Origin of the sequence: Pseudomonas sp. PDM03 (assembly GCF_014852385.1) — a bacterium.
GTDB lineage: Bacteria > Pseudomonadota > Gammaproteobacteria > Pseudomonadales > Pseudomonadaceae > Aquipseudomonas > Aquipseudomonas migulae.
On record NZ_JACVBM010000032.1, the window covers coordinates 1 to 46,589 of the forward strand.

The 46,589-nt window shown below is 60.7% G+C and carries 36 protein-coding genes and 1 pseudogene; 22 read left to right on the forward strand and 15 right to left on the reverse strand.

Annotation, left to right across the window (positions count from 1 at the left end):
• The first annotated feature begins 178 nt into the window (after positions 1–178).
• The 3 genes from IB254_RS28150 (at position 179) to IB254_RS28160 (ending at position 2,802) form a co-directional block, all read left to right on the forward strand.
• Positions 179–706: a Bro-N domain-containing protein gene (locus IB254_RS28150; RefSeq protein WP_192420662.1), complete on the forward strand. Its 528-nt coding sequence runs from the start codon at positions 179–181 to the stop codon at positions 704–706.
• 254 nt (positions 707–960) lie between these two features.
• Positions 961–1,131, forward strand: coding sequence for a hypothetical protein (locus IB254_RS28155; RefSeq protein WP_177318887.1), 171 nt, complete (start codon positions 961–963; stop codon positions 1,129–1,131).
• Positions 1,132–1,308: 177 nt separating this feature from the next.
• On the forward strand, positions 1,309–2,802 hold the full coding sequence (locus IB254_RS28160) for a YifB family Mg chelatase-like AAA ATPase (protein WP_192420664.1): 1,494 nt from the start codon (positions 1,309–1,311) through the stop codon (positions 2,800–2,802).
• 5 nt (positions 2,803–2,807) lie between these two features.
• Here the strand turns inward: IB254_RS28160 and IB254_RS28165 are convergent, their stop codons facing one another.
• Complete coding sequence (locus tag IB254_RS28165; protein ID WP_192420666.1) at positions 2,808–4,019, reverse strand: aldose 1-epimerase family protein; 1,212 nt, start codon at positions 4,017–4,019, stop codon at positions 2,808–2,810.
• Between the two features lie 266 nt (positions 4,020–4,285).
• Between IB254_RS28165 and IB254_RS28170 the strand changes: the two genes are divergently transcribed.
• The 11 genes from IB254_RS28170 to IB254_RS28220 are packed head-to-tail and all read left to right on the forward strand — an operon-like array spanning position 4,286 to position 20,720.
• Positions 4,286–5,674 (forward strand): SrfA family protein, encoded by a 1,389-nt coding sequence (locus IB254_RS28170; protein ID WP_192420668.1) that lies wholly within the window; start codon positions 4,286–4,288, stop codon positions 5,672–5,674.
• A 17-nt stretch (positions 5,675–5,691) separates the two neighbouring features.
• Entirely contained in the window at positions 5,692–8,757 is a 3,066-nt protein-coding gene (locus IB254_RS28175) for a virulence factor SrfB (protein ID WP_192420670.1), read from the forward strand.
• Positions 8,754–11,468, forward strand: coding sequence for a putative virulence factor (locus tag IB254_RS28180; RefSeq protein ID WP_192420672.1), 2,715 nt, complete (start codon positions 8,754–8,756; stop codon positions 11,466–11,468). Before IB254_RS28175 ends, IB254_RS28180 begins: the two co-directional genes overlap by 4 nt.
• 3 nt (positions 11,469–11,471) lie before the next feature.
• Positions 11,472–12,497 carry a hypothetical protein gene (locus IB254_RS28185; protein ID WP_192420674.1) on the forward strand — a complete coding sequence of 342 codons (1,026 nt, stop codon included), beginning with the start codon at positions 11,472–11,474 and terminating at the stop codon, positions 12,495–12,497.
• Positions 12,497–14,488 (forward strand): vWA domain-containing protein, encoded by a 1,992-nt coding sequence (locus IB254_RS28190; protein ID WP_192420703.1) that lies wholly within the window; start codon positions 12,497–12,499, stop codon positions 14,486–14,488. Before IB254_RS28185 ends, IB254_RS28190 begins: the two co-directional genes overlap by 1 nt.
• 10 nt (positions 14,489–14,498) lie before the next feature.
• Positions 14,499–15,200 carry an ABC transporter ATP-binding protein gene (locus tag IB254_RS28195; RefSeq protein ID WP_008030527.1) on the forward strand — a complete coding sequence of 234 codons (702 nt, stop codon included), beginning with the start codon at positions 14,499–14,501 and terminating at the stop codon, positions 15,198–15,200.
• A complete protein-coding gene (locus IB254_RS28200) occupies positions 15,184–16,407 on the forward strand; it encodes an ABC transporter permease (protein WP_192420676.1) in 1,224 nt (407 codons plus the stop codon). The genes IB254_RS28195 and IB254_RS28200 overlap by 17 nt, the downstream gene beginning before the upstream one ends.
• Entirely contained in the window at positions 16,397–17,941 is a 1,545-nt protein-coding gene (locus IB254_RS28205; RefSeq protein ID WP_008037965.1) for an SUMF1/EgtB/PvdO family nonheme iron enzyme, read from the forward strand. Before IB254_RS28200 ends, IB254_RS28205 begins: the two co-directional genes overlap by 11 nt.
• Before the next feature lie 34 nt (positions 17,942–17,975).
• The gene (locus tag IB254_RS28210; protein ID WP_192420678.1) at positions 17,976–18,707 is read left to right on the forward strand and encodes a hypothetical protein; all 732 of its coding nucleotides are present in this window, start codon (positions 17,976–17,978) and stop codon (positions 18,705–18,707) included.
• A 4-nt stretch (positions 18,708–18,711) separates the two neighbouring features.
• Complete coding sequence (locus tag IB254_RS28215) at positions 18,712–19,218, forward strand: hypothetical protein (protein ID WP_192420680.1); 507 nt, start codon at positions 18,712–18,714, stop codon at positions 19,216–19,218.
• A gap of 56 nt (positions 19,219–19,274) precedes the next feature.
• Positions 19,275–20,720 carry a vWA domain-containing protein gene (locus IB254_RS28220; protein WP_008037985.1) on the forward strand — a complete coding sequence of 482 codons (1,446 nt, stop codon included), beginning with the start codon at positions 19,275–19,277 and terminating at the stop codon, positions 20,718–20,720.
• A gap of 136 nt (positions 20,721–20,856) precedes the next feature.
• Here the strand turns inward: IB254_RS28220 and IB254_RS28225 are convergent, their stop codons facing one another.
• Together IB254_RS28225 and IB254_RS28230 are read right to left on the reverse strand one after the other, a co-directional pair.
• Complete coding sequence (locus tag IB254_RS28225; RefSeq protein ID WP_192420682.1) at positions 20,857–22,833, reverse strand: methyl-accepting chemotaxis protein; 1,977 nt, start codon at positions 22,831–22,833, stop codon at positions 20,857–20,859.
• Between the two features lie 182 nt (positions 22,834–23,015).
• Positions 23,016–23,936 carry a LysR substrate-binding domain-containing protein gene (locus IB254_RS28230; RefSeq protein ID WP_192420684.1) on the reverse strand — a complete coding sequence of 307 codons (921 nt, stop codon included), beginning with the start codon at positions 23,934–23,936 and terminating at the stop codon, positions 23,016–23,018.
• Positions 23,937–24,094: 158 nt separating this feature from the next.
• Between IB254_RS28230 and IB254_RS28235 the strand changes: the two genes are divergently transcribed.
• Positions 24,095–25,492, forward strand: coding sequence for a NorM family multidrug efflux MATE transporter (locus tag IB254_RS28235; protein WP_192420685.1), 1,398 nt, complete (start codon positions 24,095–24,097; stop codon positions 25,490–25,492).
• A gap of 112 nt (positions 25,493–25,604) precedes the next feature.
• Here IB254_RS28235 and IB254_RS28240 read toward each other — a convergent pair whose 3' ends face one another.
• Positions 25,605–27,278 (reverse strand): putative bifunctional diguanylate cyclase/phosphodiesterase, encoded by a 1,674-nt coding sequence (locus tag IB254_RS28240; RefSeq protein WP_192420686.1) that lies wholly within the window; start codon positions 27,276–27,278, stop codon positions 25,605–25,607.
• A 263-nt stretch (positions 27,279–27,541) separates the two neighbouring features.
• Between IB254_RS28240 and rep the strand changes: the two genes are divergently transcribed.
• Complete coding sequence (gene rep / locus IB254_RS28245) at positions 27,542–29,551, forward strand: DNA helicase Rep (protein ID WP_008030544.1); 2,010 nt, start codon at positions 27,542–27,544, stop codon at positions 29,549–29,551.
• Between the two features lie 69 nt (positions 29,552–29,620).
• Positions 29,621–30,193, forward strand: a complete 573-nt coding sequence (locus IB254_RS28250; RefSeq protein WP_192420687.1) for a xanthine phosphoribosyltransferase — start codon at positions 29,621–29,623, stop codon at positions 30,191–30,193.
• Between the two features lie 129 nt (positions 30,194–30,322).
• Here the strand turns inward: IB254_RS28250 and IB254_RS28255 are convergent, their stop codons facing one another.
• The 6 genes from IB254_RS28255 to dadA all read right to left on the reverse strand — a co-directional run bounded on the left by IB254_RS28255 (position 30,323) and on the right by dadA (position 36,572).
• The gene (locus tag IB254_RS28255) at positions 30,323–32,245 is read right to left on the reverse strand and encodes an acetyl-CoA hydrolase/transferase family protein (RefSeq protein ID WP_192420688.1); all 1,923 of its coding nucleotides are present in this window, start codon (positions 32,243–32,245) and stop codon (positions 30,323–30,325) included.
• 256 nt (positions 32,246–32,501) lie between these two features.
• Positions 32,502–32,915, reverse strand: coding sequence for a c-type cytochrome (locus IB254_RS28260; protein WP_032828815.1), 414 nt, complete (start codon positions 32,913–32,915; stop codon positions 32,502–32,504).
• A 182-nt stretch (positions 32,916–33,097) separates the two neighbouring features.
• The gene (locus IB254_RS28265) at positions 33,098–33,646 is read right to left on the reverse strand and encodes a cupin domain-containing protein (protein WP_007947433.1); all 549 of its coding nucleotides are present in this window, start codon (positions 33,644–33,646) and stop codon (positions 33,098–33,100) included.
• A 125-nt stretch (positions 33,647–33,771) separates the two neighbouring features.
• Positions 33,772–34,845, reverse strand: a complete 1,074-nt coding sequence (gene alr, locus IB254_RS28270; protein WP_192420689.1) for an alanine racemase — start codon at positions 34,843–34,845, stop codon at positions 33,772–33,774.
• A 97-nt stretch (positions 34,846–34,942) separates the two neighbouring features.
• Positions 34,943–35,296, reverse strand: a complete 354-nt coding sequence (locus tag IB254_RS28275; protein WP_192420690.1) for a RidA family protein — start codon at positions 35,294–35,296, stop codon at positions 34,943–34,945.
• Entirely contained in the window at positions 35,268–36,572 is a 1,305-nt protein-coding gene (dadA, locus tag IB254_RS28280) for a D-amino acid dehydrogenase (RefSeq protein ID WP_008030556.1), read from the reverse strand. The genes IB254_RS28275 and dadA overlap by 29 nt, the downstream gene beginning before the upstream one ends.
• A gap of 156 nt (positions 36,573–36,728) precedes the next feature.
• Here dadA and IB254_RS28285 point away from each other — a divergent pair, with 156 nt between their 5' ends.
• A complete protein-coding gene (locus IB254_RS28285; RefSeq protein ID WP_003177284.1) occupies positions 36,729–37,217 on the forward strand; it encodes an Lrp/AsnC ligand binding domain-containing protein in 489 nt (162 codons plus the stop codon).
• Positions 37,218–37,357: 140 nt separating this feature from the next.
• On the opposite strand, the gene IB254_RS28290 is transcribed toward IB254_RS28285, so the two are convergent.
• A complete protein-coding gene (locus tag IB254_RS28290; protein WP_007947437.1) occupies positions 37,358–37,711 on the reverse strand; it encodes a YkgJ family cysteine cluster protein in 354 nt (117 codons plus the stop codon).
• A gap of 147 nt (positions 37,712–37,858) precedes the next feature.
• On the opposite strand from IB254_RS28290, the gene IB254_RS28295 reads away from it, so the two are divergent.
• Positions 37,859–39,151, forward strand: a complete 1,293-nt coding sequence (locus IB254_RS28295) for an NAD(P)/FAD-dependent oxidoreductase (protein WP_192420691.1) — start codon at positions 37,859–37,861, stop codon at positions 39,149–39,151.
• Between the two features lie 146 nt (positions 39,152–39,297).
• Here the strand turns inward: IB254_RS28295 and IB254_RS28300 are convergent, their stop codons facing one another.
• Positions 39,298–39,543: a DUF1127 domain-containing protein gene (locus IB254_RS28300; RefSeq protein ID WP_192420692.1), complete on the reverse strand. Its 246-nt coding sequence runs from the start codon at positions 39,541–39,543 to the stop codon at positions 39,298–39,300.
• Between the two features lie 179 nt (positions 39,544–39,722).
• On the opposite strand from IB254_RS28300, the gene IB254_RS28305 reads away from it, so the two are divergent.
• The gene (locus IB254_RS28305; protein ID WP_192420694.1) at positions 39,723–41,156 is read left to right on the forward strand and encodes a PLP-dependent aminotransferase family protein; all 1,434 of its coding nucleotides are present in this window, start codon (positions 39,723–39,725) and stop codon (positions 41,154–41,156) included.
• 60 nt (positions 41,157–41,216) lie between these two features.
• Positions 41,217–42,785: a phospholipase D family protein gene (locus IB254_RS28310; protein WP_192420696.1), complete on the forward strand. Its 1,569-nt coding sequence runs from the start codon at positions 41,217–41,219 to the stop codon at positions 42,783–42,785.
• 108 nt (positions 42,786–42,893) lie between these two features.
• Here IB254_RS28310 and IB254_RS28315 read toward each other — a convergent pair whose 3' ends face one another.
• Positions 42,894–44,039: an MFS transporter gene (locus tag IB254_RS28315; RefSeq protein WP_192420699.1), complete on the reverse strand. Its 1,146-nt coding sequence runs from the start codon at positions 44,037–44,039 to the stop codon at positions 42,894–42,896.
• A 191-nt stretch (positions 44,040–44,230) separates the two neighbouring features.
• Positions 44,231–45,724 (reverse strand): aldehyde dehydrogenase, encoded by a 1,494-nt coding sequence (locus IB254_RS28320; RefSeq protein WP_192420701.1) that lies wholly within the window; start codon positions 45,722–45,724, stop codon positions 44,231–44,233.
• Positions 45,725–45,973: 249 nt separating this feature from the next.
• On the opposite strand from IB254_RS28320, the gene IB254_RS28325 reads away from it, so the two are divergent.
• On the forward strand, positions 45,974–46,336 hold the full coding sequence (locus IB254_RS28325; RefSeq protein WP_008030568.1) for a cupin domain-containing protein: 363 nt from the start codon (positions 45,974–45,976) through the stop codon (positions 46,334–46,336).
• Between the two features lie 132 nt (positions 46,337–46,468).
• Here the strand turns inward: IB254_RS28325 and IB254_RS28330 are convergent.
• A pseudogene (locus IB254_RS28330) lies at positions 46,469–46,589 on the reverse strand (integrase core domain-containing protein); the annotation flags it as partial.

Here is a 46,589-nt window from a genome sequence, read left to right on the forward strand (position 1 = left end):
ACAGGCAGGAGCGACTACTCATCAAGGGCCAGGCGGCAACACTGCCGACCATGAGCCCGGATACATTAGCGCAAGCACGCTTTACCGCTCATCGCTCGTGGTTGCAGGAGATGGGCTGACCATACAAATTGTTTGGCGACGATTGCGGGCAGCCCTTTTAGCAAGAGGAGCTGTATCAATGAATAGCGATAATGCCTATCTGATCCCCCACGTCTTCACTCGCCACAAACTCCACCTCCACGCCCTCCTCCTCCAAAACCAACCCTGGTTCAGCGCCCGCGACCTCGGCCGCTTCCTGCGCCTCCACCTCGACGACCGCGCCGTCCGCAAACTCGATCCCGACCAACGCCAGTCCGCACAAATGCTCATCCACGGCAGCATCGAAGATGCCCTGCTGATCAGCGAATCCGGCGTCTACGCACTACTGATCTACCACTACTGCCCCGAACACCGAGCCCTGCGCGAATGGCTGACCCACGACGTAGTGCCAACCCTGAGAGACGCAGAACAATCCACCTCACCCGAACGCCCGAACCTTAGTCTGCTGAACTGGCCGGAAATGTCGCTGAGCTTGCTGCACTGGAATAACCAGCCGTGGATTCGGTTGCAGGATGTTCCAAAAATGTTGCCGAGTGGTGAGCCACTACAAAATCCGGCTAATCACCCGTGGTGGAAAAGAGCTTCAAGAATGCATCACGCATTCTGAAGCCCAAAAAAGGGTCTTCATGAAATCCCGGGAGTACTCGGTCTCTTGTAGGAGTCGGCTTGCTGGCGATGGAAGCACGTGCACCGCGTTGATCCAGACAGCACGCGTTATCGTTAACGACCATCGCCAGCAAGCCGGCTCCTACAGGTTTGGCGTGATTTCACAGGACCGCGAGAAGAACCGAAAAATCCTCACGCTCTTCAGGTAATCATGATTAAAAGTATCAGCTCCGCCACCAGGCACTGGAGGTGTCCATGATCCACAAAAAGCGAAAAGCCAGGCTGTTGCTCATTGTTCAATATCATGCGGAAGCGCTTCGGCTAGCTGGCAATATTTCAGCTAATCAACAACGATTCCTTGACGTCGCCGCGACTCACGGCAAAGAACTTGAGCCTCCGGGCCTGCTTGCCGGAAAAAGAGCCTGAATCTGTCTACCAATGAAACCGCCTGAATGGAGGTTTTTTTGTCTGCCAGCCCGTCCGCTGATGCTTTGCAACACCCTGCGATAATTCGCCCTCCGACCTGCCACGCGAAATCACGCCCTCCCGACTAACCTTAAAAAACCCGCAGGAAGCGGCCCCCGTAAAGCTCAAGGAACGACCATGTCCCTCTCCATCGTCCACAGCCGCGCCCAAATCGGCGTGGATGCGCCCGCCGTCACCGTCGAAGTCCACTTGGCCAACGGCCTGCCATCGCTGACCATGGTCGGTCTGCCCGAAGCGGCGGTGAAGGAAAGCAAGGACCGGGTACGCAGTGCGATCATCAACTCAGGCCTGCAATTCCCGGCGCGGCGTATCACCCTGAATCTTGCCCCCGCTGATTTGCCGAAGGACGGCGGACGATTCGATCTGGCGATTGCCTTGGGGATTCTCTCAGCCAGCGTGCAGGTGCCAACGCTGACACTGGATGATGTGGAATGCCTGGGAGAACTGGCGCTATCAGGCGCGGTGCGTGCCGTGCGGGGCGTGTTGCCGGCCGCACTGGCAGCACGCAAGGCCGGACGCTCGCTGATGGTGCCGCGAGCGAATGCCGAGGAGGCTTGCCTGGCGTCGGGGTTGAAGGTGATCGCGGTGGATCATTTGCTGGAAGCGGTCGCGCACTTCAATGGGCACACACCGGTCGAGCCTTACGTGTCCAACGGTTTGCTTTACGCCAGCAAACCCTATCCAGACTTGAACGAAGTACAGGGCCAACTTTCAGCCAAACGCGCATTGCTGATTGCGGCGGCGGGCGCTCATAACTTGCTGTTCAGCGGACCACCGGGCACCGGAAAAACCCTTCTGGCGAGTCGTTTGCCAGGACTGCTTCCCCCATTGGCAGAAAATGAAGCACTGGAAGTCGCCGCCATTCAATCCGTCACCAGTTGCGTGCCCTTGAGCCACTGGCCGCAAAGACCCTTCCGCCAGCCCCATCACTCCGCCTCCGGCCCGGCGCTGGTGGGCGGCGGTTCGAAGCCGCAACCCGGCGAAATCACCCTCGCCCACCATGGCGTTCTGTTCCTCGACGAACTGCCGGAATTCGACCGCAAGGTGCTGGAGGTTTTGCGAGAGCCGCTGGAGTCCGGCCATATCGTGATTTCCCGCGCCAAGGATCGCGTGAGGTTTCCGGCCCGCTTTCAATTGGTGGCGGCGATGAACCCGTGCCCCTGTGGATATCTTGGCGAACCGAGTGGCAAATGCAGTTGTACACCGGACATGGTCCAGCGCTACCGCAATAAATTGTCGGGGCCACTGCTGGACCGTATCGACCTGCACCTGACCGTCGCCCGGGAAGCCACGGCGCTGAATCCTGCACTCAAACCCGGCGATGACACCGCCACCGCCGCGTTGCTGGTCGCCGAAGCCAGAGAGCGGCAACACAAACGCCAAGGCTGCGCGAACGCTTTCCTTGATCTGCCGGGCCTGCGCAAACACTGCAAGTTATCCACAATCGACGAAACCTGGCTGGAAACAGCGTGCGAACGACTGACCCTGTCGTTGAGGTCTGCGCATCGATTGCTCAAGGTCGCACGAACCCTCGCAGACCTTGAGCAGGTCGATGGCATCACTCGTGGTCATCTGGCTGAAGCGCTGCAATACCGGCCAACCTCCAGCTGATGAAATCACTCCTTCGTCAGATCCACCAACGGCGTCTGCCGAACCTCGGTTTCCCGCCCGCCCTGAATATCACTCACCCGTTTCAGCGCCTGGTCCACAGCGCCCTTGTCCGCCAACAAGCTGTAACTGATCTGAAACTGCTTGTGCTCCTTCGGCGCAATCGTCGGCACCAGCCCCAGCGGCCGCTGATAGCGTCGGTTATAGGAAAAGCTGGTCCCCGGCTCGAGACCGGTGACATAGCCCTGGCCTTGGGTATCGGTGTTTTTCCACAGCGAAAACACGGGCAGCGTTTGAGTGTTAAAGCCGACCGAAACACCCAGGCTACCTGCCTTGTTATGCAACACCGTCAACGTGTCACCCTTGGCGTCGCCATACGGCACCACGTTGTAAACCGTTTCGTCGTAGTCCTTGGTCGGCGCGCGGTAAGTCTGCCAGTCCGGCAGATCGCCTTTGGCCTTGTCGTTGAACGGCGACACCTGTTTGACCGGCGCAACGAAACGCGCGCCCTGCTCCAGGAATGGTGTGCTGAAGTTACTGTGGTACAGCGCCTGATACTCCTTCGGGTAGTCGCCGTTATTGGTCAGGGTATCGTTGAGCGTGAACGCTGCGCTGCCGGGCTCGGTGACCAGCTCGGTGATCACCGAGAAGTCGACTTTCTTGAAGGCCTGTTCTTTCAGCTCGCCGCGCAGGCTGATGGCATAAGGCGGTTTTTCGTCGATGTGCAGCGTGACTGTGCTGGCCGGAATGTTGGCAGCGCGGCCATGCAGGGTCAGCAGTTCGCCGTTGTCGACGCCGGGGTGGCCGACCCATTCGTAGCCGCAACGGGCGACCAGCTCATTGAAACCTTCGAGCCAGCCGAGTCCGCCGCGACCGTTGAGCTCAATGAAGGACGGATTGACCACGTCCTTGACCGGCGAATCCCAGCCCATGCGCACATTGCCGACCGATGCCTGCAGGACGTTCATACCACGGGTCGGCACCACCGAGAGTTTCATCGTGCCGTTATCGATGTCGACGATGCTGACACCCTCCTGCCGACCACCGTGCAAGTTACGAAGGGTCACGGAGAAGGGTTTGTCGGTTTTCACACCGAGTTGCTGGCTGGTGATCTGCCAGTTTTGAGCAGCCTTGTCGCTGTCGAGCAGGACGTAATCCCAAGCCATGGCGTGGGAGGCGGACAGAGCGCCAAAGGCAACGACGAATTTGAGCGGAGTCATGGGGAAGCCTTTCTTGGAGTTGTGCATTTTTTATAGCGCTGATGAAACGATTCAGCAAGCTTAAAAAGCTTACACCCAAGCCTTCCCAAGCCAATTTAAATTGACCCCATGCAACCTCCGCACGCTTACGCTAGTCTCATACGGTTTTGGACCTCCGGATGATTGACGGCGACATCATTATGACATTAAGGTCGCCAGCTAATTGCAGGAGCAAGAACAGACAACTTTGTCTGTCATTTTTGCGCAACAGAACATATGGAGTTTGAATGCGCGGGGCACTATTACGCAGCGGTAAGAGCGGGTCATTCACAGCCCTGGGCGAAACAGGTCAACCGGTATACCGGGCGGCTCTGCAATTGCGCGAAGCCATTCGCCGCAAGAACCCCGAAATGGTCGATCATCTGGCCATCCCTCAAAGCGATGAGCTCGGTAACCAGATCGATTGGTACAGCGGCCTCGACGGCGATGTGATCCCGTGGAGCAGCGCGACCGAAGAAGAGCGCGCCCCTGCCCGCCGCCAACTTGAAGCGCTGAAAACCGCGCTCGAGGAATTGAGCCAGCGTTTCCTGGGCACTGAATCCGGCGAACAGCAGCAAGGCGACAAAGCCGTGTTCGGCAAGCTGCTCAAGCGCGTGATTCATTTCCCCGATGAGAATTTCGTCTACCTGGTGCAAGGCAAGCCGGTGCTGACCTTTTGGGGTTTCGAGCATGCCGGTACCGGCAATCGCGATCCCCTGCACTGCCTCTATCAGGTTCCGCCCGCGTTTACGCTGCCCCCGGTGGTCGAAGCCGCGCCTGTCGTTGCGCCCGTCGTTGCGCCCGTCGTGCCGGTGATTGCTCGTCCGTGGTGGCGTCGCTGGTGGTGGCTGTTGCTGCTGCCCTTCCTGCTACTGCTTTTGTGGCTGTTGCTTGGTCTGCGTGGTTGCGTGCCGATTCCGTTGGTGGCGGTAGACCTGCTGCCTGAGGGCATCGTGCCGGTGGAAAAACAGCTGGAAGAACCGCAACTGACCGGCAATGCCACGACGCTGAACGGCGTTCCGGTGACGGGCACCGTTGTAGGCTCTACCACTGGAACCGGCACCGGTACCGCCGTGACCGAAACCCAAGGAGTGGAAGCGCCGGCGGTCGAGGGCAACGAGGCAGATGCAGCGCCGGCCGACCTGGCCAAAGACCCAGCCAAAGACCCGGCAGCCGAATCGCCCGCCACCCCGCCCGAAAACAAAACCGCGCCGCCGGATATCACATCGCCCGAGGCCGAAAAATCCACCGCCGCAAAACCCGGCCCTCCCCTGAGCATTCCACCGGACGCCGCCGACGGTGCCGCCAAGTTCCTCGACGGTCAGTTCCGCGCCGGCGCCGGTATTCAGGACCGCCGGACCGGCAAACCGCTGCGTCTTGAATACCAGCTCAAGGACGGTAAGGGCGAAGTCACCGTACACCAGGCCGACGGCACGAAATGCACCGGGCCGGTGAGCGCTACTATGAAGGGCGGCAGCCTCGCCATCGACAGCCAGGGCCAGGCCGTGTGCGCCGATGGCAGCACTTACGACATGCCCAAGGTCAACTGCCGCAAAGGGGCGACCACAGTCGCAGACTGCACCGGCGGTTACGGCAAAGAACAATTCCCCATGTCCATGCGGCACGTGGCCGAATAAAAACGGAATAACCCGACATGTTGCCTGAAGTCACCCAATTCGAAGACACCGTCACGCTGGTCAGCGACACCGGCATCCAGTTCATGGATTTCGCCCTGCGCCTGGACCCTCGCAAAGAACCGGCGGGCGAGTTCGCGCCGATGATCAGCGGGTTGATCTGCCGCCTGTCATACAACGAAGAGAAAGACTTCTTTTTCTACGAGCCGGAGCCGGAAAAGGTCGAAAAGGCCAAACCGGCGTTCAGCGTCGACATGAAAAGCAGCCTCGAACTGCTGGACGGTGTCTGGCTGCCGACCCCGTTTTTCCGCTTCATGCCGCCGCACCGCTTCGACGAAGGCCCGACCAACTGGTCGCGCATGCGCCTGGTGAAACTGGCGACGCCCGACATCGACGGCAACACCCATCGCCTGACGATGGCGTTCGACAGCCGCGTGATGCCCAAGCGTGACGGCACCGCTTACCTGGCGCCAAACGAAGAAGACATCAGTTCCGGCGTGTCCTTCAAATTGGCGACCAAGGCCAGCGAAACCCGCTGGTTCCTGGCCCAGCCGTGGGTCAACGAGTGGCTGCTGGAAGTATTCAACGAGGGCAATGCCCACCGCTCGCGCGCAGAGCTGGACACCGACATCCGCGCCAACTATCACCTGGCGCACTACCTCAACTTGCTGAGCCTTCTGAGCAAGCCATCGGCGGCGGAACAGTCGACTGCCCGGCCGAAAGTCGAGATTCCTGAACTCAAAGTGGTGGCCAACGACAGCAATGGCCTGGTCAAACCGATTCCGGTGGACCTGGTGCTGGACGTCGGCAACTCGCGCACCTGCGGCATTCTGATCGAGAACCACGGCCAGGCCGGCTCGGGGCTGAAGCAGAATTACGTGCTGGAACTGCGTGACCTGATCACCCCAGAGCACACCTACAATCAGCCGTTCGAAAGTCGCGTTGAGTTCGCTCAGGCGTATTTCGGCAAGGACCACTGTTCGGTCAAAAGCGGCCGGCATGATGCGTTCCAGTGGGCGACGATTGCCCGCGTCGGCAATGAGGCCAGCCGCCTGGCCAGCCGTCGTCGCGGCACCGAAGGCTCGACCGGGCTGTCCAGCCCGAAACGCTACCTGTGGGACGAAAACGCCTACGGCCACGGCTGGCGTTTCAACTGTTCGTACATCAAGACCGACAGCGAGCCGTACGCCACTGCTGCGCCGTTCTCGCACCTGATCAATGAAACCGGCGAGGCGCTTTACAGTCTTGAAGAAGACGATCGTCTGCCGGTGTTCATGCCGCGTTATTCGCGCAGCTCGCTGATGACGTTCATGCTCGCCGAGGTCCTGGCCCAGGCGCTGTCGCAAATCAACAGCCCGGCCCAGCGCTCGCGCCAGGGTCACACCCGGGTGCCGCGCCAGCTCAACAGCATCACCCTGACCGTGCCGCCGGGCATGCCGCAGGCCGAGCGCAGCATCCTCAACGAACGCATGCAGCAAGCCATCGGCCTGGTGTGGAAAAGCCTTGGCTGGCATGCCGGCGAGGAAGATCCGCATCAGGACCAGGCCGTCAGCCCACGCACGCCGATCCCGAGCATCCGCGTCGAATGGGACGAAGCCTCCTGCGGCCAGTTGGTGTACCTGTACACCGAGGTCAACGAGAACTTCGCCGGGCACCCGGAAGAGTTTTTCGACACCCTCGCCCGGCCGGACAAAACCGACCGTGAACGCATCACCCTGGCGACCATCGACATCGGCGGTGGCACCACCGACCTGGTGATCACCGACTATCGCCTCGACCGCGCCGGCAACACCGGCAGCGGCAGCAACGTGCACATCGTGCCCGAGCAGCGTTTTCGCGATGGCTTCAAAGTGGCCGGCGACGACATTCTGCTGGACGTGATTCAGGACTTCGTCCTGCCGAGCTTCGAAAAAGCCTTGCAGATCTCTGGGGTCAAATCGCCCGTCTCGCTGATGTCGCGGCTGTGTGGCGATGAATCGGTCAGCGCCCAGGACATGATCCTGCGCCAGCAACTGAACCTGCAGGTATTTGCCCCGCTGGGCCTGGCGCTGCTCAAGGCCTACGAGCATTACGACCCGCAAGACCAGCAGGAAGTGAGCACCCAGACGTACCGCCAATTGCTGGGCGACAACGCAATCAGCCAGACCGTGCTCGATTACGTCAATGCCGCCGTGCGTCGTGATGTCGGCAGCCAAAGCGCCTTTGACCTCTACGAATCGTTGATCAGCTTCGACCTGCAAAAGCTCCATGCCGCATTCCTCAACGATCAGATCAACATCACCAAGATCCTCGGTGCGCTGTGTGAAGTGGTCGCGCATTACCCGTGCGATGTCCTGCTGCTGACCGGCCGCCCTTCGCGCCTGCCCGGCATTCAGGCGTTCATCCGCAAGGTGTTGCCGCTGCCACCGGGGCGCATCCTGGCGTTGCAGAACTACCGCACCGGCGGCTGGTACCCGTTCCACAAGAACGGCCTCATCGACGATCCGAAAAGCACCGCTTCGGTCGGCGCGATGCTGTGCCTGTTGTGCGCCAACCACAGTGTGCCGAACTTCTACTTCCGCTCTTCGGCACTCAAACCGTATTCGACGGTCAAAAACATCGGCGTTATCGACCTGAACAACGTGATCAAGGATGCCGACGTGCTGTACCGCGACATTCAGTCCGAAGACTACAAGATCAAGCTGCCGGAAATCGGCACGGGCGACGCCGCCGACACGCCTCAGCTGGAAATGCGCGGCGATCTGCGTCTCGGTTTCCGTCAGCTGGCCGCCGACCGCTGGGCCGCTTCGCCGCTGTACACCTTGCGTTTCACCAAGGCCGGTCGGGAGAAGTTCTCCCGTGCGATCGGTGAAAACGGCAGCGCGCCGCTGCTCAAGGTGCGCTTCGAGGTCAAACCGGCGGACAAGTACACACGCAAACAGGATCTGGTCAGCGACCGCCTCTCGGTACGCAACATCGAATCCAACTGCAGCAACGTCAACTTCAACCCGCGCAGCGACCTCGAGCTGGAACTCAACACCATGCTCGACGCCGGCCTGAGCGAGACCAAGTACTGGCTCGACAGTGGAAGTGTGAAACGCAAATGAATGACCTGACCCCCGATCAACATCAGCTCTCTACCCGTTGGGCCGCTGTTTATGAAGGTGCCGGTCAGGCGCTGGAATGGATTGGCCAGACCCGTGTCAACGCGCCACGTCTGGACAGCGAAGCCGACAACCTGAACATCCGCCTGCATCGCGCCCGCAACCTGGCCCACAGCCTCGGTCGCGTGGCCTGCACGCCGATGACCATCGGCTTTTTCGGTTTGTCCCAGGCGGGCAAGTCCTATCTGATCTCGGCCCTCGCGGCCGGGCAGAACGGCAAACTGGAAACCGATTTCGGCGGCCAGCGCCTGGACTTCATCAAGCACATCAACCCGGTGGGTGGCGGCAAGGAAGCCACCGGCCTGGTGACGCGCTTCAGCCGGCGGGCCACACCGAGCCAGGACCCTGATTTCCCGGTGGAACTGACGCTGTTCAAGGAAATCGAGCTGGCGAAGATTCTCGCCAACTCCTGGTTCAAGGATTTCGACCTTGAACGGATTTCCTACGAGATTGACGAAGAACGCATCCAGCGAGTCCTCAAGCCGTTCGAAGGCCGCGAGACCGGGCCGATGCAGCCGGGTGTCAGCGCCGACGATCTGGTGTCGCTGTGGGATTACCTGCGAGACAACTTCCGTAACTCGGTGAAAAAACTCGAGCACCTGTATTGGCCGAAAGCCTTGCAGCTCGCGCCACGCCTGAATTTCCAGGAACGTGCCGAGCTGTTCGCCATTCTTTGGGGTGAGCAAAGCGAATTGACGCGCGTGTATCAGCAACTGGCCGGCGCACTGCACAAGCTGGGCCTGCCCGAAACTGTATTCGCGCCGTTGAAGGCCTTGGTGAGTTTCGAAAACGACACTTACAGCCAGCGCGACAGCATCATGAACGTCGACATCCTCGAGCGCTTCGGCAGCCCGCGGGACTTGCCGATCGACGTGCGGCCACGCATCGACGGTCGCCTGCAAAACAGCCAGGGCATTCCCGTTGCGCAACTGGCGGCACTCACGGCGGAAATGACGTTCGGCCTGATCGAAGCCCCGGCCGATGACATCGTCAACCAGGTCGACCTGCTCGACTTCCCCGGCTATCGCGGACGCAAGAAGCTGCACGAGATCGCCAACTCCAGCGACCCGGAATCCGCCACCAAGGACAACTCCGTCTCGCAGCTGATTCTGCGTGGCAAGGTCGCGTACCTGTTTGAGCGCTACACCGACAATCAGGAAATGAACGCGCTGGTGGTGTGCACCGGCTCGACCAAACAAAGCGACGTCAACGACGTTGGCCCGGTGCTGACGCGCTGGATCGAAAAAACCCAGGGCGCCGACGCGGCCGCTCGCAGCAAACGCGACACCGGTCTGATCTGGGCATTGACCATGCTCGACCTGCGCATCACCAACTCCCTGAGCCTGACGTCCGATCAGTACGACGAGAGCTGGAACGGCATGGTCAAGCTGACCATGCTGGAGCGTTTCGGCAGCTTGAGCTGGATGAACGACTGGGCCGGCACGCCGTTCCAGAACACCTTCCTGGTGCGTAAACCGCGCATGGACGCGGCATTCATCGTCCAGGACGCCAGCGGCGCCGAAACCGGGATCAACGCCAGTTACCAGGAACGCGTCGATGCGCTGGGCGAAAGCTTTGCGAGCAACGCGCTGGTGTGCAAACACGTCAACAATCCTGCCAACACCTGGAAAGAAATGCTGCGCAACGATGACGGTGGCATCAGTCACTTCAGCGGCAGTTTCAAGGGCGTGGCTAACATCGAATTCAAACTGCAACGCATCCGCGAGCAGCTGGACGAATGCCTTGAAGGCCTGACCACGCACGGCCTGAGCACCTGGTATCACGCCGACGGTGACGGCGCCGCCGCTGCCAAGAAAGCCCAGGCGCAGATGATTCTGTCGACCCTGGGCCGTCGTCCGGCGGTGCTGGGCGAGCTCATCGATCAACTCGACATGCCGAGCGAAGAGGTGCGCGACCTGTACCTCAGCGGCGTGTACGAAACCGATGACGAGCCAGCGGTCAGCGATGAACCGGTCGCCCTGACACCGAGCCAGAGCCTGTACGGTAACGACGCCGGTTTCGATTTCGATTTCGGCGATGACGCCAGCCCCGACAGCACACCGGCCAGCAGCAAGCCCCACACGCCGGTCCCGGAACTGCAAAGCAACGAACACCGTTTTGCCAAAGCGGCCTTCAAGGCCTGGGTCGCGCACTTGCGCGAACTGACCACCCGGCAAAGCCTGCTCAACCTGCTGGGACTGGAAAAGGCTTTGCTCGAAGCGGTGGTCGACGAGCTGATCACTGCCGGTTATCGCCAGGATTTGCCGGGGCAACTGAGCCGCGCCGTCCTCAAGCGTGCCCAGAGCGGTGCGCGTCGCGATCAACTGGTCGAGCGCCAGGTACTGGAAGTACAACGCGTGCTGCGCGATTTCGTGTCCTGGTTCGGCTACCTCCAGAAACCCGTGAGCGAGCGCCCACCTAGCCGGACCGGTGCCAAAGCGCCCTTGTTCTCGTTCTATACCGACATCGGTCCGGGACAAGTACCGGAGCTGCCGCCGCAACCGGCGAACCAGGCGCAACGGTATCTCGGCGACTGGCTTTCGGGCCTGGCCTGTATCACGCAGGACAACGCCGGCCATGGTGCCGGTCGCGAAATCACCCCTGAACAGAACGAACGGCTGGGCCAAGTGCTCACAGCCTTCGCAGCGAGATAAGCAATGCCAATTCGTGTCGACCTGCTCGCCTTAGAGCCCAATGTGCCTGGCCGGGCCTGCCTTACTGTGAAGAAATGGCAGGGTGGCGAAGAACAGCTGGAATTCTCCATTCAGCGTAACCAGGACGGTTTCTACCTCCAGGACCAACAGGCCTGGAGCAACAACCCGTTCTGGTTCAAGGTTTCGCGCTTCACTGTCGCAGCCAGTGGCGAAGCTCTTGAAGCCCAGGTCGGCCCGGAAGTGGTCAACCCGTTGCTGGAAGGCAGCGCCAACTCGCAATTCCAGATCGAACTGCGCGAACAGAGCCTGGGGCATGCCGACAAAGGCGTGGTCCGGCCAGGCGTCGGGCTGTTGCCGTCCACGGCGGGTGGTCAGACGCGCTCGACGTATGGCGGCGCAGATTTGACCGCGCCAGCTGCACCAGCACCTGAGATTCCGGAAATCCCGGAGCTGCCGGAATTGACCTTGCCCACCGCCGAGCCAGAAATCGAACTGGAATCGGTGCCCAACGAACGCGAATACACGCCTGCTCCGCCACCGGTGAAGAAGAGCAACAAAGGCCTGCTCGGCCTCGCGCTTGTACTGGTATTGCTGCTGGCGGCAGCGGCCGGGTTCTGGTTCTACAAACGCACGCCGGCGCCTGCCCCGATGGTCGCGGCCGCCGCACCGGCCGGTGCCGACGCACAAGCCTGCACGCTGGAAAGCATGAACAGCCTGCCCGAGCTGACCTTCGTCCAGACCTGCATCAAGGCGGCACCCGACAGCGCCAAGCTGCTGGAAATCATCAACGAAGCCAAGGCTGGCGAACACTGCGGCGTCGCCCAGCGTCTGTACGCCAACCGTGCCCAGGCCGGTGACGCGCTGATTGCCAATGCCTATGCCCGCGAATACGACCCGAAATACCTGAAGGCCAGCAAGTGCTTCCCGGTAGCGGATAACGCCACCGCGGCCTACTGGTACGAAACGATCCTCACCCAGGACCCGAACAACGCCGAAGCCAAGCAGCGTTTCGAGGAGTTGCAGAAGTGATGCGTTCACCCGTGAGTCGTTTCCTGCTGAGCAGCGCCGCGCTGTTGGCGCTGTGCATCAGCCCGTTGTCCCAGGCTGATGACAAACCGCTGATCCAGGCCGGTAAAAAGACCTTGTTCCAACGCGTGCTGACCACCCCGGGCTGCAAGATCAGCCCGACGGCGGGCGGTGCGGCAGGCGAGGCGCAACCAGTGTTCAGCCGTTTCTACGTGTACGAACGCGCCCAGGCGGCAAACGCCGAGTGGCTGAAAGTCGGCCCCGACAGTTATGGCAAAACCATTGGCTGGCTGCCTGCAAGCTGCACCACCGACTGGAAAATGCAACTGACCCTGGCCTTCACCAACCCGGCCAACCGCGACCGGCTGCTGTTCTTCAAGGAACGCGCCACAGTCGAAGGCATTCTCGATGCGCCGGACCCGGTGAGCAAAGTCGCCCCGCTGCGCGCCACGCTGAAAAAGGGCAAGCAAGCACCCGGCGTGCTGGCCGAAGAACCTGAATACTTCGTCGACCTGCAAAAGCAGTTCTACCTGTTGCCCGTGCTCAGCGGCGAAGAAGTCATGACCGAAGCGGGCTTTCGCACGCGCCTGCTCAATGTCGCATCGGTCAGCAAGCCCGACGAAAAAGACACCAAGGGCGCAGCCGGCAAAAATGCGTCCGGTGGCAAAGAGGCCGAAGACAAGGCCGCCAGCCAACTGAAGGAATTCAGCGCGGCGGTGGTGTTTGTCATCGACTCGACGATTTCGATGGACCCGTACATCGACCGTACCCGCGAAGCGATCCGCAAGGTTTATCAGCAGATCGAATCGCAGAACCTCGGCAAGCAGGTCAAGTTCGGCATGGTGGCTTTCCGTTCCAATACCCAGGCGGTGCCGGGTCTGGAATACACCACCAAGATGTACGCCGACCCTACCAAGGTGAAAGACAGCGCCGACTTTTTCGCCAAGATCGCCGACCTCAAACAGGCCAAAGTGTCGAGCAGCAGCTTCGATGAGGATGCCTTTGCCGGCGTCATGGAGAGCATCGACAAGGTCGACTGGAGCCAATTCGGTGCGCGCTACGTGGTGTTGATCACCGACGCGGGCGCCATCGAAGGTGACGACAAACTGTCGAAGACCGGTTTGAGCGCTGCACAGGTGCGTATTGAGGCTGCCAACCCGGGCGTGGCGATTTACACCCTGCACTTGAAAACCCCGGCCGGGGTCAAGGATCACGCCAAGGCCGAGGCGCAGTACCAGAACCTGTCGACTTACCCAGGCACCAACACCTCGCTGTACTACCCGGTGAATGCGGGTGATGTGCAGGAGTTCGGGCGCAAGGTCGACGCACTGGCCACCGCGATCACTACACAGGTGAAAGCCGCCTACATGGGCGAAGACGCCATCGGCAGTGCGGCGAACGCCAAGCAGGACCCGGCCGAGAAGAAAATGCTCGAGGACGCCGCACTGATCGGCCACGCCATGCAACTGGCCTATCTGGGCGAGAAGAACAACAGCAAGTCCCCGCCGGTGTTCAAGGCGTGGATCACCGACCGTGACCTGATCAAGCAGAACATCCCCACCACCGACGTGCGGGTGTTGCTGACCAAGTCCCAGCTCAGCGACTTGAGCGACGTGATGAAGAAGATTCTCGACGCTGCCAACGAAGGCCTGATTTCGCCGACGGAAATGTTCGACCGCCTGCGCTCGGTGGCCGCGACCATGGGCGCCGATCCGAATCAGCTCAAGCAGAACAGCAACGCCAAACTGGCGGACATGGGCGTGCTCGGCGAGTACCTCGAAGACCTGCCGTACCAGAGCGAAGTGCTGAACCTGGATGAAGATACCTGGAAGAGCTGGGACGGTCTGGCGCAGGAGAAATTCATCCGTACGCTCAACACCAAACTGCGGCACTACCAGCGTTACAACGCTGACGTCGACCGTTGGGTGGCGTTGGCCAAGGACAGCGATGCGCGGGACAACGTGTACCCGGTGCCTCTGGAAATGATGCCTTAACGAGACGCCCATGCTCGATATCAGGAACCTGCTGGTGCGCCGTGGTGAAGGCGCGCTGGCCCATCACGTGCGCCTGCCGCACTTGCAGATCGGCGGCGGGGAAATCCTCGCCATCACCGGCGAGAGCGGCAGCGGCAAAAGCACATTGCTTGAGGCCATCGGCCTGCTGCTGGCGCCGGTCGAGCTTGAGCGCTTTCGCCTGGGCGCAACGCAGGATCAGGACATCGCCCGATTGCTAGCCACGGATGATCAACCGGCTTTGGCGGCGGTGCGTTCGCGGCACCTGGGGTTCATTTTGCAAAGTGGCGGCCTGCTGCCGTTTCTGAGCGTGCGCGACAACATCAGCCTGCCGCGCCGTTTGCTCGGCATGTCGGCACACAGCGCGCACATCGACCACGCGGTTGAGGTATTGCGCCTGCAAGGACTGCTGGATAAAAAGCCGCAGGCGTTGTCGATCGGCGAACGCCAGCGCGTGGCCTGCGTTCGCGCCATTGCCCATGAACCGCTGCTGCTGTTGGCGGACGAACCGACCGCCGCGCTCGACCCGCACAGCGCCCGGCGCCTGTTTGAATTGCTGCTGAGCCTGGTGTCGAGCATGGGCCTGAGTGCGCTCGTGGTATCCCATGACTGGGCCTTGTTGAAGGATTTCGGCTTGCCGCGACTCGGCGCTATCAGCCGCCAGGGAGAGACTCTGTTTGAACCGATGGACTGACCGACTGCGCCTGCTGGGCACCCTGGCCCTGCAAGACCTGTGGCACGACCGCAAGGTGTCGCTGTGCATCGCCGCGTCATTGGTGGCGGTGATCGCGCCGTTGCTGCTGCTGTTCGGCCTCAAGCACGGGGTGGTCAGCCAGTTGCAGGACGAGCTGCTGCGCGACCCGCGCAACCTTGAAGTGAAGATGCTCAGCAACGGCAACTACGACAGTGCCTGGATCGAGCGTCTGCGCCAGCGACCCGAGACCGGTTTTGCCCTCGGCCAGACCCGTTCGCTCAACACCCAGGCGGATTTGCTGATCGGCATGCAACGCTTCGTCGAAGGCGCGGAAATCATCGCCACCGAGCCCGGCGACCCGCAACTGAACCTGCCGCAACTCAACCCCACCGGCGATCAAGTGATCCTTAGTGCGCGCGCCGCGCAACGCTTGCAGGCCAAGGTCGGCGATCGCGTGCAACTGCGCGTGCTGCGTCGACTGGAAGGCGTGAATGAGCGCGGCGAGATGACATTGAGCGTGCTGGCGATTCTCGATGGCGCCCGTTTCGGCCGCGCCGCCGGGTTTGTCGCCCCGCCGTTGCTGCTGGACCTGGAGCGCTTTCGCGATGGCTATCAGGTCAGTGCGTTCGGCATCACCACCGGCAAGCCTCTGGGTGATCTGCAACCGCTGTATGCCCGCGCCCGCGTGTATGCAAACGACATCGACCAAGTGGCGCCGCTGGAGCGCTGGCTCAACGAACAACACATCGAAACGTCGAGCCGACTGGCCGACATCGACAACGTCAAAGCCATCAACCATGTGCTGGGGCTGATCTTCGGTGTTATTGCCCTGGCGGCATTGATTGGCTGTGTGGCGTCGATGGTCGGCGCGTTCCTGGCCAACATCGACCGCAAGCGCAAAAGCCTCGCGGTCCTGCGCCTGCTGGGGTTCAAGCGCACGGCTGTCGCCGGTTTCGTGGTCGTGCAAGCGCTGTTGCTGAGCCTGGCCGGCTACCTCGGCGGATTGGGGTTTTACGCTGTCGGCAGTCATCTGTTCGACTACTTGCTCGGCAGCAGCCAGGCCACCGGCACCTTTGTCTGCCACATCACACTCTGGCATGGCCTCGCCGCCCTGCTTCTGACCTTTCTGGTCGCTACACTGGTGGCCGTGATCGGCGCCGTGCGAGCCATCAGCATCCAACCTGCGGAGAGTCTGCGTGAGCTATAAACGTTTTGGCTTGCTGTTGCCCCTGAGCCTGGGCTACTTGCTCGACGCTTCGGCGGCGGGCTGGGAAGAGAAGTATTACAACCCGATGCCCGAAGCCAGCGACGTCGTGTTGCCGATGCCGTGCGAAGGCTCGATGGTGTTTCGCAAGGTGTTCATTCCGGTCACCGGACCGCTCGACGACTACCCGATCAACATCGGTCAGGACGGTGCGGAATACGGCTATGTCGAACAGACTCGACCGACGTTTATCGCCGGCAGTTTCACCGGCGCCAAGAACGACAAATCCCGCTACTACCTGATGGCCAAGTACGAGATGAGTCAGTTGCAGTACGCTGCCCTGACCGACGAAACCTGCCCCACCGCCGCGACCAAGATGCGCCTGCCGCAAGTGGCCGTGAGCTGGGTGCAAGCCGTCGAAGCGGCTGACAAGTACAACCTGTGGCTGCGCAAGAACGCCGCCGGCAAGCTGCCGAAAGAAGACGGCGCCCTGGGCTTCCTGCGTTTGCCGACGGAAGTCGAGTGGGAGTTCGCCGCGCGCGGTGGCCTGGAAGTCGGTGCGGCGGAATTCCGCGATACACGCTACCCGATGCCCGACGGCATCAACGCTTACGAGTGGTTCGCCGGGGCGCAATCTTCCAACGGCAAACTGCAGTTGTCCGGTCTGCAAAAGCCCAATCCGCTGGGCCTTCACGACATGCTCGGCAACGTTGACGAAATGATGTTCGAGCCGTTTCGCCTGAACAAACTCGACCGCCAGCATGGCCAGGCCGGTGGCTACGTCGTGCGCGGCGGCAATTACCTGACCGCCCAGGCTGACCTGCGCACCGCGTTGCGCAAGGAAGAGCCGTACTACAACGCCGAAGGCCAGGTGAAAAACAAAACCACCGGCCTGCGCCTGGTATTGGTCTCGCCGACCCTGACCTCTCGCGAACGCGTGGCCAGTATCGAAAACAGCTGGAAGAAACTCGGCACCGGCAGCAAGGAAACCGAATCCGCTGACAAAGGCACGGTTCAGTCGCTGAACACGCTGGCCTCGGGTGTTGAAGACAAAGCGCTGAAGGAAAAACTCCAGGCCCTGGAAAACCAGCTGCGCGCCAGCAACCAGCAGCAGGAAGAAACCCGCGACCAGGCGATTCGCGCCAGCCTCAATCTGGGTGCGTTCCTGTGCACCAAGATGCTCGACGACGGCCAGTACGTGGATTTCCTGCAGAAAAACTACAAGCTCAATTGCGAAGCCGCCGAAAAGGACGCCAGTTGCGACATGCGCAAGGGCAAGCTCGACGAGCAGAAGGATCGCCTGCACAAACTCAGCCGTTACTACGCCAGCAGCCTGGTGGAGTCGGCGACGTTGTACGGTCAGCCGTTGCTCGAGGCACAGGTTCCGGTGATGGAAGAAATCATCACCCGCAACAAACAGCTTCAGGACCTCAAACCCTACTTGCGCACGCACTGGGCGAATCAGAAGACCTTCCTGCAAAAACAGAAGATCGACACTGACGCCTGGCTGACCAGCTGCAAGACCGTCACTCAATAACAACACGTCAACACCGTCATCGAGGAGTTTCACCATGTCGCGCAGCCTTTGGACTCGCTTCAAACTACAGATCGCATTCGTCGTTGCCGGCAGCCTGTTGCTGACTGGTTGCGCCAACACCGGCAGTTCGATGCTCGGCGGCAGCGAAGGCGCAGACCCGCGCCTGACCCAAGGCAATGACGCGGAGTTCTTCAGCAAGTCCGGTTACCAGGCCTGCGCCGTCGGCGCCGGTGTCGGCATCCTCGGTTGCGCGCTGTCCAACAGCAGCAACAAGGCCGTCTGCGCCATCGCCGCCGGTATTACCGCGTGTGGCGTGGCCATGGGCGCGAACTATTATCTGGATCAACGTCGCAGCGAATACGCCGACACCTCCACCCGTCTGGCGAAGATGAACAGCGAAGTCGAGCAAGACACGCGCAATGTGATTGCCCGTACCGAGACCGCTCAGCAAGTGATCAAGGATGACCAGGCGCGTATCGCCAAGATCAAACAGGATATCGCCAGCAAAAAGGTCGACAAGACCAAAGCCCAGACGCAAATCGCCGAGATCGACAACAACATCGCAATCTTGCGCAAAGACCTCAGCAACATGCGCAACAAAGTCACCGAGTACAGCAAAGTGGCCAATGCCGAACGCGCACAAGGCTCCAGCGCCGAGATGAAGCAGGTGGATGTGAGCATTCTGAAAATGAACGAGAAAGTCGCTGCCTTGCAGAAGGAAGTCGACGGTCTCTACAGCCAGCGCTCCGCAATCACTCTGGGTTAAGCACATGAAGCTACGACAGCTGGCGGTCTTGACCGCCGTCCTCGCCTTGAGCGGTTGCGCAACCCAGCCGGGCGAATGCGACGCGACCAATCGCGACAGCAGCATGCTGACCAAGATGAACTGCGACTACTCTGGTGGTTACAGCGATCAGGTCAAACAAAAGGAACAGGCCCTGGCCGAGTCCCGCCAGCAAAACGCGATGTTCCGTCAGGTGTACGAGAACATTCAGGCCCAGCAGCTCAGCACCAAAACCGATTTGGCCAGCCAGCAAAAATCCCAGGCTGAACTGAACCAGTCGCTGGGCAAGTTGCTGACCTCGCTGAAGGCGCGCCGTGGCAACGAAAGCCAGGTGCAAAAGCAGATCGCCGGGCTCGAACAGCAGCTCAAGGACTCGCAGACTGCACCGGTGGCCAAGCCTTCAAAGGCGGCCCTGGCCGCCAAGCAGGAACAACTGAAGGCGCTGCAGAAAAAGGTCAATCAACTGCAATTCAGCCTCGGTTACGAAGAGTAACTTTTCACCCGCAGGCCTCCCGCCGGAGGCCTGCAGCCTTTTCAGGAATCGACGTCATGCAGCGGGTCATCAGGGATGCGCAAGCCACACCAGAGGGGATGAGTGCGCTGCAAGCCAAAGTCGCCCTCATCCAGAAACACTTTCCGCCGACCGTCTCCAGCCTCTTCGCCATCCCGCGAATGGGCAGCGGCGAGGTGCTGGAATGGTGGACCGAACTGGGTGGCCAACCCACGCCCTATGCCGACCTCAACGAGGACGCTCAACGGCGATTGCTGGAAACCTATGAAGTGCGTCAGACGTCCCTTGGACAGTTGGCGGACGAACTGCAAAAACGCGGTCAGCCCACGGAAGCGGATGACCTGCGCAGCCTGCTCGGCGCTCCCGAGCTGGACAAACTCTACAGCCTCAACGGTGAGCCGTTGGTGGTGCGCTGGAACCAGCGCCCGCCAAAACCGGTGGTGCCGCCGGTGGTTCCGCTGGCTCCGGTGGCCGCCGTGGCGCCTTCGCGCCGTGGATGGTGGATCGCCGCGGCATTGCTGGCACTGCTGTTGTTGCTCCTGGCGCTCTGGGCTTACTGGTGGTTTATGCACCGGGAAAAAGTTGTACCGGTCGAACCGGTCGCCCCGGTGGTGACACCGATCGAGAAACCGGTTGAGCCTGTTCCCGAGCCGGTAGTGGAGCCAGAGCCTGTAGTGGAACCGAAACCGGAACCCGTACCGGTTCCAGAGCCAGAACCAGTGCCAGCCCCCAAACCGGTCCCGCCGCCAAAACCTGTGGTGGCCGCCCCGCCTCCACCACCGCCACCGCCGCCGCCGGCACCGACGCTGGACAACTTCGCGTGCCGCAAAAAAGCGCCGAACGCCGAGATCCCGCAGTTCGTGGTGGTGCTCGATACCTCGGGTTCGATGGATTTGAACATCAAGTCCGTGAAAGCCGATGAGGACTGGTTCTTCGGCAATGAGCTCAACAAGTACCTGGACGCGAACCGCACCATGCAGATCTTCGCCAAACCCAGCCGCATGGACGTCGCCAAGGACTCGCTGGCCGGCATGATCAACGGGCTGGACCCGAAAATCGACACGCGCCTCATCACCTTCGCCGGCTGCGAACGCACACCGGACCAGGGCGTGTTCAAGTTTGGCGACCGGCCACGGCTGATCAACGGGATTCGAGGCCTGGTTCCCAACGACGGCACACCGCTGGCCGACAGCCTGGCTTACGCGGCAAGCACCGTCGACGGGCGTAATAACGATGCCGTGATCGTGATGTTCGTCGACGGTGAGGACGGTTGCCAGAAAGACGCTTGCGCGGTGTCCCGCCAAATCGCCAGGGAACAACCACGCCTGCGGGTCAACGTGGTGAAAATCGGTGCCGGTGGCCCGTCACGCTGCATTGCTGAAAACACCGGTGGCCGGGTTTACAACAGCACCAACGCGGCAGAACTGGCCAAGCAGTTGAAACTCGCAACCAAGGAAGTGTCGAGCAACGCCAAGTGTGATTGATTGGCAGATCTGAATATTGCGGTGAGGCAATCGCGAGCAAGCTTGCTCCTACAGGATATGTGGCGTTCCACGTTTTTGTGAACGACGCCAAACCTGTAGGAGCAAGCTTGCTCGCGATAGCTATTTCAGAGGCGACTCAACGAAACCGGTCAACCTCTTGGCGCAGTTCCGCCGCCAGGCTCTCCAGCTCTTTGGCGGTCACCGCCAGGTTCGACACCACTTCCCGCTGCTCGCTGTTCGCCAGCGCAATGCTTTGCAGGTTGCTGCTGAGCAGGGTCGCGGTGCTGCTCTGCTCCTGGGTCGCGGTGGTGATCGCGGCGAATTGTTCACCGGCGGAACGGCTTTGCTCATCGATCCGCGCCAGCGCCGAGGCGACATTGGCGTTACGTGACAAGCCTTCCTGCATCAAGACTTTGCCCTGTTCCATGGTGCTGATGGCATTGCCGGTTTCCTGCTGGATGCTCTGAATCATCCCGGAAATTTCGTCGGTGGCCTGGCGAGTGCGTGAAGCCAGATTGCGCACTTCATCGGCCACCACCGCAAAACCACGGCCCTGCTCACCGGCACGCGCCGCTTCGATGGCCGCGTTGAGCGCCAGTAGGTTGGTTTGCTCGGCAATCGAGGTGATCACCCCGACAATGCCGCCGATTTCCTGAGAACGCTGGCCCAAGGTGTTGATCACCGTGGCAGTGCTGTTCAGCGCGCCAGCGATTTGCTCCAGGGACGAGGACGCTTCACCCATCGATGTACGACCGATCTGGGTTTGCTGTGCGTTTTCCTGCGCCAGACGCTGAGTGCTGCCCATGTTGTCGGCGATGTTCAACGAGGTGGCGCTGAATTCTTCCACGGCACCGGCCATGCTGGTGATTTCGCCGGACTGCTGCTCCATGCCTTCATAGGCACCGCCAGACAAACCGGACAAGGCCTGGGCACGGCTGTTGACCTCTTGCGAGGCCCGGCGGATGTGCTCGACCATCGTCGACAACGCCTGACTCATCTGATTGAAGGCACGGGCCAGCTGACCGATCTCGTCGTTGCTCGACACGTCCAGACGCACGCTCAGGTCGCCGGCCCCCAGGGCTTCGGCCTGACGCACCAGATCACCCAGCGGCGCGAGTTTGCTGCGCAGCAGCCAGACTGCCGAGCCGACCGCGATCAACATTGCCAGCAGGCTGCCGATCGCCAATTGAATGCCGACGCTCCAGGTCACCGCGCTGATTTCGTCTTGCGGCATGCTCGCCACGACCGACCACGGGCCGTCCTGGAACGGCACGGAAACACTGTAGAACTCTTCGGACGTGTCGCTCCAGAATTCGCCTTTGCCCGGGGTTTTCGCCAGGGCGGTGATGGCTGGAACGGCTTTATCCAGCGCTTCCACGCCGGCGATCGGTACCAGCCATTTGTTCTGCTCGTCGAGCAACGCCAGGGAACCGGTCTTGCCGATGCGGAACCGCTTGAGGTTTTCGAACTGGGCTTTCTGCGCGTCGGTGTAGTCGAAACCTACATACAGCACGGCAATGACCTTGCCGCCGCTGTCGCGTACCGGGGTGTACTGCGACATGTAGTAGCGTTCAAAAAGCAAAGACCGTCCGACGAAACTCTGCCCCGCCATCAAACGGGCGTAAGCCGGGTTCGCATGATCGAGAACAGTGCCAATGGCACGACTGCCATCCTGTTTGGTGACGTTGGTACTGACCCGAATGAAGTCCTCGCCGCTGCGCACGAACACCGTGGCCACGCCGGCGGTCATCTGCTTGAACTCGTCCACTTCCTTGAAGTTGTTATTGAGCACCTCGCCGCCCAGTTGCAGGCCCGGAGTCTGGGTGCCCGCCACGTTCACCGGCGCATCCGGGTGCACGCTCAGCCCGCCGCTGAAACGCTTTTCGAACAACCCCGCAAGGCGCAGGGTACTTTCACGCAACGTGCCGTGAAACGTACTCAACTGGTCGGCCAGCAACCGCGCCTCACTGGCCAGGTGCTCTTCGCGGGTGGCGAGGTTGGCCGTGTCCAGTGAACGCAGGGCAAACAGGGTACTGCCGCTGATGACAATCGCCAGAATAACGGCGAGCGCAAGGCCAAGCTGTGAGGCAATCCGGGCACGTGGTTGAGACATGACAGCTCCTGGCCGAGCGATCTGATCCTCCTTGATCGGCTACTCAGCAAAATTTCTAATAATGGGGAATTACATCGAACCTGCACGAAGGTTCCATCTGCAGATTTTCGGCGGCAAACCTGAATACTTGAGTAAATAGCCGGGATATGGCTCAAGGCCGCTATTTCGAAGGCTCTATCGATTCAGCACAAGTGTTCGACGTCCGGCAATTTCATTGCCCGCACCTCGCCTTGCAGGAAATCGCTGAGGCGGCGCAAACGTTCACCTCCTGGGCGGGTTTTCGGCCAGACAAGGTAATAATTCTCGCCACTGGCGACGGCGGTCGGCCACGGCAAACTCAGACGGCCCTGCGCCACATCTTCGGCCACCATCAGCAGATCGCCCATCGACACGCCATAACCCCGGGCAGCGGCGATCATGCCCAGCTCCAGCGTATCGAACACCTGCCCGCCCTTGAGCGACACCAGATCCGTCAGCCCCATGCGCTCCAGCCAGTTGCGCCAGTCACGTCGGTCCGGCGTCGGGTGCAGCAGTTCGGCATGGGCCAGGCGCGCGACGTCCCACGGTTGGTCCTTCAGAAGATTCGGTGCACCAACCGGAATCAGCTCCTCCGGGAACAGCAGACTCGCCTCCCAGTCCGGCGGAAAATGCCCGTTGCTGAGGATCACGGCGCAGTCGAACGGCTCATGGTTGAAGTCCACTGAATCGACATCCATCCAGGCGCTGGTCAGTTGCACTTCGTTGCCCGGCTGCAGGTGGCGGAAACGGCTGAGCCGCGCCAGCAGCCAGCGCATGGTCAGGGTCGACGGCGCTTTCATGCGCAGGATGTCATCTTCAGCGCGCAAGGTATTGCAGGCCCGCTCAAGGGCGGTGAAGCCTTCGCGAATGCCCGGCAGGATCAGCCGCGCCGACTCGGTCAGTTGCAAATTGCGCCCGCTGCGATGAAACAGCCGACAGGCAAAATGCTCTTCAAGCGTACGAATATGCCGACTGACCGCACTCTGCGTAATCGACAACTCTTCAGCGGCACGGGTAAACGAGCTATGTCGCGCCGCCGCTTCAAATGCGCGAAGGGCATAAAGGGGAGGAAGACGACGGGACATACGGAAAGCTCCTATAGCGTAATTTCGTCAACTTATCAGAAACTCCCCAGGATGAGTTTTAATCATGCAATCCATCCTTTTTATCCCTTTGTGCAAACCCCGCAGAGCGCCGAGAATCGACGCTTTCCTGTTCTCTTTGATAATCGGGCGTGATGACCATGCAGCATCCAGCGCGTATTGAACTCTGGGCCATCCTGCGGCTGGCGGGGCCGTTGATTGCCTCGCAGTTGGCGCACATGCTGATGGTCCTCACCGACACCTTGATGATGGCGCGCCTGAGCCCCGAGGCATTGGCCGGCGGCGGACTCGGCGCGGCGACCTATTCGTTTGTGTCGATCTTTTGCATCGGCGTGATTGCGGCGGTCGGCACGTTGGTGGCGATCCGTCAGGGCGCGGGCGATATCGTTGGCGCGGCACGGCTGACCCAGGCCGGGTTGTGGCTGGCGTGGTTGATGGCTTTGGTCGCCGGGTTGCTGCTGTGGAACCTCAAACCGGTGTTGCTGATGTTTGGCCAGACCGAAACCAACGTCCAGTCAGCCGGGCAGTTCCTGTTGATTTTGCCGTTCGCCTTGCCCGGCTACCTGAGCTTCATGGCCCTGCGCGGTTTCACCAGCGCGATTGGCCGGGCGACGCCGGTGATGGTCATCAGCCTCGGCGGCACGGTGGCCAACTTCGTGCTCAATTATGCGTTGATCACCGGGATGTTCGGCCTGCCGAAAATGGGCCTGGTGGGTATCGGTCTGGTCACAGCAATTGTTGCCAACCTGATGGCCGTGGCGTTGGCGCTGCATATTCGGCGGCATCCGGCGTACGACGCGTATCCATTGCGCCAGGGTTTGTCGCGGCCAAACCGGCAGTACCTGAAGGAGTTGTGGCGCCTGGGTCTGCCGATTGGCGGCACCTACGCAGTGGAAGTCGGGCTGTTTGCCTTCGCCGCGCTGTGCATGGGCACCATGGGCAGTACGCAACTGGGCGCGCATCAGATCGCGCTGCAGATCGTCTCGGTGGCGTTCATGATTCCGGCGGGGCTTTCCTATGCGATCACCATGCGCATCGGCCAGCATTACGGCGCCGGGCAGTTGCTGGACGCGCGGCTTGCCGGGCGGGTTGGGATCGCCTTTGGCGCAGCGGCGATGCTCGGTTTTGCGATGGTCTTCTGGCTGTTGCCGAATCAGTTGATCGGCCTGTTTCTCGATCACAACGACCCGGCCTTCCGCCCGGTCATCGAACTGGCGGTGAGCCTGCTGGCGGTGGCGGCGTGGTTCGAGCTGTTCGACGGCACGCAAACCATCGCCATGGGCTGCATTCGCGGGCTCAAGGACGCCAAGACCACGTTCCTGGTCGGGTTGGGTTGCTACTGGCTGATTGGCGCACCTGCCGCGTGGTGGATGGCGTTCCATTTGCACTGGGGGCCGACGGGTGTCTGGTGGGGCTTGGCGCTGGGCCTGGCCTGCGCGGCGGTGAGCCTGACGCTGGCATTCGAGTGGAAGATGAAGCGGATGATTCGGCGGGAGCCGACATCAGGGGCACGTTTCCAGATCGCCCAGCCTGACTGAGATCCCCTGTAGGAGCCGGCTTGCTGGCGATGAGGGCCTGACAGACAAAAATGATGTGCCTGTCAGACCGCTATCGCCAGCAAGCCGGCTCCTACAAGGATTTCGGTGGTTATCAGACGACGCTTTCCAGTGCTGGCTGTTGGTTACTGCCAAAACTCAAATACTCAATCAGTTCCGTCAACGGCAACGGCTTGCTGATCAGATAACCCTGCACCTGATCGCAACCAAACCCGCGCAACAGATCCAGCTGCTCCGGCGTTTCCACGCCCTCGGCGACCACTTCCAGATTGAGGTTGTGCGCGAGATTGATCATCGCGTGCACCAGTTTGCGATTCTCTTCACGCCCTTCCATCCCGCCGACAAAGCTCTTGTCGACCTTCAACAAGGCAATCGGCAGGCTGTTGAGGTGCACGAAGGAGGAAAACCCGGTGCCGAAGTCGTCGAGCGAGAAGCGCACGCCCAGGCGCCCGAGGGCATCCATGGTCTGCTTCACCAGATCGCTGCGGCGCATGACCGCCGTTTCGGTCAGTTCGAATTCCAGCCACTGCGCCTCGACGCCACGCTCGGCAATTAACCGGCTCAGGGTCGATAACAACTGACTGTCCTGAAACTGGCGGAACGACAGGTTGATCGCCATGTGCAGCGCCGGCAGACCGAGCTCGCGCAACGCCTGCATGTCGCGCAACGCACGGGAAATCACCCAGTAACCGAGTGGCACGATCAAGCCGCTTTGCTCGGCCAGTGGCACGAACTCGCTCGGCGGCAGCAACCCACGCTCGGCATGGCGCCAGCGCACCAGGGCTTCGAGGCCGACGATCTGCCCGTCCTCAAGGTTCAGGCGTGGCTGGTAATGAAGTTCCAGCTCATCGCGACGCAACGCCCGGCGCAGCTCGCTTTCGAGGTCGGCCATGCTGCGGGCATTGCGGTTGATGCGTTCGTTGAAGATGTGAAAGGTGCAGCCTTGAGTGCTCTTGGCCTGCTGCATGGCGATGTGCGCGTGCCACATCAACGGATCGGCGCCGGCCTGGGCGCGGGCGTGGGCGATGCCCAGGCTGGAACCGATCAACAGGCTTTCGCCGTCGACCCAATAGGGCTCGGCCAACGCTTCGGTGATGCGTTCGGCCATCCATTCGGCGCGTTGCGGCGCACGGCGGGTGTCGATCAGCAGGGCGAACTCATCGCTGCCCAGCCGCGCCAGTTGATCGCCGGCCTCGAGCTGGCTTTTCAGGCGCGCGACCACTTGCAGGATCAAGCGGTCGCCGGCCTGATGGCCGAGGGCGTCGTTGGCGTGGCGGAAGTTGTCGAGGTCAAGGTGCCCGAGGGCCAGGCCACGGCCGTCGTTTTCCGCCAGCCGCGCGGCCAGCAAGGTCTGGAAACCCTGGCGGTTGGCGATGCCGGTCAGCGGGTCTTGCTCGGCCAGGCGTTGCAGGGTGTTTTCCAGCACGCCGCGCTCGCGCACGTGGCGCAGGCAACGGCGCAACATGCCAGGGTCGAGATGATCGCGCACCAGCCAGTCGCTCACTCCATCGGGCGGCAACAGCGGCTCTTGGTCGAGCAACAACACCGTTGGCAAACTGCAACGGCCGGGCGCCGGCTGAAGGGCCGGGATCGTCAACAACACCGCGCTGCGGTTGTCATCAAACAGAGCGCTGACCGACTCCCAGCTCGGAGCGCTGATGAGCACGGCCGAGCTCCCCATCGGAGCCAGACACTCGCGCAACAACGCTGCCCACGCTGGCTCTTCGGCCAATAGCAGCAAACGCAAGGGTTCGACAGGCGTAGACAAGCTAGCTCCCTAGACTCTGCAATGATGTAGGCGGCGGGCATTATGCCGTGCCAATAACTAATGACCAATGACATCAGTTATCAAACGAGGCTTTTGTATCCGGAATTACGAACATTAGCCGCAAATTCCTCCCGCATCCTGCGTGAAAGTAACAAAACCGGCAAATATAGATAGCGTATTGCGTCACAAGTCGGAGAGAGCAGCACAATTCGCTGAGCCTGTTAAAATGCCGGCCCATTTCGTACTGACTCCTGAATTTACCTATGTCCCGACTCAATCCCCGGCAGCAAGAAGCCGTGAGCTACGTCGGCGGCCCTCTTTTGGTGCTCGCCGGTGCAGGCTCCGGCAAGACCAGCGTGATCACGCGCAAAATCGCGCACTTGATCCAGAACTGCGGCATCCGCGCCCAGTACATCGTCGCCATGACCTTTACCAACAAGGCCGCTCGCGAGATGAAGGAACGGGTCGGCACCCTGCTCAAGGGCGGCGAAGGCCGTGGCCTGACGGTGTGCACCTTCCACAACCTGGGCCTGAACATCATCCGCAAGGAACACGTGCGGCTGGGCTATAAACCGGGCTTCTCGATCTTCGATGAGACCGACGTCAAAGCCCTGATGACCGACATCATGCAGAAGGAATACGCGGGCGACGACGGCGTCGACGAGATCAAGAACATGATCGGCTCGTGGAAAAACGACCTGATCCTGCCCGCCGAAGCCCTGGAAAACTCGCGCAATCCCAAGGAACAGACCGCCGCCATCGTCTACACCCACTACCAGCGCACACTCAAGGCGTTCAACGCGGTGGACTTCGACGACCTGATCCTGCTGCCGGTGAAACTGTTCCAGGAACACGCCGACATCCTCGAAAAGTGGCAGAACAAAGTCCGCTACCTGCTGGTGGATGAATATCAGGACACCAACGCCAGCCAGTATTTGCTGGTGAAGTTGCTGATCGGCACGCGCAACCAGTTCACCGTGGTGGGCGACGATGACCAGTCGATCTACGCCTGGCGCGGCGCGCGCCCGGAAAACCTGATGCTGCTCAAGGACGACTACCCGTCCCTGAAAGTGGTGATGCTGGAGCAAAACTATCGCTCCACCAGTCGCATCCTGCGTTGCGCCAACGTGCTGATCTCGAACAACCCGCACGAGTTCGAAAAGCAGCTGTGGAGCGAGATGGGTCACGGCGACGAGATCCGCGTGATCCGCTGCCGCAATGAAGACGCCGAAGCCGAGCGCGTGGCCGTGGAATTGCTGACCCTGCACTTGCGCACCGACCGGCCCTACAGCGATTTCGCGATCCTGTATCGCGGTAACTATCAGGCCAAGCTGATCGAGCTGAAGCTGCAACACCACCAGATTCCGTATCGGTTGTCCGGCGGCAACAGCTTTTTCGGACGCCAGGAAGTGAAAGACCTGATGGCCTACTTCCGCCTGATCGTGAACCCGGACGACGACAACGCCTTCCTGCGGGTGATCAACGTTCCACGCCGGGAGATCGGTTCGACGACGCTTGAGAAGCTCGGCAACTACGCCACCGAACGCAAAATCTCGATGTACGCCGCCACCGACGAAATCGGCCTGGGCGAGCATCTGGATGCGCGCTTCACCGATCGCCTGTCGCGCTTCAAGCGTTTCATGGACAAGGTCCGCGAGCAGTGCGCCGGCGAAGACCCGATTTCGGCGCTGCGCAGCATGGTCATGGACATCGATTACGAGAACTGGCTGCGCACCAACAGCTCCAGCGACAAGGCCGCCGACTACCGCATGGGTAACGTCTGGTTCCTGATCGAGGCGTTGAAAAACACCCTGGAGAAAGACGAAGAAGGCGAGATGACCGTCGAGGACGCCATCGGCAAACTCGTCCTGCGCGACATGCTGGAACGTCAGCAGGAAGAGGAAGACGGCGCCGAAGGCGTGCAGATGATGACCTTGCACGCCTCCAAAGGGCTGGAATTCCCTTACGTGTTCATCATGGGCATGGAAGAGGAAATCCTCCCGCACCGCTCCAGCATCGAAGCCGACACCATCGAAGAAGAACGCCGCCTGGCCTACGTCGGCATTACCCGCGCACGTCAGACCCTGGCTTTCACCTTCGCGGCCAAGCGCAAGCAGTACGGCGAGATCATCGACTGTGCGCCCAGCCGCTTCCTCGATGAACTACCGCCGGACGACCTCGCCTGGGAAGGCACCGACGACACGCCGGTAGAAGTCAAAGCCGTTCGCGGCAATACCGCATTGGCCGATATACGGGCGATGTTAAAGCGCTAGAATTGAGCACTTTTTAACCGACACTTTTTCACAAACTAGGCGCACATGGCGCCAGTAGAGGAACGCTTCATGGAAGCACTGCACCAGAAAATTCGCGAACAAGGCATTGTGCTTTCCGATCAGGTCCTGAAGGTCGACGCCTTTTTGAACCACCAGATCGACCCGGCGCTGATGAAACTGATCGGCGACGAGTTCGCTGCGCTGTTCAAGGACTCGGGCATCACCAAGATCGTCACCATCGAAGCCTCGGGCATCGCGCCGGCGATCATGACCGGCCTGAACCTGGGCGTACCGGTGATTTTCGCGCGCAAGCATCGGTCCCTGACCCTGACCGAAAACCTGCTGTCGGCGACCGTTTACTCGTTCACAAAACAGACCGAAAGCACCGTGGCGATCTCCCCGCGCCACCTGACCAGCAGCGACCGCGTGCTGATCATCGATGACTTTTTGGCCAACGGTAAGGCGTCCCAGGCGCTGATCTCGATCATCAAACAGGCGGGCGCGACCGTGGCCGGTCTGGGTATCGTGATCGAGAAGTCGTTCCAGGGTGGTCGTGCGGAACTGGATGCGCAGGGTTATCGCGTTGAATCGCTGGCTCGCGTTAAGTCGCTGGCTGGCGGTGTCGTGACCTTTATCGAGTAATTTGCTGGCACAACTCCCTACTGTAGGAGCCGGCTTGCTGGCGATAGCGGTGGATCAGCCAATATTGATACTGACTGATCCACCGCTATCGCCAGCAAGCCGGCTCCTACAGGGGATCTTTGTTGGCTGTTATTGCGCGGTGGCCTTGAGGCCGGTGAGCAGCAGCCGCTGAAACAGGTCCTCTTTCAACCCTTCCGGGTTGGTCAGTTGCATGCGCTCCAGATGCTCGGGAAACGCTGCCGGTTCGGGCGCATCCAGTGCCGCCTTGCCCAACTCCAGAATCTCCGTCAGCTTGAACTTGCTCTTCAACCAGTTCAGCGCCCGCAACAAATCCCGCTCATGCGCGGTGAAATCACTCCCCAGCGGATACTCCGGAAACAACTGCGGATGCCGCGTCTGAATCGCCTGTAAACGTTCTGGTCGGTTGTCGGCAAAACGCGGATCGAGACGAAAACTCTTCGGCAGTTTCCCGGCACTCTGCGCCTGCTCGATCAACCCGGGCTGGAACCGTGAATCGCTGATGTTCAGCAACGCCTCGATCACCGCCGCATCGGTCTTGCCGCGCAAATCGGCAATGCCGTACTCGGTGACCACGATGTCCCGCAGATGCCGCGGGATCGTGCAATGGCCGTATTCCCAGACGATGTTGGAACTGATCTCCCCGCCCGCCTCGCGCCAGCTGCGTAGCAACAGAATAGAACGCGCCCCCTCCAGCGCATGGCCCTGGGCGACGAAGTTGTATTGCCCGCCGACGCCGCTGAGGACACGCCCGTCTTCAAGCTGATCGGCCACGCCGGCGCCAAGCAACGTCATGGTGAACACGGTGTTGATGAAGCGCGCATCCAGGCGCTGCAAGCGTTTGAGTTCCTCCTGACCGTACAGCTCGTTGATGTAGCTGATACGGGTCATGTTGAATTCGAGTCGCTTGCTTTGCGGCAGCTCTCGAAGACGCTCGTAGAAACTGCGCGGCCCCAGGAAAAACCCGCCGTGCACCGAGATGCCGTCGGTTTGCGCCGCTTCATCCAGCGTGCCGGCATTCGCCTGTTGTTGGGTGGGCACATCGGGGTAGACCTTGCGCCGCACGATCCCGGCGTCGACCAGCACCAGCAGGCCGTTGACGAACATTTCGCTGCAACCGTAAAGGCCTTTGGCGAATGGCTCGACGCCGCCTTCGCGGCCGATCAACTGCGCCCACTGGCTCAGATTCACATCCGCCAGCAGTGCCTGGTAACCGGCGTTATCCGCCTGCCGCGCCAGCAACGCCGCCGTCAGCGCGTCGCCCATGGCGCCGATGCCGATCTGCAAGGTGCCGCCATCGCGGACCAGCGCGCTGGCGTGCAGACCGATGAAATGGTCCTGGAAACCCACCGGCATGTTCGGCGTCGAAAACAGCGTGGTGCTGTCTTTCTCGTCGATCAGCAGGTCGAAAGTGTCGATGCCGATTTCCGCATCACCGGGCATGTACGGCAAGTCGTTGTGCACATGGCCCACCAGCAGGACCGTCTCCCCCGCCGCCCTGCGCTTGGCGATCATCGGAAACAGATCGAGGGTGATGTCCGGGTTGCAACTCAGGCTCAGGCGATCCGGGTGTTCGGAGTGGCTGGCCACCAGTTGCGCGACCAGGTTCAAACCGGCCGCGTTGATGTCCCGTGCGGCGTGGCTGTAGTTGCTGCTCACGTAGTCCTGCTGGGCGGACGCGCTATGAAGCAGGCTGCCGGGCTGCATGAAAAACTGCTGAATATGGATGTTGGGCGGCAGGTTGTCTTTGCGCAGGCCCGCGAGGAAATCCAGCTCCGGATAATCGCCGAATACCCGTTCGATGAAGGGTTCGAGGAAGCGCTTCTGCAAGCCGTCGCCCAATGCAGGACGGCCCAGGCACAGCGCGGTGTAGATCGTCAGCTTGCGCTCGGGCAATTGCGCAACGCGTTGATACAGCGCGTTGACGAAGTGGTTGGGTTTGCCCAGACCGAGGGGCAGGCCCATATGGATATGCGCCGGCAGCCGCGCCAGCACCTCATCGACCGCTTGCTCGATAGAACACAGCTGCACCATCTGATCCTCCCTTACATTCCATGAATTGGGGTTGGACCGAGCTTGCCGGGTCTTTGCTGCAATGAACAGCCTCGGGCGATAAATCGCTTTATGCCCACCACCTGTAGGAGCCGGCTTGCTGGCGATGAACGATCACACGGTTTACCTGGTTAACCGCGGCGTCTGGATCGCCAGCAAGCCGGCTCCTACAGGTCCGTGAACAACAGGCACAAAAAAGCCGCCCGGAGGCGGCTTTTTCGCTGACGATGCGGGCGTGTTACAGGCCGGACATCTCTTTGATGGCGCCCTTCAGCTCGTCGTCGGAGCAGTCGGCGCAGGTGCCTTTAGGCGGCATCGCATTGATACCGGTAATGGCTTTGGCCAGGATGCCGTCGAGACCGCCCTGGTGATCGGCGCGTTCTTTCCAGGCTGCCTTGTCGCCGATTTTCGGCGCGCCCAACAGGCCGGTGCCGTGGCAAGCATTGCAATGTTTTGCAATCACGTCTTTAGGTGCCTTGGCACCGCCACCGCCGCCAGAAGCAGCAGCGACTTCCATCCCCTTGCACTCTTGACCCTGAACACAAACTTGGCCAACTGGATCAAGGCGTTTTGCAATATCGTCATTCGTCGCAGCTTGAGCGCTGACAGCCCAAAGGGCCAATACGGTTGCTGGTGCAGCCAGCATTTTCATAATTAGGTTCACGCGTTCACCCTCAATGGTGGCTAGTCACGCCTACGGCCACGGTTCGCAGGCGGGCGCAAGTATAGCGGTAAGCCCGCCGCACTGAAACAACCCCAAAGTCGAAGGGGTCTTGTTGCGCCGCGGAAAAACCCTTCGGGTGCCGCTGCCGTGCTGGCAGGGCGCCTCTTCTCTTAAAAATTCGCTGGCGTGGCTGCGCTGATTAGTCGCGCCGGCGCGTCGAACGGATTACGGAAACGGTGCGGCTTGGTACTTTCAAAGTAGTAGCTATCACCGGCTTCGAGCACAAAAGTTTCCAGCCCGACCACCAGCTCCAGACGCCCTTCCACCAGAATCCCGGTTTCCTCGCCCTCATGGGTGAGCATCTCGTCACCGGTGTCGGCGCCTGGCGGGTAGATTTCATTGAGGAACGCAATGGCGCGGCTCGGGTGAGCCCGGCCGACCAGTTTCATGGTCACTGCGCCATCGGAAATATCGATCAGCTCGTTAGCCTTGTAGACGATCTGAGTCGGTTTTTCCTGCAGGATCTCTTCGGAAAAGAACTCGACCATCGACATGGGAATCCCGCCCAGAACCTTGCGCAGCGAACTGATCGAGGGGCTGACGCTGTTCTTCTCGATCATCGAAATGGTGCTGTTGGTGACGCCCGCGCGTTTGGCGAGTTCACGCTGCGAAAGACCTTTGAGCTTACGGATGGATTGCAGTCGTTCACCGACGTCCAAGCTTGCGCCTCCAGGATTCAGGTTGTAGGAATATTGAGCGTTATCATGGCGACAGCGTTCAGTATTTACAACACTTTGGCCTGAATCCTGTTCGGCGAAGCGACTTCCGGTCCGCGAGGTTCGGGTCAAGCCCCGGAATAGAGCAGCGGAACCCGGCGCAGGTTGCAGAAGATCTGGTAGGGAATCGTGTCCGCGGCTTCCGCTACGGTGCTGGCGAGCACGTTTTTGCCCCACAACTCGACGGTCGAACCCAGCCCGGCTTGCGGTACATCGGTCAGATCGATGCACAGCATGTCCATCGACACCCGGCCGATCAACTGGCTGAGCTGCCCGGCGACCATCACCGGCGTACCGGTCGGTGCGTGACGCGGATAGCCATCGGCATAACCCATCGCCACCACGCCAACGCGCATCGGCTTCTGGGTGATGAACTTGGCGCCGTAACCGATCGGCTCGCCGGCCGGCAGCTCTTGCACGCAAATCACTTTCGATTCCAGGGTCATCACCGGTTGCAGGCGCGAGGCCACGGCATTGGCTTCTTCGAAAGGCGTGGCGCCGTAGAGCATGATGCCCGGACGCACCCAGTCACTCGGGATCTGCGGCCAACCGAGCACTGCCGGAGAGTTGCGCAGGCTTATCTCGGCGGACAATCCCTGACGGGCCGCTTCAAACACGGCCACCTGCTCGGCACTAGCTTGACTGTGCAGCTCATCGGCGCGGGCGAAGTGGCTCATCAACACCACTTTCGCGACCTTGCCGCTGGCCAGCAGCCGCTGATAGCCCGCCTGGTAATCCTTTGGTTGCAGACCGACCCGGTGCATGCCCGAATCGAGTTTGAGCCAGACCGTGATCGGCTTGCTCAGCGCGGCTTTTTCGATGGCTTCAAGCTGCCACAGCGAATGCACCACGCACCAGAAATCATGCTCGACGATCAGCGCCAGCTCGTCGGCTTCGAAAAAACCTTCCAGCAACAACACCGGGGCGCGAATGCCCGCGGCGCGCAGCTCCAGCGCTTCTTCGATACAGGCTACGGCAAACCCATCGGCCTCGGCTTCCAGCGCCTGGGCGCAACGCACCGCGCCATGGCCGTAGGCATCCGCCTTGATCACCGCGAGGGCCTTGGCCCCGGTGAGTTCACGGGCGATCTGAAAGTTGTGACGCAGGGCTTGAAGGTCGATCAGGGCACGGGCTGGACGCATGGCGGCAGGGCTTCTAGGCGGTCATGGGAATAAAAACCGGCGCTGGCTGACAGCGTGAACCGCCAACAGCACCGGGAGAGGGATCTTTCTGACAGGCTTACGGCAGAGCGGCTACAACCGACAGCTCGATCAGGATTTCCGGTTCGCACAGCTTCGACTCAACCGTTGCACGGGCCGGGGCGACGCCTTTTGGCAGCCACTTGTCCCACACCGCGTTCATGCCTTCGAAGTGCGCGTCGATGTCTTTCAGGTAAATCGTCACCGACAGCAAATGGTGCTTGTCGGTACCCGCCATATCCAGCAAACACTCGATATTGGCGAGGGTTTCGCGAGTCTGCTGTTCAATCCCGGCGTTCATGTCGTCGCCGACCTGCCCTGCCAAATACACCGTACCGTTGTGAGCGACGATCTGGCTCATGCGCTCATTGGTGAGCTGGCGCTGGATTGCCATGTTTTGCGGGCTCCTGGACTTTGCTGCCATAACGGGAAATATCGAGGCCTTCTGCACTGATCTGCGGCGTTTTCTTCGCCATCAGGTCGGCCAGCAAGCGACCGGAGCCGCACGCCATGGTCCAACCGAGGGTGCCGTGACCGGTGTTCAGGAACAGGTTGCTGAACGGCGTTGCACCCACAATCGGCGTGCCGTCCGGCGTGGTCGGACGCAGACCGGTCCAGAAACTCGCCTGGGCCAGATCGCCGCCCTGAGGATAAAGGTCGTTGACGATCATCTCCAGGGTTTCGCGCCGACGCGGGTTCAGCGACAGGTCAAAACCGGCGATTTCAGCCATGCCGCCGACGCGGATGCGGTTGTCGAAACGGGTGATCGCGACCTTGTAGGTCTCGTCGAGAATGGTCGAAGTCGGGGCCATCGCCGGGTTGGTGATCGGCACGGTCAGGGAGTAACCCTTGAGCGGGTAAACCGGTGCCTTGATGCCCAGCGGCTTGAGCAACTGCGGCGAGTAGCTGCCGAGTGCCAATACGTAGCGGTCAGCGGTTTCCAGCTTGCCGTCGATCCACACGCCGTTGATGCGATCACCGGCGTAGTCGAGCTTCTGAATGTCTTGGCCGAAGCGGAATTCCACACCCAGCTTCACAGCCATTTCGGCCAGGCGACTGGTGAACATCTGGCAATCGCCGGTCTGGTCGTTCGGCAGGCGCAGAGCACCGGCGAGGATATCGGTCACGCTGGCCAGCGCCGGTTCAACGCGAGCAATGCCGGCACGGTCGAGCAGTTCGAACGGCACGCCGGACTCTTTCAGTACGGCGATGTCTTTCGCGGCGCCGTCGAGTTGAGCCTGGGTGCGGAACAATTGAGTAGTCCCGAGGCTGCGGCCTTCGTAGGCAATGCCGGTTTCGGCACGCAGTTCGTCGAGGCAGTCACGGCTGTACTCGGACAGACGGACCATGCGCTCCTTGTTCACCGCGTAACGGCTGGCAGTGCAGTTGCGCAGCATCTGCGCCATCCACAGGTATTGGTCGATGTCGGCGGTGGCCTTGATTGCCAGCGGTGCGTGGCGCTGCAACAGCCACTTGATGGCCTTGAGCGGCACACCCGGCGCGGCCCACGGCGAGGCATAACCCGGCGAAACCTGCCCGGCGTTGGCGAAACTGGTCTCCATGGCCGCAGCCGGCTGACGGTCAACCACCACCACTTCGAACCCGGCACGCGCCAGATAATAAGCACTGGTGGTACCGATGACGCCGCTACCCAAGACCATAACGCGCATTTTCATATCCCTCATCGCGGCGTGCCGCTGACGTTTGTAGTACAGACCGTAGATGTGGGCAGTTTAAAAAAGATTAGCCAGTGCATTTCACTATATAAGCACCTATATTTGGCGACAATTCTCGGCAAAAACGCTTTTCACGGAGGCGCATCCCCTATGCGTACCAACACTCAGACCAAACGTGAGCTGGACAAGATCGACCGCAACATCCTGCGGATCCTGCAAGCGGACGGGCGTATCTCCTTCACGGAGCTTGGGGAAAAGGTCGGGCTCTCGACCACGCCCTGCACCGAGCGGGTCCGGCGCCTGGAGCGCGAAGGGATCATCATGGGCTACAACGCCCGGCTGAACCCCCAGCACCTCAAGGGCAGTCTGCTGGTGTTCGTCGAGATCAGCCTCGACTACAAATCCGGCGATACTTTCGAAGAGTTCCGACGCGCAGTGCTGAAACTGCCCCATGTGCTGGAATGCCACTTGGTATCAGGGGATTTCGACTACCTGGTGAAGGCGCGGATCTCGGAGATGGCTTCTTATCGCAAGCTGCTGGGCGACATCCTGCTCAAGCTGCCGCATGTGCGCGAATCGAAGAGTTATATCGTGATGGAAGAGGTGAAGGAGAGTTTGAGTCTGCCGATTCCGGATTGAGACTTTGTGGTGTCTGTTCAGGCCCCATCGCTAGCAGGCTAGCTCCCACAGTTGATCTTCAGCGGACACACATTCTGTGCATGACACAGATCCAGTGTGGGAGCTAGCCTGCTGGCGATTACAGGCGACTCGGTCTTCCCTCAGACGAGCACCTGCCGGGTAGAAGCCATGTACTCATGAATCTGCTTCTCCACCCGCGGATGAATCAGCTCCACCGGCCCCCGCCCATTCGGGCACGGCAATGTCTTGGTGGTGCCGAACAACCGGCAAATCAGCGGCCGCTCGTCATACACCGTGCAGCCGTTGGGCCCCAAGTGCACACAGTTGAGCTCATCCATCGCCGCATCCTGCTCGGCGCGGGTCTTGCGCGGCAGACGCGACATTTCTTCCGGCGAGGTGGTCACCGGCCCGCAGCAGTCATGGCAGCCGGGCACGCACTCGAACGAGGGAATCTGCTGTCGCAACGTGCGGATTTTCTGACTGTTGCAGCTCATCGAAACGGTGACCCAAAGCGGACTGGAGCGCGATTCTGACGCAAACGCGCCGATCCAGACAGCCACAACCGACCAGTGTTGCCCGCACCGAAAGGTCCGGCTTATGCTCCGTCAAATTTTCTAAACACAAAAATCAGGATGATGCGCATGAATGCCCGTGCTCAGCACACCGCCTCTTATTACGCCGCCAGCAGCCTGCCGCAGCCCGATCATCCGGTGTTGAAAGGCGAGCTGGTAGCCGATGTGTGCGTGGTCGGCGGCGGGTTTTCCGGGCTGAACACCGCGCTTGAGCTGGCGGAACGCGGCCTCAGCGTGGTGCTGCTCGAAGCGCACAAGATTGGCTGGGGCGCCAGCGGCCGTAATGGCGGGCAACTGATTCGCGGCGTCGGTCATGGGCTCGATCAGTTCGCCAACGTGATCGGCACGGACGGCGTGCGTCAGATGAAACTCATGGGCCTGGAAGCCGTGGAAATCGTCCGACAGCGCATCGAGCGTTTTCAGATCCCTTGCGACCTGACCTGGGGTTACTGCGATCTCGCCAACAAACCCCGCGACCTGGAAGGTTTCGCCGAAGACGCCGAAGAACTGCGCGACCTCGGCTACCGCTACGAAACCCGATTGCTGCAAGCGCATGAGATGCACAGCGTGGTGGGTTCCAATCGCTACGTCGGCGGCCTGATCGACATGGGTTCGGGCCATTTGCACCCGCTGAATCTGGCATTGGGCGAAGCCGCCGCTGCGCAGCAACTGGGCGCCAGACTGTTTGAGCAATCGGCAGTGACCCGCATTGATTACGGCCCGGAGGTGAAGGTCCATACGGCTCAAGGATCGGTTCGCGCAAAAACCCTGGTGCTGGGCTGCAACGCCTACCTCAACCAACTCAACCCCGAACTCAGCGGAAAGGTGTTGCCCGCCGGCAGCTACATCATCGCCACCGAACCCTTGAGCGAAGAACAGGCGCATGAACTGCTGCCGCAAAACATGGCGGTATGTGATCAAAGGGTTGCGCTGGATTACTACCGACTCTCGGCGGATCGTCGCCTGCTGTTTGGCGGTGCGTGCCATTATTCAGGTCGCGACCCCAAAGACATCGCTGCGTACATGCGGCCGAAGATGCTTGAGGTGTTCCCGCAACTGGCCGGCGCAAGGATTGATTATCAGTGGGGCGGGATGATCGGCATTGGCGCTAATCGATTGCCGCAGATCGGTCGGCTGAAGGACCAGCCGAACGTGTATTACGCCCAGGCTTATTCAGGTCACGGCGTGAATGCCACGCATCTGGCGGGCAAGTTGTTGGCCGAGGCGATCAGTGGTCAGCAGGGTGGCGGGTTCGATCTGTTTGCCAAGGTGCCGCATATCACCTTCCCCGGCGGGAAGCATTTGCGCTCGCCGTTGTTGGCGTTGGGGATGTTGTGGCATCGGCTTAAAGAGTTGGTCTGAGGGATTTGTGGCGTCAGTGATGACGCCTTCGCAGGCAAGTCGGGTCGCCGCACCGCTCGCTCCTACAGTTGAACGCACATCCTGTAGGAGCGAGCGGTGCGGCGACCCGACTTGCCCGCGAATGGATCTAATAAACACCACAAACCTCAGATCCGCCAGAAAGGCTTGAGCCCCTCCTCCCGCGCCTGTTCCCGGCTCAACCCGACATCCCCCAATTGCTCCGACGTCAGTTCCAGCAACGCCTTGCGCGTGTGCAGACGATGCCAGAACAGTCCCCAGCGACTCAGGCCCGACGGTGCGTTGCGCATCAACGCCTCGCGCGTACCGTTGATTTGCCCTGCCGCCAGTTCCTGACTGCGTAACGTCAGCCGCACATCGCTCAAGCCGTTCATTTTGATTGCTCCTGTTTACTTGGGTAGCCAGAGCTTTCATGATGCGCGGACGGCGAAAAGCATTACAGATTCAACCAACCTGTATTAACTCCATACAGATTTGCCGTTTTAGCCTCTGAATTACATTTTTTTGCCCGATCTGTACTGGTCAACCGAATCACTCACACCGAGACTGCGCCATGACCCTTTACGTCAACCTCGCCGAATTGCTCGGCACGCGGATCGAACAGGGCTTCTATCGCCCCGGCGACCGGCTGCCGTCGGTGCGGGCATTGAGCGTCGAACACGGGGTCAGCCTGAGCACGGTGCAGCAGGCCTATCGGGTGCTGGAAGACAGTGGCCTGGCGATGCCGAAACCCAAGTCCGGCTATTTCGTCCCGGTCAGCCGCGACTTGCCGGAACTGCCGGCGATTGGCCGTCCGGCGCAACGTCCTGTGGATATCTCGCAGTGGGACCAGGTGCTGGAACTGATCCGCGCGGTGCCGCGCAAAGACGTGGTGCAACTGGGCCGCGGCATGCCGGACATCACCACGCCAACCATGAAACCGTTGCTGCGCAACCTCGCGCGCATCAGTCGGCGACAGGACATGCCCGGCCTGTATTACGACAACATCCACGGCACCCTCGAACTGCGCGAGCAAATCGCCCGCCTGATGCTCGACTCCGGCTGCCAACTGACCGCCAACGACCTGGTGATCACCACCGGCTGCCACGAAGCGCTGTCCACCAGCATTCGCTCCATCTGCGAGCCGGGCGACATCGTCGCAGTGGATTCGCCGAGCTTTCACGGCGCCATGCAGACGCTCAAGGGCTTGAACATGAAAGCCCTGGAAATCCCCACCGACCCGCTGACCGGAATCAGCCTCGATGCGCTGGAACTGGCCCTGGAGCAATGGCCGATCAAGGCCATACAGTTGACCCCCAACTGCAACAACCCGTTGGGCTACATCATGCCGGAATCGCGCAAACGCGCGTTGTTGACGCTCGCACAGCGGTTCGATGTGGCGATCATCGAGGACGATGTGTATGGCGAACTGGCCTACAACTACCCGCGACCGCGCACGATCAAATCCTTCGACGAAGACGGCCGCGTCCTGCTCTGCAGCTCCTTCTCCAAAACGCTGGCACCCGGCCTGCGCATCGGCTGGGTTGCACCGGGCCGCTATCTGGAGCGAGTGCTGCACATGAAATACATCAGCACCGGCAGCACAGCGCCGCAACCGCAGATTGCCATCGCCGAATTCCTCAAGGCCGGCCACTTCGAGCCTCATTTGCGGCGGATGCGCACACAATACCAGCGCAATCGCGACATCATGATCGATTGGGTCAGCCGCTATTTCCCCGCTGGCACCCGCGCCAGTCGGCCGCAAGGCAGTTTCATGCTCTGGGTCGAACTGCCCGATGGCTTCGACACCCTGAAACTGAACCGCGCCCTGCATGACCAAGGCGTACAGATTGCCGTCGGCAGCATCTTTTCGCCCTCGGGCAAATACCGCAATTGCCTGCGGATGAACTACGCTGCCAAGCCAACACCACAGATTGAAGACGCGGTGCGCAAGGTTGGCGCGGCGGCAATCAAACTGCTGGCGGAAAATGAGAACTTCACTGACTGACCTTTAGCCGAGATCCAGCGTCCATATGTCGACACCTGCCGCCAATCGGACCGATCCCACGTGAGAGTCAGACAGCCCCTACTCGCTCTTCTGCTACTCGCCTCGCTCATGGGCGGTTGCGCCAGTCTCGATGTTCAACGCGAACCGAGCCAGGCGCTGCCGGCCAGCGACTCGGCATTCGGTCGATCAATCCAGGCCCAGGCCGCGCCCCATGAGGGCAAGTCCGGCTTTCGTCTGCTGTCCAATAGCGGCGAAGCGTTCATGGCCCGTGCCGAGCTGATCCGCAACGCCCAAAGCAGCCTCGACTTGCAGTACTACATCGTCCATGACGGCATCAGCACACGGATGCTGGTGGACGAACTGCTCAAGGCCGCCGACCGTGGCGTACGCGTGAGAATCCTGCTCGACGACACCACCAGCGATGGCCTCGACTGGATCATCGCCACGCTGGCGGCGCACCCGCAGATCCAGATCCGCCTGTTCAACCCGCTGCACCTGGGCCGCAGCACCGGCGTGACGCGGACCATGGGGCGGTTGTTCAACCTGTCGCTGCAACACCGGCGCATGCACAACAAGCTGTGGCTGGCGGACAACAGCGCCGCCATCGTCGGCGGTCGCAACCTGGGGGACGAGTATTTCGATGCCGAGCCCAACCTGAATTTCACCGACATCGACATGCTCGGCGTCGGTCCGGTCGCCGAGCAGCTTGGCCACAGTTTCGACCAGTACTGGAACAGCGCGCTGAGCAAGCCGATCGATGAATTCCTGTCGAGCAAACCGACGCAAAAGGACCTGCAAAATACCCGCACGCGTCTGGAAGAATCGCTGGAAGAAACACGCAAGCAGAATCACGCGTTGTATCAGCGGCTGATGACTTACACCACAAACCCGCGCATGGACACTTGGCGCCGGGAGCTGATCTGGGCCTGGAACCAGGCGTTGTGGGACGCGCCGAGCAAGGTTTTGTCAGACGGCGAGCCCGATCCGCAATTGCTGCTGACCACGCAGTTGGCGCCTGAGCTGAACGGTGTCAGCAAAGAGCTGATCATGATCTCGGCTTACTTCGTACCGGGCCAGCCAGGGCTGGTTTACCTGACCGGCCGCGCCGATGCCGGGGTCTCTGTCAGCCTGCTGACCAACTCACTGGAAGCCACCGACGTCCCGGCGGTGCACGGCGGCTACGCGCCCTATCGCCGGGCGTTGCTGGAACATGGCGTGAAGCTGTACGAATTGCGCCGCCAGCCCGGTGAAGGCGGCGGCAGCGGACCGCATATTTTCTACAGCAAGTCCTACCGTGGCTCCGATTCGAGCCTGCACAGCAAGGCGATGATCTTCGACCAGCAGAAATCCTTCATCGGCTCATTCAACTTCGACCCGCGCTCGCTACTGTGGAACACCGAGGTCGGGGTGCTGGTAGACAGCCCCGAACTCGCTGTCTATGTGCGCAAGGCGGCGCTGGAAGGGATGGCGCCGCCTCTGAGTTATGAGGTGAAACTGGAAAACAATCAGATCGTCTGGGTGACCGAAGACGACGGCAAAATGCACACATTGACCGAAGAACCGGGAAGCTGGTGGCGCCATTTCAATGCATGGATGAGCACCGCCGTGGGACTGGAGAAGATGCTCTAACCCACAATAAACACCCCCTGTAGGAGCGAGCCTGCTCGCGATGGTGTGTCAGTCAAACCTATGTGGCTGACACACCATCGCGAGCAGGCTCGCTCCTACAATTTGGTTTCAGGCAGGCTCGGCCACCGTGCCGAACGCACCTTGGCGCGACAGCAAAATCACCAGCCCAAACGCACCGGCCGCCATCAACAGCGGCAACGCGTGACCGCTGATCCACTGACTACCGGCGCCAGCCGCCAAAGGCCCGACCAGGCAACCAACGCCCCACAACTGCGCGATATGCGCATTGGCCCGTACCAGCGCATCGTCGCGATAACGCTCGCCAATCAGGATCAGCGACAAGGTGAACAAGCCCCCGGCACTGGCGCCGAACAGCACCCACAATGGCCAGATCAGCAACGTGTCGATGAGCAATGGAATCGCCAGGCTCGAAAGCATCAGCACCACAGCGCAACCGGTGAACAACGTGCGTCGCGACAAGCGATCCGCCAGTGCGCCAATCGGTAATTGCAGCAAGGCATCGCCCACCACCACAGTGCTGACCATCGCCAACGCGATTTCCGTGGTAAAGCCCTGGCGCAGGCAATAGACCGGCAGCAAGGTCAGGATCATCGCCTCGAACGCCGCGAACAGCGCCACGCCCCAGGCAATCGCCGGCAGACCTCGGCAGAAGCCCCACAAGTCGCTGAAAGTCACGCTGCAGGCTTCGCTGGTCGGCGCACCGCTGCGGCCGAGCAACAGGAACGGTGCCGCCGTGAGCAAACCGACCCCGACCCAGAATCCATAATCGTGCTCAGTCCCCAGAACACCCAACAACAAAGGCCCAGCCAGCTGACTCAGCGCATAGCTGCTGCCATACAGCGCCACCAACCGGCCACGCCATTGCTCGACCACCAACTGGTTGATCCAGCTTTCACCCAAGATAAAGACAAGGGTCAGGATCACCCCGATCATCAGCCGCAGCACCAGCCACACCGGATAACTCGGCAACAGCGCCAGCAAACCGATGGAGGCCGCCCCGGCCCACAGGCACAAGCGCATCAGATTGGCCGTGCCTAGCCGCGCCGCCAGATGGCTGGAAATCTTCGCCCCCAGCAATACGCCAATCGCCGGCATCGCGGCCATTACGCCGATGGCGAACGAACCGTAACCCCAGCCTTCCAGGCGAAACGATACCAGCGGCATGCTGACACCCAGGGCCAAGCCGACACTCAAGACAGACGCCAACACGGCGAAATAAGTCGCCCAACGCATGTTCCACGCTCCTGTGGATATTATTTTTCGCAGACAACACAAAACAAATGTGGGAGCGAGCCTGCTCGCGATGACGGAGCAACATTCAACATTTTCGTCGACTGTTACACCGCTATCGCGAGCAGGCTCGCTCCCACAAGGGATCTGCGTCGATCGGGAGGCCTGCTCTGCAGCTGCCTCCCTTTAACGGCTTACAACTTGATCCAGGTCGCCTTCAGCTCGGTGTACTTATCGAACGCATGCAGCGATTTGTCACGACCGTTGCCCGACTGCTTGAAGCCACCAAACGGTGCGGTCATGTCGCCGCCATCGTACTGGTTGACCCACACGCTACCGGCACGCAAGGCCCGGGCGGTCAGGTGAGCCTTCGAGATGTCCCTGGTCCACACGGCTGCAGCCAGGCCGTAAGGCGTGTCGTTGGCAATCGCAACGGCTTCTTCGGCGGTATCGAAAGCGATGACCGACAATACCGGGCCAAAGATTTCTTCCTGGGCGATTTTCATCGCGTTGCTGACGCCGTCGAAAATCGTCGGCTCAACGTAGGTACCACCGGTTTCCTGCAGCGTACGCTTGCCGCCAGCAACCAGTTTGGCGCCGTCGGCGTGGCCGGATTCGATGTAGGACAGCACGGTGTTCATCTGTTGGGTGTCCACCAGCGCGCCGACGTTGGTCGCCGGGTCCAGCGGGTTGCCTGGCTTCCAGCTTTTCAGGGCCTCGATCACCAGCGGCAGGAATTGGTCCTTGATCGAACGCTCGACCAGCAGACGCGAACCAGCGGTGCAGACTTCGCCCTGGTTGAAGGCGATGGCGCCCGCAGCCGCTTCGGCAGCTTCCTGCAGGTTCGGGGCATCGGCGAACACGATGTTCGGACTCTTGCCGCCGGCTTCGAGCCAGACGCGCTTCATGTTCGATTCGCCCGAGTAGATCAGCAGCTGCTTGGCGATCTTGGTCGAACCGGTGAACACCAGCGTGTCGACATCGTTGTGCAGGGCCAGGGCCTTACCGACCGTGTGACCGTAGCCCGGCAGCACGTTCAGCACGCCTTTCGGGATGCCGGCTTCAACGGCCAGCGCAGCAATGCGGATGGCGGTCAGCGGTGATTTTTCGGATGGCTTGAGGATCACCGAGTTACCGGTGGACAGCGCCGGGCCGAGTTTCCAGCAGGCCATCATCAGCGGGAAGTTCCACGGCACGATGGCGCCGACAACGCCGACCGGCTCACGAGTGACCAGACCCAACTGATCGTGCGGGGTCGCGGCGACTTCGTCGTAGATCTTGTCGATAGCCTCACCGCTCCAGCTCAGGGCTTGCGCCGCGCCGGGAACGTCGATGTACAGGGAGTCGCTGATCGGCTTGCCCATATCCAGGGTTTCAAGCAGGGCCAGCTCTTCGGCGTGCTGTTTCAGCAGGCCGGCGAAACGGATCATGGTGGCTTTGCGTTTGGTCGGCGCCAGGCGCGACCAGGCGCCGGAATTGAACGTGGCGCGAGCGTTTTCAACAGCGCGCTGGGCGTCGGCGGCGTCACAGCTGGCAATCTTGCCCAGCAGACGGCCATCGACCGGGCTGATGCACTCGAAGGTCTCGCTGGAGACGGCATCGGTGTATTCGCCATTGATGTAGGCACGGCCTTCGATCTTCAGATCGCGAGCCCGTTGTTCCCAATCGGCACGAGTCAGGGTGGTCATTCGAGTGTCCTCCTCTTATTGAATACGAGCGCCCCGCGTTCTTCGCGGACGTCCCCAGGAATTCTGCCCAGCCAGCCTGCAATTCGGCCGAAGGCAACCGTCACCCTAAACCAGTGGCCGGGGTTGTTTCAATATATTTGACATAAGGTCGGTAAACGGCCTTGCGGTGTTCATTTTAATAAACATAGACTTTGGGCTTTCCAGCCATCTTTCCAGCCACTCGCGCCGCAATCACGGGGGATAACAATAATGAGCATCCAGAATATCGTCGATTTTAGCCAAGCCACTACCGAGCCCGAGCGTTACAGGCCGGACCCGGCGAAAATCTTGAAGGGCGACCCCGAGCAAGTGGTTTACAACCACTACAACAGCCCGTGCGGCCAGTTGAATGCTGGTGTGTGGGAAGGCGCTGTCGGCCAGTGGACGGTGAACTTCACCGAGCACGAATACTGCGAAATCGTTCAGGGTGTTTCAGTGCTGCGTGACCTCGACGGCAATGCCAAGACACTGCGCGTGGGTGATCGCTTTGTGATCCCGGCAGGCTTTCGTGGCACCTGGGAAGTGCTGGAGCCGTGCCGCAAGATTTATGTGGCGTTTGAACAGAAGGCCTGACGACTTGCGTTGTTCGGGCCGGCCTCATCGCGAGCAGGCTCGCTCCCACAGGGATCTATGTCGATCACAAAACCTGTGGGAGCGAGCCTGCTCGCGATGAGGCCCTGACAACCAACGCAAAACCTTCAGTGTCTAGTCCTGAAATAGGTTTACACCTGTTTCATCCCAGCGCCCGATGCATCGCATCGGGCGTTTTGTATTTCAAAGACTGGTGCGGACGCTCGTGGTTGTAGATCGATATTGATTCACTCAC

Coding starts and splice junctions, on each gene's coding strand:
- IB254_RS28305 (WP_192420694.1), top strand. CDS start 39,723: ATGACCCTTTACGTCAACCTCGCCGAATTGCTCGGCACGCGGATCGAA.
- IB254_RS28180 (WP_192420672.1), top strand. CDS start 8,754: ATGAATGACCTGACCCCCGATCAACATCAGCTCTCTACCCGTTGGGCC.
- IB254_RS28320 (WP_192420701.1), bottom strand. CDS start 45,724: ATGACCACCCTGACTCGTGCCGATTGGGAACAACGGGCTCGCGATCTG.
- IB254_RS28160 (WP_192420664.1), top strand. CDS start 1,309: ATGTCCCTCTCCATCGTCCACAGCCGCGCCCAAATCGGCGTGGATGCG.
- IB254_RS28165 (WP_192420666.1), bottom strand. CDS start 4,019: ATGACTCCGCTCAAATTCGTCGTTGCCTTTGGCGCTCTGTCCGCCTCC.
- IB254_RS28190 (WP_192420703.1), top strand. CDS start 12,497: ATGCGTTCACCCGTGAGTCGTTTCCTGCTGAGCAGCGCCGCGCTGTTG.
- dadA (WP_008030556.1), bottom strand. CDS start 36,572: ATGCGCGTTATGGTCTTGGGTAGCGGCGTCATCGGTACCACCAGTGCT.
- IB254_RS28210 (WP_192420678.1), top strand. CDS start 17,976: ATGTCGCGCAGCCTTTGGACTCGCTTCAAACTACAGATCGCATTCGTC.
- IB254_RS28230 (WP_192420684.1), bottom strand. CDS start 23,936: ATGTCCCGTCGTCTTCCTCCCCTTTATGCCCTTCGCGCATTTGAAGCG.
- rep (WP_008030544.1), top strand. CDS start 27,542: ATGTCCCGACTCAATCCCCGGCAGCAAGAAGCCGTGAGCTACGTCGGC.
- IB254_RS28220 (WP_008037985.1), top strand. CDS start 19,275: ATGCAGCGGGTCATCAGGGATGCGCAAGCCACACCAGAGGGGATGAGT.
- IB254_RS28300 (WP_192420692.1), bottom strand. CDS start 39,543: ATGAACGGCTTGAGCGATGTGCGGCTGACGTTACGCAGTCAGGAACTG.
- IB254_RS28195 (WP_008030527.1), top strand. CDS start 14,499: ATGCTCGATATCAGGAACCTGCTGGTGCGCCGTGGTGAAGGCGCGCTG.
- IB254_RS28170 (WP_192420668.1), top strand. CDS start 4,286: ATGCGCGGGGCACTATTACGCAGCGGTAAGAGCGGGTCATTCACAGCC.
- IB254_RS28235 (WP_192420685.1), top strand. CDS start 24,095: ATGCAGCATCCAGCGCGTATTGAACTCTGGGCCATCCTGCGGCTGGCG.
- IB254_RS28275 (WP_192420690.1), bottom strand. CDS start 35,296: ATGGCAATCCAGCGCCAGCTCACCAATGAGCGCATGAGCCAGATCGTC.
- IB254_RS28175 (WP_192420670.1), top strand. CDS start 5,692: ATGTTGCCTGAAGTCACCCAATTCGAAGACACCGTCACGCTGGTCAGC.
- IB254_RS28295 (WP_192420691.1), top strand. CDS start 37,859: ATGAATGCCCGTGCTCAGCACACCGCCTCTTATTACGCCGCCAGCAGC.
- IB254_RS28225 (WP_192420682.1), bottom strand. CDS start 22,833: ATGTCTCAACCACGTGCCCGGATTGCCTCACAGCTTGGCCTTGCGCTC.
- IB254_RS28185 (WP_192420674.1), top strand. CDS start 11,472: ATGCCAATTCGTGTCGACCTGCTCGCCTTAGAGCCCAATGTGCCTGGC.
- IB254_RS28285 (WP_003177284.1), top strand. CDS start 36,729: ATGCGTACCAACACTCAGACCAAACGTGAGCTGGACAAGATCGACCGC.
- IB254_RS28260 (WP_032828815.1), bottom strand. CDS start 32,915: ATGAAAATGCTGGCTGCACCAGCAACCGTATTGGCCCTTTGGGCTGTC.
- IB254_RS28155 (WP_177318887.1), top strand. CDS start 961: ATGATCCACAAAAAGCGAAAAGCCAGGCTGTTGCTCATTGTTCAATAT.
- IB254_RS28290 (WP_007947437.1), bottom strand. CDS start 37,711: ATGAGCTGCAACAGTCAGAAAATCCGCACGTTGCGACAGCAGATTCCC.
- IB254_RS28250 (WP_192420687.1), top strand. CDS start 29,621: ATGGAAGCACTGCACCAGAAAATTCGCGAACAAGGCATTGTGCTTTCC.
- IB254_RS28315 (WP_192420699.1), bottom strand. CDS start 44,039: ATGCGTTGGGCGACTTATTTCGCCGTGTTGGCGTCTGTCTTGAGTGTC.
- alr (WP_192420689.1), bottom strand. CDS start 34,845: ATGCGTCCAGCCCGTGCCCTGATCGACCTTCAAGCCCTGCGTCACAAC.
- IB254_RS28255 (WP_192420688.1), bottom strand. CDS start 32,245: ATGGTGCAGCTGTGTTCTATCGAGCAAGCGGTCGATGAGGTGCTGGCG.
- IB254_RS28325 (WP_008030568.1), top strand. CDS start 45,974: ATGAGCATCCAGAATATCGTCGATTTTAGCCAAGCCACTACCGAGCCC.
- IB254_RS28215 (WP_192420680.1), top strand. CDS start 18,712: ATGAAGCTACGACAGCTGGCGGTCTTGACCGCCGTCCTCGCCTTGAGC.
- IB254_RS28150 (WP_192420662.1), top strand. CDS start 179: ATGAATAGCGATAATGCCTATCTGATCCCCCACGTCTTCACTCGCCAC.